Below are 51,503 nucleotides of genomic sequence, written 5' to 3' on the forward strand. Positions count from 1 at the left end.
CGATTTCAAATACATGTTGAATAATAATAATATTCTTTGGTTTGTGCTCCAACAGCGCACTAAATCCTTGCTCAAGATATTGACCGACTAACTTTCTTGGTGCATTGATGGCATCAATGTTCTTTTTTGGTTCTTCAAAAGTTGAACTATACCATTCGCTAAACGTAAGCGTATCTTCAACAATAGGTCGTGGTTCTGTTCGTGGCCACATATCGATATACCTGTTAGCATAATTCATTAGCAAATACGAGGGCTGATCTGTACGATATACTGAACCGCTTCCAAAATGATCATTTTTATTAAACAAATGAAGAATAATTCTTCGTTCGGAACCATAATTTTTATAGGCCGCCAACAATCGTTCCAGTCCGTACAATCCTTTTGGACCAAAACCAACAATGCCAATAACTAAGGGCTCATCGTTAAAAAGTTCTTTGCCTGACATAATTAAATTGTAATAGATTGATGAGGAAGGTTCATTTCAGGAAAATGAGTTTTTACCCAATGTTCGTTGTAAATAGTATCGAGATATCGCTCTCCTCGATCACATAAAATCAGGGCACAAGCACTATTTTTCTCAATGTTCATTTTATATTTATCTACTGCACTGATGATGGCCCCCGAGGAACCCCCGCAAAGAATCGCCTCTTCTTTCAGTAAACGCCAACACCCCTCAATACATTCTTCATCAGAAACATGTACTACGTCATGCACCGAGTCTAATTCCAAAAAATTAGAAGGAACTCCGGCACCATGACCTGGAATCAAACGTTCTTTTTTATCCTTGGCGAACAGAACACTACCGATAGCATCGACAGCGATAATTTTTGTAGATAGTCCATTACGCGCAATATATTCTGCGCACCCCATCAAGGTTCCGCAGGTACTGGTAGCCACAAAAACATACGCTACTTCGCCCTGCAACGCTTCTGCAATTTCTGACATGGTTGTATGATGTGTGGTGGGATTTAAAGTGTTTTCATATTGATTAGTCCAATAACTATTTGGATTTTCTTTTAAAAGCTCCGCTACTCTATTGAGCCGACTCTTTAAAAAACCTCCGTTTTTTTCTGGTTTTGAGACTGTTTCTATTGTCGCTCCATACGTTTCTAAAATCTTTGCGGTATGCTTATTTAATTTAGGATCTACTACAACAATCAACTGCAGTCCATAAAACAGACACGCTTGTGCCAATCCAATAGCCATATTACCTGAGCTTGACTCGATAATAATATCCCCTTTTTTTATTTTACCCTCGCGCAGTGCAGTACTTAAAATGGTGTGTGCTGTTCGGTCTTTTATACTGCCGCCAGGATTAAAACTTTCCATTTTAGCAAACATTTCAAAAGAATATGCCTGAGAGATTCGTTGAAGTGCAACCAACGGAGTGTCTCCTATAGTTTCCAAAATGTTAGCTGGGTTCGCCGAAGGTGGTATCAATGTTTGTATCGGCAAAAAAGGGTTTATCGAATGTATCATATAATTAGAATCGTGGTGGTCAAAAATTTAAGTTTTGTATTTTTTGTATTAACTATCAGGTACGTTTTAAACTCCATTGCTTTAAATGTACCTGAGCTGTGGTTAAGGCTTTATGTAACGAGTCGTTACTTTTGAATTGGAGTTGGTTTACTATTCTGGCTTCTGCACTGAGTACAAATTCATTCTGCTCAAAGCACCAAGGAGTGACAGTATAAAATGTATCATCTATACGTTTGATAAAATATTGTTTATTATCAATTGTTTTGTTTATTTCTATCGATCTCGATAATGCAGGTACTTCATTTTGACATAATATCAACGAACAACGATCACAAAACAGCAAAAAGTTGTAATAGGTAGTTGCATCCTCTTTGGTAATATGATAGCGTTTTCTAAGAACGTCTCTTAGTTTCTTCTGCTGATCTAACAACTTGATAAGCTTATCACTTTCTGAGGCCTTACTTTGATATAAAAAATTTACATGCATAGAGACTAGTAACATGATCCAACCGGATTTAAAGGACGCCAAGTCCAACACGCGGACAGCTCTCTCATATAATTCATTATGCGAAGGTTGATCCGAAGCAAAATCAAGGGGAGCACCAACCTCATCTAAATACACTTTCTCCTCAAAATCAAGCTGATTGTCATCATGTTCAATGATAGCTGTCAACGTTTCAACCCAATGTGGTGGTCTATACTTGTGAGCAAGTTGTTGTGCGATTTTACCCGCCAGTAATCCATGAGTATATTGATAGATAACCTCCCAACCTGTATTGATTTTGTTAACAATCATTCTATAACCTGCTTGTTATGCCGATCTGCTTAAGTAATTTTCACAGGCAGTAACGCACTCTTGACAAGAAGCAGCACACTTTTGACAATGGTCATGCTTATGTTGACTACAAACATCAGCGCAAGCTTTACAAGCCTCTATACATAATTTTAATAGTTCATCCATGTTACCATAAGACTGAACTAACAAATCTGCAGTCGTAGCACAAAGAATTGCACAGTGATGATCTAACCTGATACAAGTTGACATGTCAGCAATATCCTCCTCATCCAAACAAGCATCTGCGCAGAATAAACATGCCTTTCTACAGGAATAAAGTGTGGTAATCAAAGCGTCAATATTCATATCCTATCATTTTATAGTTAAGAATATAAAAGTGACTAATCATAATTAGTCACTTTTATAAAATCTTGATTTTATGCAAAATCCTCCAGAGATTTAATTCGGTTTAATGTAGTACGTACATTCGTAATTTGCTCCTGTATCAGCGTTCTAAAACGAGAAGGCAGTTCTGAGTATTTCTCCAAAGATTCTTCATACTCCTCCAAGCTTGCTTTATCACCTCGTATACACTCCTCTAATATCTCCTCATCATTATTAGAAGAAAATGCAGATTTAAGATCCATCCAAGCTCTGTGCAAGCTACCTGTGGCACTACCACTATCTTTTATTTTATCGTGATCAGCATATTTGTGTAATTCTGCTTTTAATTCCTCAGCAAATTTTAATCTGTTTGCCGCATTATCTCTAAAATACATAGCAAGGTTAGAAGATGTGACTTTTTCTGCCGCCTTTAGATATCCCTTGTTAGCATCATAATTTTTTTCAATTAAATCATTGATTAGCTCTGTGATGTTTTCTGTAGTTGTCATACGTTTAAGTTTTAATATTAAGAATAATCTGTGTGTTCTTCATTTGGATAGTTTGGTCATCCTATCATGATAAATTTAGGTATTAAACTTACTCCTGATTTTAAATTGACATTGTTTAACACGGGGTGTAAATGTTACGTTAAGGATATGAACGCTTAGCCCTTAACTCTAAAATATTTTAAGATTTATAGTATAAGAACGAAACTAAAAAGAGAATGTACTACCATGTAATACATTCTCTTTTGATCCTGATTTTTGCTCTTATCGAAAAAGTAAATCAGCAGTAAAAAGTGTAATTTTTATTTTCTCATAAATCCAAAAATTAATGAAATAACAAAAAGAACTAAAAAGATAAAAAATAGAATCTTAGCAATTCCTGCTGCGGCTCCGGCGATTCCACCAAAACCTAATACTGCGGCGATTAAAGCTATTACTACAAAAATGATTGTCCAACGTAACATGTTTATTTTGTTTTATGATTAGACCATAAAATTAACGCTTCACTACTAAAGCGCTATTGGTTTTAACGTAATTAGATGATAATTTTAGTTTTTTTAGTTAAAAAAAGAATTAAAATTCGATTTTGTTAGCTTTTAATTGTGATATTGAGATTTTTATCGCAAAACCGTAAGCTTCTAAACCAAGAAACAGAAGTAGCAATAATTCATTTTCTGGCTTTATAGAACACACCAACAAAATGGATGTAAATCGAATCATTTTTGTAACTTTAAATACAAATTGCTCTAGTATGCCATTAGCCTCTGAAAAATTTAAACTTATACCTGAGAAAACGTCTCTCTTTCTCATTGTACTAAAAACAAATGGGAAGGTGTTATATTACAATAACGCTTTTGAATGTTTTCTTTCCAATATTGAGCTATCCGAAGAAAGTAATATAAAAAATTGGATTGTAGATGAGGACAAAAGTATTTTTCAAGACGTCATTCAGAATTTAAAACTTAACAAAGCATCTCAAACGGTTATACTAAGACTTTGGGTTAGCAATGGTGTACTCAACTACATAAAATTTGATTTTAGCTTCGCTGAAGGGCTTATTCAAGCGACCGGAATGGATATCACCGAGGAAAGCAAGGAACAACAGGCACTTTGTTCCCTGTCCAAATTGACCAATACCGGAGCTTGGTTTTATGATGTAGAAAAAAAACAACTCTTTTGGTCTACAGAATGTTTTAGTATTCACGAAACTGCTATAGATGAAAACATAACGCTAGAGAGAGCTTTCAAGTTTTTTAAAGAAGATAGAAGATCTACTATCAAACAGCACTTTGATGAATTACTAAAACTTCAAAAGGAATATGAATACGTTGAGAAAATTTGCACAGAAAAAGGCACTGAGAAGTCGATTCGAGTAATTGCCAAACCTGTGGTACAAAACAGTAAAGTAGTCTATGTAAATGGCGCTATTGCAGATGTTACTGAACAACATAACTACTTGGAACAATTAAAAAAATCGGAAGAGACAAAACATCTGGCTCTAAAAGGAATTCGATCCGGGCTTTTTGATCATAATGTTTCGGATAGTAAAATAAGGTACAGTAATTCCTTTAAAAAGATGCTGGGCTTGTCTTTAAAACATGACTATGTAACAGAAGATAGCTTCTTGGGAAGAATACATCCTGATGATCTGGAAGAAGCCATTGTAAGACATCATCAAAATCTACAAAAAGACGACAAGCACTATTACAACTACTATAGAATAAAACATCACAACGGAGAATATCGCCATTACGATGTCTATGGATATAAAAAATTAGATGCTTCTAACAATGTTACTCGTATCGTAGGCAATTTAATTGATGTCCAAGATAAGAAAGAACGCGAGCAACTAATTGCTGAGCAAGCAGGTCGGTTACGTGCTATGATTAATCATGGATTTGATTATGCAATCCTATTAGATACTAAGGGTAAAATTCTAATGGCTGATAAGGATACAGTTGACATAATAAATAAAGATTTTAATATTAATCCCTTGGTTACCCCCAGTTTATTTATTGATGTGATGCCGGTTAACTTTAAAGTACCCTTTGCTCATGAATTTAATGAGGCGTTAAAGGGAAATGTAACCAAAAAACAAATCGAACGTATAGCAGATGATGGACAAATGCATTGGCTACAGGTGTCTTATGCTCCTATCTGCGACCAAGATAAGGTTGTCCACTCGGTACTCATTACATTTCAAAATATTACCGATCTCAAATTAGCAGAATACAAAATAAAAGAAGCTCATTTCAAAGAACAGGAATTAAGCAATCTGAAGTCCAATCTGTTATCCGTGTTTAGCCATGAGATTAGAACGCCTCTCAATGGAATTATAACTATTTCAAAGCTTTTACTTGATGAGCATACTATAGAAGAACGTGACAAATTAGTAGATTATCTCGATGAAAGTAAAGATCGGTTGTTAGAAACGCTAAACAATCTTTCCAATTATAGCGAAATAGAAACAATTCAGTCAACCTTAAAGTTAGAACCGACAGATATAAATTTTGAAGTCGAAAGTTGTTTTAGAAATTTAAAACATCAGGCGCAGTCAAAGCGTCTGACCTACGAATTACATTTAAGTAATACGACGCCTATTGCTATTATAGACAAAGAAGTATTGTCAACTGCACTACATAATATCATTCACAATGCCATCAAGTACACTGAGAAAGGAACAATTGATATTGAAGTTATAGATATAGCTAAGAAGGATTTAGTGCACATCAATATTAAAGATACAGGTATAGGTATCGATAAGAAAAACCTAAAAAAGATATTTGATCCTTTTGTACAAGAAAGCGTAGGTCTAAGCCGAAAATATGAAGGAACCGGTATTGGACTAAGCCTAGCTAAACGTTTTATTGAAGTTTTGAAAGGAACGATCACTGTAAAAAGTCATATTAATAAAGGAACTAATTTTCAAATTGTAATACCAAAACACTTATGAAAATTTTGTATGTAGAGGATAACAAAATCAACGCGGTAGTCATGGATAAAATGTTATCTAAAAATGCCTGCGATGTCATCACCGTAGCAAATGCAAGCACTGCTCTTCAAGAAGTTAGTGCTGATTTCTTTGACCTTATATTGGTAGATATCAATTTAGGTATAAATCAAATGGATGGTTGCGAACTTCTTAAAAGATTTCGCCTTATGGATCCTTTAAAAACAAAACCTATATATGCCGTTACAGCCTACGCGTTACCGGGAGATGAAGCACATTTTTTAGAGAAAGGGTTTGACCAATACTTCTCTAAACCTGTGGATTTCGAGAAACTCTTAAACGCTATAGAAGCTATAGCTCAATAAAACGATTAGTAAAACAGAGTCTACCTAATTTGATTAAAACGAATACCTAATTCACTTTCTAAAGCACGAATTGTTTTTAATTCTTGTTTTACAATCAACGCCAAAGAAACACCTGTTTTTCCGGCTCTGGCAGTTCTTCCACTACGGTGCGTGTAATACTCAAACTGATCAGGTAATTGATAATGTACCACAAAAGCTAAATTATCCACATCAATTCCACGGGCTGCGACATCCGTAGATACCAAGTATTGAAGTTTTTTATTTTTAAAAGCGCGCATCACTTTATCCCGGTCTTTTTGCGTCATTTCACCTTCTAATAGACCAACCTCGTAATTTTTGGCTAGTAACTGTTTTGCCAGAATTCTAGCGGCAACTTTTGTCTTCGTAAAAATGATGCCTCTACTCTCTTTTTTGGTTTTCAAAAAGTAAGTAAGTGTGTCCAGCTTACTTGCTTCTTCACCTACCACAAAATTATGATCTATATTTTTATTAACCGTAGCATTCTTATCAACTGTAATTCTTACTGCATCTTTACTAACATATGAATTGATAATCTCATTGAGCGCTGCCGGCATAGTTGCAGAGAATAACCATACATTTCGTTTCCCTTTGGTTTTGCTCAAGATGGTGGTTAAATCCTTTTTGAAACCCATACTAAGCATCTCGTCAGCCTCATCCATTACGATTGTTTTTATCGTGGAGATATCAACAGCTTTTTTTTCTAATAGATCTATTAATCTACCCGGTGTGGCTACGATGACATGTGTAGGTCTTTGCAACCTTTTAATCTGTCTGTCAATTTTTTCTCCACCATACACGGACTCAGCAAAAATTTTATCTGTGTGTTTGGTGAATTTAAAAAGCTGTTTTGCAATTTGTTGTCCTAACTCTCTGGTAGGAGCTAAAACAAGTGCTTGTGTTTTAGGATTATTAGCATCAATTCCTGCCAATAAAGGAATTCCAAAAGCGGCTGTTTTACCAGTACCCGTTTGTGCTTTTCCGATAAAATCAGTAGCACTATTAAGTAGAATAGGAATAGCTTGCTCTTGAATTTTGGTAGGAGATGTAATTCCCATTTCCTTTAATCCCATGTTCAGTGCCTTAGGCACTCCTAAATCTAAAAAATTCATATACTCTTGCTTTTATTGCGCAAAAGTAATCTATTCTTATTAACTGACTCTACTTACCCAAAAGTTATCTATCCCGAAACATTCATAAAATAAGTAAATAATTGCTTATTTTGAGATAATCCTTTCTTATGGGTATGGGACTTTTGCATGCAGAATCCTCCATGGCAATTAAAGTCAAAACCTCCATCAGATGATAAAATCGAATGTAAAGACATGGTAATATCTAAATGTCTGGAAGAACTTAACACAGCAACCTTAATGAATGAAGAAGCAGCGTCGTGATCATGCAGCTCCAATACTTCGACGGTATGCGTCATATGATCACTGATTGCAGTTTTATCGATTGATTGTGATACCGCAGTGGATATCCCCATACACACCATCAAGCAAGTAAAAAGTAAATGTTTTTTCATAGATCCAATTTAAATTCATAATTCCTAAACTTGAATCGAAAATACGTATCACAGGAAAAAAAGACATGTGTAGTATAATTCAACTCATAAAAACATAGACAAAGTACATAAAAAATCGATAAAGTGTATAAAAAGTTTAAAATTTAACTGTTAAACTTATTTTTTATCAGAATAAACCTAATGTATTCGAGGCGTGTTCAGGAAGTTTTAAATCCAAATTGAGGCGCTCATTCAATTTTTGAATAAAGTAGGTGGCCAGGAGCGGTGATTCTTTTTCTACGTTCTGGTGGATAAAAAAATGTAGTTTTTCCAGTCCCAAGCCATGCCAAGTCGCCAGTCGATCTACCCATTCGTCGAGACGAGTATAATCCGATGTATGATTTGCACCGACATAGCGAATAAAAGCTTCTTTGTTGGTAAGACGCATGTGTAATAAATCTCTTCTGCCTGCCGTATCTGTAATGATTGACGCTACTTTGTATTTTTCTAAGACCTCATTAAGTCTAGTGAAGTTTTCTCCCACATACCAATCGGGATGCCTCAATTCAACCGCGAGCGGTATGTCGACCGGCCATTGTTTTAAAAAGTTTGTGAGTCTTTCGATATGAGAAGGAGCAAAATTACTGTGCATTTGCAAAAAGATAGTACCTAACTTTTCTTTAAGTCTAACGGCATTGCTAAGATATTCATCTACTAGAGGTTGCACATCGTCTGTAAGCCTTTTAAAATGTGATATATTTTGAACTAATTTAGGAAAGAATTTAAAATTTTGAGGAGTTTTGAGGTACCACTTCTCAAACTGATCACCAGTAAACATTCGATAAAAAGTAGCGTTAAGCTCTATAGCGTTAAATTGAGTCGCATAATAGCGCAATTCGTCCTTAGTGCCTTTTGGATAAAAGCCTTTTAAATCTTGTTTATTCCATTTAGCACAACCTAAATATGTTTCAAGGGACTTACTTTTACCAGACATAAGAACACGTTTTGTATCCGGGTAATCCTCCGGGAGAGAAAAATCAATGGTCTCCGGATTCTCAACTTTACCAAATTTCATAACGAAATTGATTTTAGAATAAATTCTTATTATATGGTATCCAATATATAAAGAAATTTAAACCTATAATAAGGTTAGGTATGATTTATGATTCCCTTAATATAAAGATAGCACAGGAACAGTATTTTAGTAATCACAAAACACACTTTATGAAATTTATACCCACGGCCGTTATTATCATATTGACTTTTATATCTACCAGTGCCACAGCACAAGATGCCAATAGCTTAATTAATACACATATCGAAAAAACCGGCGGTCGGGAGAACTGGGAACGTATCGATGGAATAAAAATGACTACTTCTGTCAATTTTAAAGGTTTTAATCTACCCATGTCGATCATCTCAACTTCAGATGGAAAACAAGCAATGATTGCGCAACCGTTTGGTCAGGACATTGTACTTTTTGCTTCAGATGGAAAAACTAGTTGGGCTAAAAATCCCATGACACTGCAAACCGAAAAATTAAGCGAAGATCAAGCGGATCAGATGAAAAAAATATCTGACATATTTCCTAATCCGTTATTGCGATATAGGAAAAATGGTTTTGTTGCCAACCTAGTCGGTAATGCAACCGTAGGAGGTAAAAACACATTTAAAATTGAGCTGAAAGAAACAGAAAGTATGGACACCACCATTTTTTATCTGGATACTACCACCTACCTTCCCGTACGTATCGAAAAAACAGTGAATAATGAATTAAACACCATAGAAATCAAAGCATATCAAACTATCGACGGAATGGTATTTCCGGTTAAATTTTCCAGAAATGGTACGGATGCCGAAATTAATACCATTGTTTTGAATCCTGAAATTGACCAGAACCTCTTCAAATTTCCAGGCTAACCCTATCCAAAAATTGTTTACAACTGGTTGATAATTAAAAATATCACCAAACACAAGCAAAAAACATAAGCCTTATATTTAATAAAACAATTTAATATGGAAAACAGAGCATACGAACTTATCGCACTACGTCCTGAAATATTGAATGCGAGAGTCTCCCCAAACATGACAACTGACGAACAGTTTCAAAATAGGACAATCAGGCCTATTGTCAAGCTACAGAACGATTTATTAATTGAAGTGTTTAGAAATTATGTTGCCAAGCGAAAAAACACATTCTACGAACTTTCTGTTGATCTACGCATGGCTTTTATAGAAAATGCGATCCAAAAGGACATGAAGTTCAGAAACATTTTAAAAGGTATCGTAATTGGGCAATTTACAGTCGATGAATATATACAGTACACAAAAAATTCATCATCTCTAAACAAACGTATGATGAATATCGTAAAAGAGCGTCTTCAAAGTAATATTCAATTGCTGGATTTAACCCGAGCGGTGTAATCAAAAAACTAAGGAAAAAAATAACCCCCTAAAGTGTTTATACTTTAGGGGGTTTATTGTTATATAAATCCGTTACTTATGAGAAGGATTAATTCCCTCCTTCAAGAGCCTTCAATTTATTATTCATCTCTTCTGCACGAGGATCATCTATTTGGTAGTAGATGTTCATCAACGTACGTACTACTTCTACATTGTCAGGATCACTCTTAAGTGCACCATCCAGGTAAGGGATCACACTCTTGTAAAGTTCTTCTCTTTTAAGCTTAAGTGCATCATATTTCTTATAATCACTACTACTGGTTCCTAGCGCATTCATTTTTTCAACGATAGCACTTTCTCCACTTAAAATAATAGAAGCAATATTAAGTTGAGCTGCTCCATAATCAGGTTTAAGCTCTAATGCCTTTTTATAATACTCAATAGCTTGCTCGTTATTTTCTAACTTAGAAGCACTCACCCCGAGGTTGTAATAAAGATCAGGGTTTTCAGGATCGTTTGCCACGATCTGTTCCATAATTTCTTTATACTTAGCTATGTTACCTAACTTGTAAAACATATCAGCTTCAGATTGCATTAAAGAAGCATCATTAGGATTCTCCTTTTTGGCATCAGCCATTGCTTGCATCGCTTCCTCATCTTTACCCTGACTAATATAAATCAAAGCGATGTTCTTTGCTATTTCGGCCTTTTTAGAATCTGTTAATCGCTCTTGCGGCTTGATAAATTCACCGGCTTTCACCTGAATATTCATCACTGATTTTGAAGGAAAGATTTCTTCTTCTCCAGTTTCCTTATTAATAGCAACAAATTCTTTCTGAATTCCGGTAAAACCAAGATCCTTTAACTCATTATAATAATTTAAAGCAGCATCATAATCTTTACCATTCACCGCGTTAGAAGCAGCGTAATAAAGATAAATGGTGTCTGTTTTATTTGTTTTATATCCTAAATATAACTTGTCAGCAGCACCTTTATAATTTTGCTTGTTTTGATCTTCGATTGCCTTTTCAACTAATGACTGACGGATTGTTTGTAAACCTTCACTAGCATCTACACTATATTTTGAGTTTCCAGCAGCATTCTCAATTTCTACCACCTTAGCATATGCCATTGCAGCACCTTCAATATTAGCGATATCATTTTTATCTGCCGCTGCATTAAATGCTTCAGCTTTTAAATAGTAATATTGAGCTTTTTGCTTCTCATCAGCAGTGTTTAATTGTGCTTCTGCTGCTTTCAAAGCCTCATTAGCAATTTCTATATCTCCTGATTTGAGAGCTTTAGAAGCAGATTTAAGGGCTTGTTTTTGAGAAAATCCAATAGCGCTTACTGATAGTAGTAATGCTAAAACAATTCTATTCTTCATCATGTTACGTTTTATTAGTTTTTATTCTTCCGAGTTGTCATCAATAGTCGTGCCATTAGCAGTATTATCAGCATCTTCGGCTACAATGTCATCCATTTCTTCGTCAAGCACAACGTCTTCTTCGTCATGCATTACTTTTGCTACAGCAGCTATTGAATCTTTACCTTTTAAGCTAATCAATCGCACTCCCTGTGTAGCACGACCCATTACTCTCAGTTCTTCAATTGCTAAACGAATAGCGATACCGGATTTATTTATAATCATAAGATCATCGGCATCCGTTACATTTTTTATTGCTACTAATTTACCTGTTTTTTCGGTAACAGAAATAGTTTTAACACCTTTTCCTCCCCTATTTGTGATTCTATAGTCCTCTAAATTAGATCGTTTACCGTATCCATTCTCTGAAACTACCAAAATATTACTATCCATATCATTTACAGATACCATCCCAATAACTTCATCTTTTTCATCTGCCAGTCTGATTCCTCTAACCCCAGAAGCTCCTCTTCCCATAGGTCGAGTTTTTTCCTCTTCAAAGCGAATCGCTTTACCTGATTTTACAGCTAACATCACCTGACTTTTCCCATCCGTTAGTTTTGCTTCAAGCAATTCATCGCCTTCTTTAATAGTGATCGCGTTGATACCATTAGTTCTCGGACGAGAATATTGTTCTAAAGATGTCTTTTTGACCTGACCTTTTTTCGTTGCCATTATGACATAATGCGAATTGATATAGTCTTCATCTTTTAGATCCTGGGTACAAATAAATGCCTTCACCTTATCATCACTTTCAATATTGATCAGGTTTTGAATGGCTCTACCTTTGGACGTTTTACTTCCCTCTGGTATTTCATACACACGCATCCAGAAACATTTTCCTTTTTGTGTAAAGAAAAGCATGTATTGATGATTCGTCCCAACAAATAAATTTTCTAAGAAATCCTCGTTTCGTGTGGTACTTCCTTTTTGTCCTACGCCTCCTCTATTTTGTTTTTTGTATTCATTCAGAGAAGTACGTTTGATGTATCCGGCATGTGATATAGTGATTACCACTTTCTCATCCGGAATCATGTCTTCAATACTTAAGTCTCCACCTGCATACTCGATTTGAGAACGACGCGCGTCTCCGTATTTCTCTTTTACTTCAAGTAATTCATTCTTGATGATATCCATTCTACGATCTTTTTTCTCAAGAATATCTTTAAGATCTTCGATAGTTTTCATCAAATCTTCATACTCAGCTCGTAATTTATCCTGCTCAAGACCTGTCAACTGTCTCAAACGCATTTCTACGATTGCCTTTGCTTGTATTTCTGTAAGCTTAAATCTTTCAATTAACTTTTCTCTGGCTTCATCTGCATTTGAAGAGGCTCTGATTAAAGCAATCACTTCGTCAATATTATCAGAAGCAATGATAAGTCCTTCTAGAATATGAGCGCGTTCTTCTGCTTTTTTCAATTCATACTTTGTTCTACGCACTACCACTTCGTGACGATGCTCAACAAAATAGTGAATCATATCTTTTACATTAAGCATTTGCGGTCTTCCCTTAACCAATGCAATATTATTTACACTAAAAGAAGATTGTAATGCCGTATGCTTATAAAGTAAGTTTAATATGATATTAGGTATCGCGTCTCTCTTCAAGATATAAACGATACGCATCCCTTTTCTGTCAGACTCATCACGTATCGAAGAAATACCTTCTATTTTCTTTTCATTAACAAGGTCGGCAGTCTTTTTAATCATATCTGCCTTATTCACCTGATAAGGAATTTCAGAAACCACGATACATTCGCGTCCATTTACCTCTTCAAAACTGGCTTTACCACGAATAACTATTCGACCGCGACCGGTTTTAAAGGCTTCACGAACACCATCATAACCATAGATAGTTCCTCCCGTAGGAAAATCTGGTGCCTTAATATGCTGAATGATTTCATCAATCTCAATATCTTCATTGTCAATATAGGCAATGGTTCCATCCACAACTTCTGATAAATTATGTGGTGGCATATTCGTTGCCATACCAACTGCAATACCAGAGGCTCCGTTAATTAGTAAACCGGGAACACGCGTTGGTAAAACTGTTGGTTCTAATAAGGTATCATCAAAGTTTAACGTATGATCTACCGTATCTTTATCGATATCGGCCAACATATCTTCTGATATTTTGCGCATACGTGCTTCGGTATAACGCATGGCTGCAGGACTATCTCCATCTACAGAGCCAAAGTTACCCTGACCATCAACCAACATATAACGTAAACTCCATTCTTGAGCCATACGAACCATCGTATCGTAGACAGAAGTATCACCATGCGGGTGGTACTTACCTAAAACTTCTCCGACAATTCTTGCAGACTTTTTATGAGCACCGGTGGCCCGTACGCCTAACTCATACATTCCAAATAAAACTCTTCTGTGTACTGGTTTTAAACCATCGCGTACATCAGGCAAAGCACGAGAAACAATAACCGACATCGAATAATCGATATACGCTGATTTCATTTCATCTTCAATATTGATAGGTATTAGCTTTTCTCCTTCAGCCATAAACTTAGTTTTGTTCTTACATTATTTAATAACGCGCTAATTTAAGAAATTTAGGACTGTATTAACAACCGTTCGCCTTTGTAATATGAGTAATTTATTAACAATATAACCGCGTACAACGGTTAATAAGTACTGCTGACAACATTTTGAAATTTAAATACTTTTTTGTCTATTTACTAAAATCAAGGTAAAAATGTAATTTTTATACAATTTACTTCTACAACGGGTAATCGATACGACTGACAATTGATCATTTGCCCTCCTACAATGTTAAGATTGGTTAAAGGGAATAGTTTTTGCCTGTTACATAGTAAAAATTACTATTTTAGTTAAAGAAAAAGAAAGAGAATTTTATGGATGATAATTTTTCACCTAGAGTTAAGGATGTTATTGCTTATAGTAAAGAAGAGGCGCTGCGTTTGGGCCATGACTTTATAGGTACCGAACATCTTATGCTGGGATTATTAAGAGATGGGAGCGGAAAAGCAATTAGTATTTTAGATGCATTGGATATTGACTTAACTAATTTAAGAAGAAAGGTTGAGATCTTGAGTCCTGCCAATCCGGATATAGCCATTGCGTCTAATGAAAAGAAAAACTTACACCTCACCCGCCAAGCGGAGCGCGCTTTAAAAACTACATTTCTGGAAGCAAAACTTTTTCAAAGTGCTTCGATTAATACTGCGCATCTGTTGTTGTGTATATTGAGAAATGAAAACGACCCCACTACTAAACTTTTAAATCGTTTAAAAGTCGATTATGATAACGTTAAAGACCAATTTAAGTTTATGATCACAAATGAAGAAGAATTTATAGAAACTCCACAAGCAGAGTCATTTTCTGAAGATGATGACTTAAGTGGAGATAGCTCAAAAGAAAATCCGTTCAACTCCCCATCTGCTGGCAAAACCACCAAAAAATCAAAGACCCCTGTTCTTGATAATTTTGGTCGGGATCTCACCGCTATGGCAGAAGAAGGCAAACTGGACCCAGTAGTTGGTCGTGCAAAAGAGATTGAACGTGTTTCTCAGATTTTGAGCCGTAGAAAAAAGAACAACCCATTACTAATTGGAGAACCTGGTGTTGGAAAATCAGCTATTGCAGAAGGTTTAGCCCTTAGGATCATACAGAGAAAAGTATCCAGAATACTTTTTGACAAACGCGTGGTTACCCTCGATTTAGCAAGTCTTGTAGCGGGTACAAAGTACAGAGGTCAGTTTGAAGAACGTATGAAAGCAGTTATGAATGAGCTTGAAAAAAATGATGATATCATTTTGTTCATTGACGAAATTCATACCATTGTTGGTGCCGGTGGTGCTACAGGAAGTCTTGATGCTTCAAATATGTTCAAACCTGCCTTAGCTCGTGGCGAAATACAATGTATCGGTGCTACTACCCTCGATGAGTATAGACAATACATAGAAAAAGACGGAGCCCTGGAGCGACGTTTCCAAAAAGTTATTGTGGAACCTACAAATATTGAGGAGACCATAGAGATTTTGAATAATATTAAGGATAAATATGAGGATCATCATAACGTGAGCTATACACAAGAAGCTATTGAAGCCTGTGTAAAATTGACGAATCGTTATATGACGGACAGATTTTTACCGGACAAGGCAATTGATGCTTTAGATGAGGCTGGATCTCGTGTACATATCACAAATATAGATGTTCCCAAAAAGATTCTTGATCTTGAGAAGAAGCTGGAGGATGTACGAGAACTCAAAAATAGTGTTGTTAAAAAACAAAAATACGAGGAAGCTGCCAAATTGCGAGATGATGAAAAAAATCTGGAAAAAGAACTTTCATTAGCACAGGAGCAATGGGAAAAAGACTCTAAACTTCATAAAGAAACTGTATCCGAGGATAATGTTGCCGATGTGGTTTCTATGATGACAGGGATTCCTGTAAATAGAATTGCACAAACCGAAAGCAACAAATTAGCTGAATTACCCAACCTGATTAAGGGTAAAGTAATTGGACAGGATGAAGCCGTTTCTAAAGTGGTTAAAGCAATTCAACGTAATCGTGCAGGACTGAAAGATCCGAATAAACCGATTGGTTCCTTTATTTTCCTAGGACAAACGGGTGTAGGTAAAACGCAACTTGCTAAAGTGCTTTCAAAAGAATTGTTTGACAGTGAAGACACGCTGATTCGTATCGATATGAGTGAGTATATGGAGAAGTTCGCTGTATCCAGATTAATCGGTGCACCTCCGGGATATGTTGGATATGAAGAAGGTGGACAGTTGACAGAAAAAATCAGAAGAAAACCCTATTCTGTAGTACTTCTTGATGAAATAGAAAAGGCACATCCCGATGTATTCAATATGATGCTTCAAGTATTAGATGATGGATATCTTACGGATAGCTTAGGACGAAAAATTGATTTCAGAAACACGATTATCATCATGACTTCAAATATCGGAGCGCGTAAGCTTAAAGATTTTGGACAAGGAGTCGGTTTTGGCACCTCCGCAAAAAAATCACAAACTGATGAGTATGCACGGGGAGTTATTGAAAGTGCTTTGAAAAAAGCTTTTGCACCAGAATTCCTTAACCGAGTGGACGATGTTGTTGTTTTTAACGCTTTAGAACGTGAAGACATTCACAAGATTATCGATATCGAACTAAATAAGTTATACGGACGTATTAAGAACATTGGTTACGAATTAAACCTGACAGATAAAGCAAAAGACTATATTTCTGATAAAGGTTTTGATAAGCAATACGGAGCTCGACCGCTAAAAAGAGCAATTCAAAAGTATATTGAAGATGCTTTGGCTGAAGAAATAATCAATTCTCACTTAGCCGAAGGAGACAGTATATTTATGGATATGGATGAGGACGCTGAAAAGTTAGTAATCACCATTAAAAAAGCTGAAAAATCTACAGAATCGTAGTAATAAATTAATACTATAAAAGGATAGGCCTCGCAAAAGCGAGGCTTATTTCTTTTTAACATTATACATTAGTTAACAAAACAACCCCAACGTGAATTATCAAAATATTAAACCGTATCACAAATGAGACGTCCAAAGGCAATTGCAAAATATAATTTGGATTTTTGCTCATTAGAACTGCATAAGAATTACATGAAAGCAGAAATTAATGAAGGTGTGTGCATCACCTCTGAGATTACTGCAACATTAACAGAAATCGCCTTACAGTTTTTTGAAAATCGTCCTTTTGTATATCTCACACATAGAGTTAATTCGTACGCTGTAGATCCTACAGTATATTACGAAACCTCTAAGATTGAGAATTTGGTAGCATTCATCATTGTCTCTGACCAAATTATTCACAAAAAACAATCTGAAATAGAAAAAACTTTTTTCAAAAAGGAGCTTAGATATTTCGAATCGATGGAAAAAGCTTTAGCATATAAAGATGAGGTTCTCAGCTGTATAGAAAAATAATAAGATATTTCGTTACCAACTAACCAAAATCTTATACCAAATTGAGTGGGTGTCAAAATAAAAAGGAGTATAAACCCTATTGTTTATACTCCTTTACATTTCTATACATTAAGATTGTTTACTTCGCAATATTTACCGCTCTGGTTTCACGTATTACTGTTATCTTAACCTGACCGGGATATGTCATATCTGTCTGAATTTTTTGAGAAATTTCAAATGACAGGCTTTCAGCTCGTTCATCATTTACCTTTTCACTCTCTACGATAACTCTTAATTCTCTACCCGCCTGTATTGCATAGGCTTTCTTAACTCCGCTAAACCCAAAGGCAATCTCCTCAAGATCTTTAAGACGTTGAATATACGAGTCTAATACTTGTCTTCTGGCACCTGGTCTTGCACCACTAATGGCATCACACACTTGTATAATTGGTGAAATTAAGGAGGTCATTTCAACTTCGTCATGGTGAGCTCCAATAGCATTACAAACCTCTGGTTTCTCACCATATTTTTCTGCCCACTGCATTCCTAAAATTGCATGAGGTACTTCGGTCTCAGTATCAGGCACTTTACCAATATCGTGTAATAACCCTGCTCTTTTAGCTAATTTAGGATTCAATCCTAACTCCGCAGCCATCACTCCACACAATTTAGCGACTTCACGTGAATGCTGCAATAAGTTTTGTCCATAGGACGAACGATATTTCATTCTACCCACCGTCTTAATCAATTCTGGATGCAATCCATGAATTCCTAAATCAATAACAGTACGTTTACCCACTTCTATAATTTCTTCATCAATCTGTTTTCTGGTCTTTTTAACCACCTCTTCAATTCTGGCAGGGTGTATTCGACCGTCGGTAACTAACTTATGTAATGACAATCGAGCAACCTCACGTCTTACTGAATCAAAACAAGAAAGAATAATAGCCTCTGGAGTATCATCGACAATAATCTCGACACCCGTAGCAGCTTCAATCGCTCTAATATTACGACCTTCTCTTCCTATAATTCTACCTTTAACATCATCACTTTCGATATTAAAAACAGATACACAGTTCTCTACAGCCTCTTCGGTACCAATACGCTGAATGGTATTAATAATAATTTTCTTAGCCTCTTGCTTTGCCGTTAATTTAGCCTCTTCGATACGATCCTGAATAAGTGCCATAGAGTCAGCTTTGGCCTGCTCTTTTAGAGATTCTACCAACTGTTCTTTTGCTTCATCAGCAGATAAGCCGGAGATAACTTCCAGTTGTTGTACCTGGCTTTTGTGAAGCTTCTTTAATTCGCTACTTTTCTTTTCTAGGTATTCGGTATGCTTATCAGTTTCTTTAAGCTTCGCTTCCAGCTCTGCACTTAGCTTTTTATTTTTTGCCAGTTCATTAGAAACCTGTGATTCTTTATCACGGGTTCTTTTTTCTGCATCAGCCATTTTTTTATCTCTGGAAAAAATAACTTTTTCATGCTCTGATTTGAGCTCAATGAACTTTTCTTTTGCCTGTAGTATTTTATCCTTCTTAATAGATTCCCCTTCACTTTTTGCCTCTTTAATTAAGCGATCAGACGTTTTTTTAGCATTAGAAAGTATTTCAGAAGCTTTATTACGTTCCATCACCTTAGCGATAACAAAACCCACCGCTATTCCCGCTATGGTCGCAACTATTAAGAATATTATATTATCCATAATTTAAATTTAATATTTGTGTATAAAAAAGCCTGCACTAGCATGGGTTTTGTATAAACTCTGTAAAAACAGGTTTAGGGCTAACAAGCTGGTCAAGAATCCGCTCAAGGCGGCGCGCTTTTACAACTTAAACTCACCCTTTTGAATTAATTCTTGTTGAGTTTATCAAAAAATACGACTAGTGCAGGCAGTAACCTTATGTCCTATGATATGAACGTTATGATAAATGCTTATCTAACAAATCGCTTAATACCGTAAGGCGAGTTGCTACATTATTTTTATCATTATCTTTATCTATTCCTTTTTGTTCCACTTGTGCTGCTAATTGCAAAGCACACATAGCCAAAACGTCTTGTTTATCTCTCACTGCATAACTCTGCTCAAATTGCTTGATCATTTCTTCGATCTTCTTTGCGGCCTTTCTCAATCCTTCTTCCTGTTCAGGATTTACCGTTAGAGGATAGACACGATCGGCAACAGTAATTTTAATCTTCAGCTTATCGGCCATTTCCCCTTTATTATTCTGAGAGTTGCGCTATACACGTATCAATCTCTCGTATCAAAGCATTTATTTTGAGCTTAGTTTCTCTTTTATATTCGTCACTGCCTAACATTGCATTAGCATTTTTAAGGGCACTGAACTTTTCTTCCCACTGCCTTAATTGATCTGATTGGACTTCAGCATTTCGCCGAAACTCCCCTATCTTACGTTCCAGATCGATATTCTGTTGCTGTAAATGATCATAACGATCCAGCAACCTGCTTATCTTATCTTCCAGAGAATCAATAGTCCCAATTAAATCACTCATTATTTAGCTACGCAATACTTCGTTACACAAAGTTAACATACCAATTGAAAAATCCCAATAGTTTTTAAACTAATTTTGATGTGGGAGCACAACCAAATTCAATCTACTTATAATTAATGGTTTATGAAAATTAGAAAACATATTTTCTATATTCAAATCAAAATTTTTACATTTACCAACTATGCGTGTAATCCCCTTACTTTTTCTATTTATATCGATTGCTGTATTCGCACAAAATACGGATACAACATCCAATTTTATACCTCCATTACCGATCACTTTGATGACCTCGGGAACATTCGGTGAATTACGTTCCAATCATTTTCATTCTGGTTTAGACCTGAAAACTAATGGGGTCGAAGGTATTCCTGTTATTGCTAGTGCAAGCGGCACGATTGTTAGAATTAAAGTATCTCGTTTTGGTTATGGTAAAGCTTTATATATCAAACATCCCGATGGTAAGTCTTCTGTATATGCGCATCTTAAAAAATTCAATCCAAAGATCGAAGCGTATGTAAAAAAACGACAGTATGCTAAGGAGTCCTACGACATTCAGCTGTATCCAAAATCTGGGCTGTTACAGGTATCACAGGGAGATACAATTGCCTACAGTGGAAATACAGGGGGAAGTGGCGGGCCACATCTGCATTTTGAAATTCGAGATAAGAACGCACGCCCAATGAATCCGATGGCCTACGGAATTGAAATTTTGGACACTAAAAAACCTATCATTCAAGACCTTTATATCTACCCTCAAAATGACGCCTCGCATGTCGAAATGAGTAGAGAAAAATATAAAGTCGCACTGCAGTTACAAGCTGACGGCAGCTATCGTGCTGATGAAATAAAGGCTTTTGGAAAACTTGGAATTGGAGTTGCTACTTATGATCAGCAGGATTTAGCTCCTAATAAGAATGGCGTATATGCTATAACTTCGACGGTCAATGGTTCGCAGAACTTTGGGATCGAAATGAATCGTTTTAGCTTTTCTGAAACGCGATACATCAACCGATTAATTGATTATGCGCACTATAAAGATAATCGCATAAAAATTGAAAAACTTTTTATCGAAAAAAACAATCCCTTGTCGGTTTACAAAAACGTTAAAGATGATGGCTATATCTCGGTACAGGACAGTTTGTCCTATCTGGTCAAAATATCAGTAAAAGATTATTCGGGAAATTCTATCGCCATTCACATTCCTATACTCGGAGAAAAAGTCAGCCTACCATCAGCCGTAGATTCAAAAACAGATTTTTTTGCCTCCTGGGAGGAGGATTTCGTCTATGCTGGCAATCAAGTCGATGTACACATTCCCAAACACAGTTTATATGAAGACGTATACTTGGATATTACACAAGACAAAGACACGATTCGAATTCACAAAAAAAGTACGCCGCTTCACAGAAATATGAGTATAGCATTTGACGTTTCAAAGTATACGAATCAGGACAAAAAGAAGCTTTACATTGCCCGAGTGAATGAACAAAACAAAACGTACTACTGTTCGACTAAAAAAAGTGGAGATCGTTTCATTACCAAAACGCGTACATTTGGCACCTATACCCTGGCAAAGGATACGGAACCACCTACAATTATGCCACTTAATGTTGCGGATAACAAATGGATCTCCAATGAGAAATTTTTAAAGTTTAAAATCAATGACAATGATAGTGGAATAGATAGTTACCGCGCAACAATAAACGGGAAATTCATTTTGATGGAATATGATTATAAAACCGGGATGCTTGTGTATGATTTCAACGATGCTGTAGAGACAGCTACAGAAAATAATTTAAAACTTACTGTGAAAGACAATGTAGGCAATACGGCCATTTATACTACCACATTTTTCAGAAAACAGCTTTTACAACCTTGAAAAACCTACTCACCCTCTCGCTCCTTCTTTTATTGTCTGCATTTTCTACCCTACTCAGTCAAACTGCTACTTTAAAAGGTGTAATTCTAGACACAGATAAGAAACCTGTAGTCGGAGCCACTATTTCTTATAATGAGATCGGCACACAAAGCGATAGTAATGGGGTGTATCAATTAAGTATCCCTTCCAATACAGAATTTGAGATTACGATCGCACATATCGGCTTTAAAAACATCCGTTTCAAAATTAAGTTAGCTCCCAATCAGGTATACGAGCTTAATCCTATTTTAAAACAGGACATCGAACAAATTACAGAAGTTATCCTTTCTGGCAGTGAGCGAAAAGACATTGAAGGTTTAGCTACGTTGGATCCGGAAACTATTAGATCCACACCCTCTGCCAATGCGGGCGTTGAAGGCTTACTAAAGTTATTACCAGGTGTTAGTAGTACAAATGAATTGAGTACGCAATATTCGGTACGTGGCGGTAATTATGATGAAAACCTGGTCTACGTAAATGATATTGAGGTCTACCGTCCCTTTTTGGTACGATCGGGACAACAAGAAGGTCTCAGCTTTGTGAATAGCGACTTGGTGCGTACTGTTGATTTTTCTGCCGGAGGATTTCAAGCAAAATTTGGAGATAAACTATCCTCGGTTCTGGACATCACCTATAAACGTCCTACCAACATCGAAACCTCGGTCAAACTAAGCTTATTGGGTGCGAGCGTTGCTACACAGGGAGTGACAAAGAACAAAAAACTCAGTGGTATTTTGGGATTTAGGTATCGGGACAACAGTATGTTGGTGGAAGCCAAACAAACTGAAACCAATTTTAATCCCCGCTTTGCAGATGTGCAAACATTTCTCACCTATACCCCTACTTCTAAAGTAGAAATGAGCTTTTTGGGAAATTTAAGCCTTAATAATTATTCCTACGAACCTCTAACCCGGCAGACCAATTTTGGTACAGTCAATAATACCCAGGCGCTTTTGGTATATTATCAAGGACAGGAAGAAGATCGATATACCACCTCTATGGGAGCAGTTAAAACAACCTATCGTTTGAGCGACGCTGTAGACCTAAAACTTATAACCTCTGTATACCATACCAAAGAACAAGAATACTATGACATTTTAGCCCAATATGAGCTAGGCACCGTAAACAACGATATTGGAAGTGAAAATTTAGGTGAAATTGAATTTAGCGAAGGTATCGGTTCGCAACTTACGCATGCACGAAATGATCTGGATGCTTTATTCTATAACATTGAGCACAAAGGAAACTACCACAAGAACAATCATCAATTCGAGTGGGGTGTTAAGTATACTTTTGAGAACATAAAAGATCGCATTCAGGAGTATGAAATTGTTGATTCTGCCGGATTTTCCATTCGTCCGCCGATTAATGATTTTAAGAATGATCAACCCTACACTCCGTATACAAGTCCGCTACTTCCTTTTAACTCCGTTCGTGCACAGAATGATATTGACATCCAAAGAATCTCAGGATACCTTCAATATAGCATACGCGAAACTATTGGCGAACATAAATTTTGGTCCAATATAGGCTCTCGGTTTCAACACTATACTATTTCGGGAGATCAAATCGTAACGAATAGCGAAATCATTATTAGTCCGAGAGCTCAAGTAGCCTTGCAACCGGATTGGAAAGCAGATATGCTTTTTAGAATTTCGGGAGGGCTCTATTACCAACCTCCTATGTATCGAGAATTAAGAGATCTCACAGGCACGGTAAACTCTGAGGTCAAAGCTCAAAAATCAGTACATATTGTTCTCGGCAACGACTACAGTTTCTTACTATGGAATCGCCCCTTTAAACTTTCTACAGAACTTTACTATAAAGAATTGTCCAATGTTAACGCTTATACGGTAGAGAACGTTCGGATTCGATATGCTGCTAACAATAATGCCAGAGCGTACGCACAAGGAATAGATCTACGCCTGAATGGTGAATTTGTTACCGGTACAGAAAGCTGGGTCAGTTTAAGTTATCTCAAAACAGAAGAAAATCAGAATGATCGCGGGTATATTGCCCGACCAACAGATCAACGCATTAAAGTTGGGGTCCTGTTTCAGGATTATGTCCCCACCATTCCTAATCTGAAAATGTATCTTAATATGGTGTATCAAACAGGAGTGCCCGGTGGATCGCCATCAAATGCTGATCCTTATGAATATCAAAACAGGCTCCCAGATTACAGGCGCGCGGATTTAGGAATTTCTTATGTACAGGTAGACGCCAATCAACCTGAAGCAACTCCAAACTGGCTGAAGATTTTTAATGATTTGAGCGTTGGATTCGAAATTTATAATGTGTTTAACAATCAAAATTCGATTACGAATACGTTTGTACGAGATGCGTCATCACAACGTCAATATGCAATTCCAAATTATTTAACTGCGCGTACTTTTAATGTAAAGTTAGCAATGAAGTTTTAACAAAACCGAATTAACTCTCGATAAATTTCTTAAGCACCTCAACTGCGTAATCCACGTCTACTTTGGTGTTGAATTTAGAAAATGAAAAGCGTACCGATGGTTTTTCTATGTCTTCGGCAGATAAAATTTCTGATAACACATGAGATCCTTTACTGCTTCCACTTTGACAAGCACTCCCTCGGGAACATGCAATCCCGTTAATATCTAAATGAAATAGTAAAATCCCTGCCTTTTCTGAAGGTATCGGCAAACAAACGTTTAGCAAGGTGTAGGTATTGTGTTCATTTTGACAACAATCGGCATTAAATTTTACTTCAGGAATATGCTGCTTCAATTGGGCAGTGAAATAATCCTTAATTCCCCTTACGTACGCTGTATCTTCTTCCAAATTGTCATATGCCAGACGTAATGCTTCAGCCATACCTACAATGTTATGAACACTTTCGGTACCCCCTCGAAATCCTCGCTCCTGCTCTCCACCAAAAATTAAAGGTTTTAACCCGGAGTTTTTTCGCACAAACGCAAAACCAACTCCTTTAGGTCCATGAAATTTGTGCGCGCTCACGGCAGTAAAATCAACCGTTATATCAGTTAAATTCACATCAAAATGACCAATAGACTGTACCATATCGCTATGAAAAAGCGCGTTATGTGTTTGACAAAGTTCAGCTACTGCATCAATATCTAAAATACAACCAACTTCATTATTAATATGCATTAAACTAACCAATGTCTTTTCTGTTGCTGTTTGCAAAAGTTCTTTGAGATGCGCATAGTCAATAGCACCCGTCGGTAAAATTTTCACATAACTCACAGCGATATCCTGATGCTTTTGTAGTTCTTGCACTGTGTGCAGCACTGCATGGTGTTCGATTCTGGTAGTGATGATATGACGAACGCCCAAATCACGTACTGAGCTATTTAATGCCAAGTTATCTGCTTCGGTGCCCCCGGAGGTGAAAATTATTTCTCCGGCGGTAACTCCGAGTTGTTTAGCGATTTGTTTACGAGCCTGTTCAATATGATTCTTGGCAGAGCGTCCAAAGGCATGGATAGATGAAGGGTTACCATAGCTATCCTGTAAAACCTCTGTCATTTTGGTGATTACATCGGGATGAACCTGAGTCGTAGCGGCGCTGTCAAAATAAACTTTTCGCATCGTATTATTTGTTTAATCAGGCAAAACTATAGTAAATAAAATTATTTTCCATGGATAACGTTATAATCTTTCAATTGCCTTATTTTTGCTTAAAAGCGGAATTAATCCTATGAATAAACGTATTGTTTTATTTTTATTAGCTAGCTTCCTAGTCGCCTGTAATGATGGTGATATTATCATCACCTCTTTTGAGTTTGACGAAGTGGACCTTCAATTATGTAATGGATCCGGGGAGAATGAGTACGTATTTTATAAAATCGGAAAAGAAGTTAACGAAGCTATCGCCTTTACCTTTCAAAATGAGCAATTTTCTGACACTATACCTACCGGGACACCAATCTCAATTAATTTGGCTACCGAAGCAGGAGACTTGGTGTATCGTAAATTTAGCGGAGAGGTGCCTGCTACTTATTTTTGTGGTAGTGTACCGCCCAATAACATTACCATTACCGAAGAGTTGTTCAGTCTTTCCGGAAATGCAACCATCGTTACCGAAATTGTAACCGAAGATGATGATGATGGTATTCCGGCAGCAGAAGAGGATATCAATAATGATGGTAATCTTGAAAACGATGACACCGACAATGATGGTATACCAAACTACAAAGATGCTGACGATGATGACGATAATATCTTAACCGTCATTGAATTACCCAATAATATTCCTGACAATGACGATCCCAGAGACAGCGACGAGGATGGTATACCGGATTATTTGGATAATGATGATGATAATGATGGGGTGTTGACGAGAAATGAAGATACGAATGGTGAAGATGGTCCGAGAGAAGATGATGATAACAACGATAATATCCCAAATTATTTACAGGCCGATCAGGTTACAGCATACCCAAATCCTATAAATAATTTTAATACTATTGAAACAACCTACAGAACATCCGTTAGTATTACTAATCTTGAACTTAGTTCGGATTCACAAACCTTAGATTCTGACACCTATGTGCTTGGTTTTAGAGACATCACGATTGATAAGATAAATAAGAAAGATGAAAAATAATATAAAAACGATCCGCTTGTTTTTTGGCCTTATTGCAGGCTTACTTATTTTGGCCACTAGTTGTAGTGAAGGAGATCTTATCACCGATGAACTCGAATTTGAAGGAACATTAAGTAATTGTGCAAATACCAGTGCCAATACCTTTGTTTTTTATAAACTTGATGCAACGAAAAGCAAAGCACTTTTCCTAAATTTTACAGGTACAAATTTCACGCTTATTCCGGATACCAAGAAACTAACGTCCACAGATGTGGTTACACTTAATGAAACTACCAATTTACTTACATATCGAGAATTTAACTCCCCTATCACAGCTTCCAGCTATTTTTGTAGTAACATTCCGCCAAAAGAAAATACCACCACCCTTGAATATGTAAGTACTAGTGGTACTGCTGAAATTAGTTATGACTTTTTGAGAATTGAAGCTAATGATTCCATTTTCAGTAGAAGTATTATTCTAAAGGACGTCACACTAACCGGTAATGAAATAGCGTATCGAAAAGAATTTTTAGCTCTGGGCGAACAAGAAGTTGCAAAACCCTTTACACCTTAATTTAGTTTAGTTGTTTGGGTTTTGTTTTATATATACCTCCATAGCACCTAAACCATATTTTTTATAATCTCCATCAGAGATACTTAAGTTATCATAGCGACCAAATAAATACTTTAACTCTTCTTTGAGCACTCCTTGTCCTACACCATGTATAAAAATTACTACGGGAATACGTTTGCTGATCGCAAAATCCAATTGACGCTTAGCTGTATCCAATTGTAAGTTCACCATATCGTGATTGGTCATCCCTCTGCTGGATTTTACCAATTTGTGAATATGCAAATCCACTTCCATAGGGGGAGCTTGCTGTTTTTTAGGTTTGACAACCGGACGTTTTGTCTTCTTTTTAAAATGTTCTTTTTCCTGCAGATTCTTATGTACCTCTTCATAGGATGGCAGGGTCATATCTCCGGTCATCACGCGCACCAGCTCATTGACGGGAAAACTTAACTCAAAGCCATCATCACTCATTATTACTGCTTCGCCATGCTCTAATCGTACAACATCGCCTGTTATATCTTCATCCAAAACCGAAACCTTATCTCCTACCTCTATCATATCCAAATTTATTCTTGCGTCTCATCCGTACTTCCTTCAGAGCGTGAAGAAAGCGTTGCATTTACCATATACAACCCTCCCATCAAACAAACAACCCCCAAACTTTGCAGGTAATAGTTCTTTTCTTCAGCCATCAGTTGATGGACTAACAAGCCTATGCCAAGTGCGATAAAGATTGTTTTGAGAATTGTTTTGAGACTAGTGCTTTTCATCCGGTAAAAATATGAGGATTTTATGAAAATGAAATTATCTCCAGCATAAAATTTGTAAATACGTATATTGTACCTCCAAAAATACCTAAGATCGCTGTGGAAAAGTATATGTTTCCTTGTCTTAATAAAAAATTATTCGGTGTTGACTGCCTTGGCTGTGGTTTACAACGCTCCTTGTCCTATCTGTTGCAAGGGGAGTTCTCTCAAGCTTTCAAAATGTATCCGGCTGTATACCCACTACTCCTACTACTAGTCTTTTGGGGGGTTACCTTATTCTTTAAGTTTAGATTTGACACCTATATCAAATACGGCTTACTGGCAGTTACGGTGCTGACTATCATCATAAGTTACTTTATCAAAATGAATTTTATGTTCAACTAACCTTTCAATATTATGGAAAAACAAACATTACCAAACTCTACGCTAATCTTAGTCTTCGGAATTTTATCAATTCTTGGTTGCTGCTGCTATGGATTCTTCGGAATCGTATTTGGAATCATTGCTATTATTATGTCCAAAAAAGCAACGGAGCTATACCTTGAGAATCCTGAGTTATACACCGGTTACCAAAATGTAAAAACCGGAAAGATTTTAGCAATTATTGGCTTGGTATTAAGTGCACTATACCTTATCTCCTTAATTATCTTCTTTATCATCGCGGGATATGACGGACTTATGGAAATGCAACAAGAAATGCTTGAACAGTACAACTAGTACTACAAGCAGATAGTATAAAAAAATCCCGCAATTTGCGGGATTTTTTTTAATTAAACTTAAGCGTTTATAGGTTTTTCAGAAGCAGACACCGCGAGGTTATATATCACCAATCCAAACCCGATTTTATTGACAGCATCGCCGATATTATATACTGCGTCCATAGCAAGACCACCAAAAATACCCTCATACCATCCCGGGGTACCCGCCATGTATCCTATAGGATATATTGCCCATCCTACAAGAACAAACCAACATAACGTTTTGTGGGCCGCAAGAACGGGTCCTCCAGCCTGCTGTGCAAGCTTTTTAGCTTTACCAAGCCAAATATCGTAGACAATGACAAAGTAAGCTACTCCTGATATAAGCCCCCATAACCACGCCTGATCTCTATACACGGCTTCTCCAAAATACCCAGTGACAAGCATTATTACAGAAAGAATAATTAAACGCCACATCAAGGATTTTTTTGCTCCTGCCACTTTTAAAATAAGATAAAATTCTACACACATTAGTGGAACCGTTAATATCCAGTCTACATAACGGAAAAATGTGGGAGAACTCCCATTAACATACCAATAATCCCTCATATACCAGTAATGAACGGCTGCTATAAAAGTGATTAATCCAGAAATAAGAATAGAGGTTCTCCATTTTCTGTCATAACTGTTCATAGAAAAAAAGAAAAACACGGAAGCTGCCATCATAGCCATACACCCCATAAAGAAGGTAAAACCTACGTAATCATCTGTTGCTATCTCTGGAACCAGAGAAATCGACATTATTAAATTTTTCATAATTCTTATATTTTGTTTAATCAAATTTAATAAAGATTAAACAGAATTAGTTAACTTTAGGATATCTTTATTAAATAATTATGAATCGTTCAACCATTTTTCTTGAAAATCTGAAAAGTTTCAAGTTAATATCAACGTTTTTCTCACTATGGTTCGCAGTATATTTTACAGAAAATATTGAGGATTATTTTGCATTCTTTTTCATTCTATCACTGGGTATTTTACATGGAGCGAATGATCTCAAACTCATTGAGAAAGTTATTAGCATTACTGATAAGAAGCAGCTCTACAAAGTAATTGCCTTATATCTTTGCACAATAGCTATCGGGATTCTGACCTTTTACTACTTCCCTGCAATTGGACTTCTATTATTTATATTTTTTAGTGCTTATCATTTTGGAGAACAACACTGGAGTTCTCGAATAAAGGAATCAAGTATTCCTGCCAAATTTATGTTTATGGCGTATGGATTTTTAATTTTATCCTCCCTATTTTATTTTAATAATATAGAGGTATCGCTTATCATAGATAATATTGCAGGTATTTACCTCAAAAAGAATTTTTATCTATATACACTATTCATTGCGGCTATTGTAGTATGTCTCTTGGGGTTCAAGCTGCATATGGAGTTAAAACTAAAAGTAAGGATCATTGAAGAATTATTTTATCTCCTTGTCTTTCTTGTTGTTTTTCACACAGCTTCTTTACTTTGGGCTTTTGCTATCTACTTTATATTCTGGCATAGCATCCCCTCTTTGGTAGATCAAGTGAATTATCTCTACGGTAATACAAAAAAAGAGAATTTCATTGCTTATTTGAAATCCTCTTTTTTAAACTGGTTTATTTCTATTATCGGTCTAACAATCTTATATTACTTATTTAACGATGATGACCGACTCTTTCTATCCATTTTCTTTACTTTAATTGCTTCCATAACATTTCCACATGTATGGGTAATGTCAAAATTTAATAAGTAAAGCGTTTACTTCTTTTCAAAAGCTTTCAGTGTATCAGTAATAATACGAACACAATCCAACAATTGGTCTTTTGTCATTACTAACGGCGGAGCAAAACGAATGATATTACCATGTGTAGGCTTCGCTAACAAACCATTTTCTTTTAAAGCCACACAAATATTCCAGGCGGTATCACTGTCCTCACTATCATTAATCACAATCGCATTTAGCAACCCTTTACCACGTACCAAATTAACGATATTCGAAGTTTCAATATAGTTGTTAAGTTCTGCTCTAAAGAGTTCCCCTAATTCAAAAGCATTGATCGCTAACTTCTCATCACGTACTACTTCGAGCGCAGCCATTGCTACCACAGCAGCTACCGGATTTCCTCCAAAGGTACTTCCGTGACTTCCTGGACGTATTACTTCCATTATATTGTCATTAGCTAATACGGCAGACACCGGATAGGCACCCCCACTAATTGCTTTTCCTAAAATTAAAACATCAGGTTTTACTTCCGGGGTACCCGAACAATTTTTATCAGGACACGCACAGTTTCCGCAGGTAGCTAATAGTCTACCCGTACGCGCTATCCCTGTTTGTACCTCGTCAGCAATAAAAAGTACGTTATGTTTTTTACACAGCTCTTTCGCTTTTGCCAAATAATCTTCAGAAGGTACGTACACTCCTGCTTCTCCCTGAATCGGTTCTACCAGGAATCCTGCAACGTTGGGAGTACTTTCCAAAACGTCTTCCAACGCTTTTAAATTGTCATATTCAATTTTTATAAACCCATTGGTATACGGACCAAAATTGTCACGTGCTACAGGATCATTTGAAAAAGAAATGATGGTTGTTGTACGTCCGTGAAAGTTGTTTTCGCACACAATGATCTGCGCTTCATTCTCGGCAATGCCTTTTTTCTCATATGCCCAACGGCGACAGATTTTTAAAGCAGTCTCTACCGCTTCGGCTCCTGTGTTCATTGGCAGCAGTTTGTCAAACCCAAAATACTCAGTCGCAAATTTCTCAAACTCTCCTAATTTATCATTATAAAATGCACGAGAAGTTAAGGTTAGTTGTTTTGCTTGTTCGGTCATAGCATCCACAATTCTGGGATGACAATGTCCTTGATTTACTGCTGAGTATGCACTTAAAAAATCATAATATTTTTTATCCTCTACATCCCACACAAAAACTCCTTCTCCCCGGTTCAAAACCACAGGTAACGGATGGTAGTTATGTGCTCCATACTTATTTTCTAAATCAATTGAGTGTTGTGATGACTTTTTTTCTAAAACTGCCATTATAAACGTATTAAAAATAAAACTTTACTATTCCTACTTATCCTACTCGTGAGAGCGGCGAGAAATCAACCGTAATGAAGTGGATCGCAAATTACTAAATCTTTAGCGAATTTTTTAGCGCTTCTCCCTTTAATCCTGCTAAATATTCTATTTTTGCGCTATGGCGAGAAAAAATAAAAAGCAAGTCTTCGAAAATATCGAAGTAATAGATGCAGGGGCAAAAGGAAAAAGTATTGCCAAAGCTCCTGATGGTAAGGTTATCTTTTTAAACAATGCAGTTCCCGGAGATGTTATCGACATCAGAACTACCAAAAAAAGAAAGGCGTATTATGAAGGTACGGCTACCAATTTAATTAAAGCTTCGTCAAAACGAGTGGAACCAATTTGCAAGCATTTTGGTACCTGCGGTGGATGTAAATGGCAGTTTATGGGCTATGAGCATCAATTAGATTATAAGCAACAAGAGGTTGTGAATAACCTGACACGTATCGGTAAAGTTGAACTCCCTGAGGTTACCCCGATCTTGGGCTCTGCAGAACAATTTTTTTACCGTAATAAAATGGAATTCTCTTTTAGTGACAGCCGTTGGTTATCATTAGAGGAAATACAGAATGATGAAGAAATTAAAGATCGAAATGCCTTAGGTTTTCATATACCCGGCATGTGGGATAAGATTCTGGATATCGATACCTGCTATCTGCAAGAAGATCCAAGTAACGCGATTCGTAATAAGGTTAAAGATTTTGCCACGCAAAACAATCTGTCTTTTTATAATGCTCGCAATCAAGCCGGATTATTGCGTACCTTGATGATACGTACTACCTCTACGGGTGAGATTATGGTACTGGTACAGTTCTTTTTTGATGATGCCGAAAAACGAAATCTCTTACTCGATTATATTAAAAATGAGTTCCCGGAAATTACTTCGCTGCAATATGTGGTAAATGGAAAAGGGAATGACACCATATACGATCAAAACGTAATTTGCTACCACGGTAAAGATCATATTACCGAAGAGATGGAAGGCTTGCAATTTAAGATTAATGCTAAATCCTTTTATCAAACCAACTCTCAACAAGCGTACGAATTGTATAAAGTAACCCGTGACTTTGCGCAACTCACCGGCGAAGAATTAGTGTATGACTTGTATACAGGTACCGGAACTATTGCTCAGTTTGTTGCCAAAAAAGCTAAAAAGGTCATTGGTGTAGAGGCGGTACCCGAAGCGATTGAGGATGCCAAGGAGAATGCCCGCAATAATAAGATAGACAATACTGAATTTTATGTCGGAGACATGAAAAAAGTGTTTACCAAAGAATTTATTGCTACCCATGGTCAACCCGAAGTGGTAATTACGGATCCGCCACGTGATGGAATGCACAAAGACGTAGTACAGCAATTACTCAATATCGCTCCGCAAAAAATTGTGTATGTTAGCTGTAACAGCGCAACACAAGCAAGAGATTTGGCGTTATTAGACGAAGCATACAAAGTAACCAAGGTGCAACCGGTAGATATGTTTCCGCAGACGCATCATGTAGAAAATGTTGTATTGCTCGAAAAAAGATAAGACTACCACCCATGAGACTGAAACCGTACATTCTAATTAGCTGCCTATCCTTACTATCGGTATTCCTGCTTACTCAGATAAGTTGTGAAAGAGATGATATCTGTGCGCCGGATACGGCGACGACTCCCCTATTGGTGATCGCTTTTATATCGGCCGAAACTGCCGAAGCTGAGGCACCTGTAGAGTTGCAAATTAAGGGGGAAGGTATTGATGAACTGTTGGAACTGGGTACTGCTCTGGATACGATTAGGATACCACTTCGTACTAACGGTACGTTAAGCGAATTTGAATTTACGGTGAATAGTAACGTTGAGAATGATTCGATTCCTGCGAACACCGATATGGTAAGTTTTCAATACACGACGGTTGAAGAATATGTGAGTAGTGCATGTGGTTTTAGAGCTACGTTTGAGGGCCTAAGTGCTACCGGAGAAAATACGACAGATACCGACACCTGGATTAATGAAATTATTGTACAAAGTTTAAATGTTAAGGATGAAACCACTACACACGTACTTATTCGTCATTAGTCTGATAGGAGCTTCTGCACTTTATGCGCAGGAACCCACTACCACTGCCGAAACCGAGCAACAGGTAACAGCTACTGACACCCTGCCTCCCGGAGAAAAGTATGGCTTGCGGATCGGTACAGACCTTAATAAACTATTGCTTACTGCGATTCAAGACGAATATACCGGATTCGAAATCAACGGAGATTATCGCTTCTACAAAGACTTCTATCTCGCTGCCGAGATTGGTAACGAAAAATTGCTACGCGAAGAAGAAAATATAGTGGGTGAAGGTTCGGGTAGTTATGTGCGTATTGGAGTAGATTACAATGCCTATGACAACTGGTATGGTATGCAAAACAGTATTTATGCCGGATTGCGCTATGGATTTGCAAGCTTTTCGCAACGCTTGGATGAATATGCTGTTTTTACTGGTACCAATTACTACGGCCCTACACGTATTACTGTACCCATCGAAGAAAAAGGGCTGACCGCTGGATGGGCAGAACTTGTGTTGGGGCTCGAGGTAGAATTATTTGCTAATATCTATCTGGGTGCCAATGTATCGCTCCGCGGCATGATCAACGAGACGGCTCCTGATCAGTTTGACAACCTTTTTATTCCCGGTTTTGGAAAAACCAATGACTTTAGCAATTTTGGCGTGGGTTATGGCTACTCGATAAGTTATTTAATTCCTTTTTATAAAAAGAAAAACTAAACCAAGCTATTGTCAATATAATATACAGTCGGATTATAAGTATAAAACGAGGTAAATATAGCATTAAGAATTCGGGTAGAAAATTATAGTAAATAACACTATACAAAGATTTTTTAATAAAATCGGAATAGAATTCAGATTTGCTTAGTATCACTTCCTACCTTTTCTTAAAAATTAATTATTAAATGTTAATTTTGCAAAAAAAAGATGAGAAATACTGCATCTATTCTTCGTAATTATGGTTCTGAAATTATGAAGCTTTGGGAAACTGAAGTTAAAACTAAAATACCAGCTGCTAAAGAAGCCAATGCGATTGCCTTATATGATCATCTCCCTTTTCTAATAAATGATATAGCAGATATCATGGAGCGGTATCAGGATGAAGAGCATTTAGTAAAGGATAAAAAATATCAAGAAATTCTCGAAAATAGCAAAAAACACGGAAAACATAGAGCTACTACCGCACTTTATACCGTAGAACAAGTGGTTCACGAGTATATTATTTTTCATAGAATTATTACAGATTTTATAAAATCCAAAAATGAGCACACAGAAGACGTTATCGATTTGCTGAAGTATGTGATAGAAACATCTATATTAAAATCTGTGGGAGCTTTTTCTCAATCCATCCAAGAAGTACAGGAAAAACTAATTGGTACACTTGCTCATGATATACGCAATCCTTTGTCAGCCGCACAATTATCATTAGAACTGATGAAACAAAATAGTGCTGATACTAATTGGACGCTGAGAATGCGTAATGCAGCCGAGCGCAGCGTACGAAAAGCAGTAAGTCTTATTGAAGGGTTAATGGATGGCATTACAGTAAAAGCCGGAGAAGGAATGATGCTCAATTTTGAAGAACATAATATAATTGATGATATCAAATGGGCATATAATGAGGCAAAAGAAGCATATGTGGCTGATGTATCTGTTGAATCTGAAGATCAGGAGATCATCGGGATATTTGATAGTTTAGCTATCCGACGATTGCTTGAAAACTTAATAGGGAACGCTGTCAAATATGGTTCCTCCAACCAACCAATTACCATTCGAATAGAGGATCAAGATGATTCGGTGCAAATAGTGGTGCACAATCATGGAAATCCTATATCTGCCGAGAAACAAACTCATATTTTTAAGTTCTTAGGGCAGGATAGAAAAGATTCGAATTATGTAGCAAACAGTTGGGGTATGGGACTCACCTTAGCTCAAATAGTTGCAAATGCCCATGGTGGAGATATTCAATTAGTAAGTAACGAACAAGAGGGAACTTCTTTTATCATAAAACTCTATAAACGATTTAATGAACCTGGTAAACGACGCGCAAAGCTAGTCTACGTATCTAAGGATTCTTTACAGCTCACAGATCAATAAGTTTGATTTATCAAACTGGATTAGCTCAACCCTTGCTACCACTGCTTGGAAAGTTGCCGCACTTGTCAGGAAGGTTTCCCGATGGTGGGAAACGTTGCCGAACTTGTCCTGAAGGTTTCCCGATGGTGGGAAAACGTCCCGCACTTGTCCTGAAGGTTTCCCGAAGGTGGAAAAAGGGTGTATTTTGAATACTGACTATAAAATATCAAATACTGAATACTGAATACTGAATACTGAATACTGAATACTGAATACTGAAGGGCTAAATAATAAATATAAAATCATAAAGGCTAAATGTAAAAATATCTGACATGGACTGAATACTGAATATCGGATATCGGATATAAAATGTTGAATACTGAAGTTATCCTGTTTAATTTAAAATGTAACATCACGAAATAACAAGTATCGCATCCTTTTTCCTGTCATCCTGTTTCTTGTCTCCCGTCTATAAACTTATGGCTTTTGCCTCGTGCCTTTCATTAGCTTATGTACAATAAATTCTGTAGTTTAGTAAAAACTAAAACCCACAACCAACCTCACTCCGTATCTTTAGGGTAGTGATTGTAAAAGAGAAATATAGTTACCAAAGGGAACTATATAATATTGTTGGCAACAAGCGGAAAATCGAACTCAAATAAAAAAATGAAATTAAGAAAAGCATTTATAGAAGACATTATTGAATTAAAAAAAATATGTATTGATGCTTACTCTCTGAATTTCCATAACCATTGGAATGATGGCGGATTAGAATGGTATTTAGATAACGAATTTAGCGACAAAAGACTCACTTTAGATTTGTCTGATAAAAATACTGAATACTATTTTATTGAACATCAAGAAAAACAAGTTGGATTTATAAAAACCAAGATTAGTACATCTTCTGACTTTATTGCGAATTCAGTAGAATTAGAGAAAATTTATGTTCTACCTGAATGTAAAGGAATGGGAATAGGAAAATTGGCTTTAAAAGATATAATTCAGAAAACGAAAAATAGTGGAAAGGAAAGTGTTTTTTTATGCGTAATCGACACAAATGAAAACGCAATTGCATTTTATGAAAAACTCGGGTTTGAATTCCATAGCAAAACGACTTTAGACATACCATATTTTAAAGAAGAATTAAAAGGAATGAATAGAATGATTAAAAATTTGAATTAAATAAAGCCTGTTGCTAATCGAGTAGACGGCTCCGCCCCTAAATAGGAACGGAGTGCGCTTCTAATACCACCGTAACTATTGTTATAATCTACCTGAAGGCAATGGCGGGTATACGGTGGTTCATCAGATTGAAATTTGTCCCTTATTTAGGTAGTCTAGCAATGTCTTAAAGTCTAATTTTTAACTTGTGTAAAGGATGTCATTCAACGAACATAAAATCACTAATTAAAATAAATACATGCTATGCATACAATCACATTCATTAGCACCGTCCATGAGAGGCTTGGAAAATGTGATTCAAGTGAATTATTTGCTATTCTTGCAGAAATAAAACCCGATGTAATTTTTTTAGAAGCTCTTGAAAGCACTTATTCGAGCTATCACCAAAATACTTTTACGAACTTCGGAGTATACCACCCAAAACTTGAAATAGCAGCCATTCAGAAACTTAGTAAAAAATTTCCTGTAAAATATGTTCCTGTACTCAAAAGTGTGTTACCAGATTCATTTCTAACTAAATACAAGAAGCTCAATGAATTCAACAGTTTACAAAGGTTATTTGATGATTATAATTCAAATATTGAAGAGAGAGGATTCGCATTTTTAAATAGCAAAGAATGTTCTGATCAAAATGAAAAAATGAGAGAAATTGAAAGACATTTATTAAATAATAATGAGCTTGAAAAATTGGTAAATGAAGGTATAGATGCTTATGAAAGTTCAATGATGCGAAACATATATTTATATTGCAGAAATAATCAATTCGATACAGGGGTTTTCATGTGTGGTGTAGCTCATAGAAATTCAATTATAGATAAAATGGAAAACTACAACACCAAAGAGCAACTCAATCTCAATTGGAAAATTTATGGCAACTAATTTCCTGAATAAATAGCCTCCTGTCTCATAACTTCTTGGTTCCTTTATCGGTCTCTCACCTTTTGCACTCGTACCTTTCGCCTTAAATTGTCAACCTAAAATAAAATCTGCGGTTTAGTCATCATTAGAACCAAAATACCCACCTCCACTTGGTAATCTTGGATTACTTGTAACGAATAGAATAGTATAAAAGAAATATAGTTACTAAAGGGATTTATATAACTATGTTACCTGCAAGTTGAAAAAAATCGAAACTAATATAACAGACAAAATAATAAAATCTGTGGAATTTGATACCGCAAAAAACTGGGTTTCGGATTTTCCGACTGACAATTGGTGTCTGATTTTAATTGCGGACGAAAAACAAACGAATTATTTTGACGAAATAATCCAAAAATCAATTGACCGCAATGTGGGTTATATCTGGGGCGTTGGTAAACAAGCTGATTTGATTCACAGTATGGCGGACGAAGAAATTGGATTTCGAGATGTTGACATTGACGATCATTATCTCCCTGAACACGTAATAATGACTGTTGGAAACGAAGATTTTGACAATGGAATTTGGTATGGATTAAATCTGACTTTCAACTCCGAAACTGACATAAACGAAATTTTAATTGTTGACGTGACTAATAAAGCATTTGAGAAAACAACTCAATTAATAAAAAAGTTTGAAAACGGATTTTTGCCAGCGGATTAAAATCTAGAGCTAGCTCTCATAGAACTAAACGAAATTTTAATAGGAAAAAATAAGGATTATAAATAATGTCGAAGCTGAACTACAGTCCCTTTATTTTTTTAATTTTGAGAAAAGCTAAATTAGAAAGTCTAAAGCAGATAACACTCCTTAAACTCCATAAATAAAATTATTTGCCTTCACTATGGCTATGCAAATAATTTTATCAATGACGTTAGGGCTGAGTTTAGTAAGAGGTTATACCCAATTTGACAAATGAATAGACTAACAAGAATATCAGCGATTTTAACGCAATTACAGTCAAAAAAGATTGTGAAGGCTAAAGAAATTGCTGAACGGTTTGAAATTAGTTTGAGAACGGTTTACAGGGACATTAAAACACTCCAAGACGCAGGAATTCCGATCGGTTCGGAAAATGGAGTTGGTTACTTTATGGTGGATGGGTTTTCTCTGCCACCAATGATGCTAACCGAAGAAGAAGCAAATGCTTTGATTGTTTCGGAAAAGCTCATTTTAAACCAAGGTGACCAATCCTTGATTCGAGATTTTAGTTCATTATTAATCAAAATAAAAGCAATTCTCAAATCTGTACAAAAGGATGATGTTACCAAATTATCGGACAGGTTAGAACCTTCCGTAAAAAGGGAAACACTTAAAAGCAATTGGCTATCGACAGTACAGAAAGCAATTACCAAAACAAATGTTATTGAAATTCAATATAATTCAATTTCAAAACAAGAGCAAACAGTAAGAGAGATAGAACCACTTGCTATATATTTTACTGAACGTGCTTGGGTTTTAGTCGCATTCTGTAGATTACGAAATGACCTTAGAGAGTTTAGATTAGATAGAATTTCGAGAGTCGTAGTTTCGAATAAATCATTTGATTTCAAACAAGATTTCAAACTAAAAGAATATTTTAAAAATTTAGTGAAACCAAGTTGACATAAGGCTGTCAGTGCGCCTATTTACCTTTGTACTATGAAAAAATTAATCATAGTATTATTAACAGTCGCAACCTTTAGTAGTTGCGATTATTTAAACAAAAAACAAAGTAAAATGGGAAAAAACGCGACAGTAATAGAAATGGTTCTATTTAAAACAAATGACGGGGTAACAAAAGAAAATGCAAAAAAAGCAATGACGAAACTGAATGATTTTTTGAAAGCTCAAAATGGATTTGTAGCCAGAAAAACTTCTATTTCAGAGGACGGACAATTTTTAGATTTGGTATTTTGGACAGACTTGACTGCAGCTAAATCTGCATCAGAAAAAGCAATTCAAGACCCTACAAATATGCAAATTTTTAATGTAATAGACCAAAAGCAGATGACATTAAAACACTTTGAAACTTTCAACAATATTAGTGAATAATGTAGATAAATATATTGAACAACAAGATTTAGAAATATCCCTAATCGTAAGCACTATTCGGGATATTATTCTTTCTTGTGCAATACAAATTCGTGGAGAGATTAAACACAGGATTCCATTTTTCTCATACCATTCTAATATTTGCTATATTAATGTAAGAAATAGAGTTGTGGACTTAGGATTTGTCAATGGCTATTTACTTTCGAATCACCAAGGAGTATTAGATGAAAAGGACAGGAAGTCTGTGCGGACAATAACTTTTAAAAGTATAGGAGATGTGAACAAAGGTTTAATTAGAGAATTAGTTTTTGAAGCGATCTTGATAGACGAAGAAAAGAAAAAAAAGCACAATCGAGTAGACGGCTCTATCCCTAAATAGGAACGGAGTGCGCTTCTCACATCACCGTACATACTGGTCTCGCCTGCCTGACGGCAAAGGCGGGTATACGGCGGTTCATTAGATTGAAATTTGCCCCTTATTAATTTAGTCCAGCTGTGCTTTATAGCCTTCTCTATTATGCGTTGAGAATGTAATTATTAATTCAAAAAATCGAGTTATGAAACCTACAGAAAATGATGTATTAGGGTTTATAAGATCTATTCCAAATGAGACCAGACAGAAAGACGGACTCAAGCTGATGGAAATGATGAATAAAATAACTGAATTAAAACCTGTCAAATGGGGGCCATCAATAGTTGGATTCGGCAGTTATATACATACATATGAAACAGGACGAGAAACGAAGTTGCCATTGACTTCTTTTTCGCCGAGAAAACAACATTTAGTTTTGTATGTGCTCAACGGATTCGAAAACCAAGAAGAATTATTAAATGACTTGGGTAAGCATAAAACAGGCAATATATGCCTATATATAAACAAATTGGCTGACGTTCACCAAGATGTTTTAGAAGAAATCATCTCTTCTGCCTATCTTAAGAATAAGCGGTATGCAGATAAAAGTAAGAAGGATGCTAACTCTTAAAAATCAATCCTAAAATAGTTTTACTTTTACTGCAGGTAATGCTGTTATTTTTATTGAAAGATCTGAGACCTCCAAAACAGTTACCGCTAACCTCTTCTTAAGAAACTACTTTAAAATTTGGAGATTCTTGAGCTTCTTTATCACCTGAACCCCAATGTTATCATAACTAACTGACATACAAATAATTTACATCCTTATAAGTTCATTTTGAAGTATCGCTTCACTAATCTCAGCGGTTACATGCTTATGGCTGTTAAAGAAGTGTTGATTAGAACGTAATGCCAGAGTAGCCAATAAACTGCCATCCTTCTGCTCTCTAATTGACGTTATTATAACTTTTTCACCTTTTACCTTCTTATAATTAGCAATTCCCCCTCTTTTAATGATGAAGTTAGCTCTCGGGAAATTGATATATTTATAAGAATCATTATCAACTTCTCCTATAACCAAAACATCTCCTACCTTTACATCTATAGTAGTTTTTTGAGCATACATAGTAACAGAAAAAAAACTTATTAAAAGAGCAAATACAATATGATTTCCCATGATATAGCATTTTAATTATACTATAAATATAAACAAATCTAAATCCTTAAAAAAGCATATTTGATTGAAAAACTTCTATGGAAAACATGTTCTATTATATAAATTCTTTGCAGATCTTGGTCAAATCAAAATCACTCCTTTACCTTCCCAATATTTTGTAAAAATAGGCTGTATCAGGACTCCTGCTCGCCCTCTTTCAGCTTTTGGCTACTAGCCTTTGATTAAAATTTATTTATTTTAAATAACAAATGTTATGTAGTTATAGTTAAATCTATACCCAATAGTCTAATTTGCTAATCAAGTATTATTTTTTATTTGTAATTTAAGTCTTCTAAAAAATTCCAATTCTTTATGTTACTATTTTAAAGAGTAAAAGAATAAGTAATTATGAACTACATAATCTATATGATAACTTTATTTTCTTCCCTGCAATCACAGACAATTTTTGATTTTAATAAAAAGTCAGATATTCAAAACTGGAGAGTTGTAGACGACGTGGTGATGGGTGGAGAATCATCAGGCACTTTCAGCTTAAGTGCTGATGGCTTTGGTGTTTTTAAAGGCAGTATTTCCCTGGAAAACAACGGAGGATTCTCTTCTGTAAGACATAGATTAGACAAAGTATTGGTAAAGGAAAACACTAAAATTGTCATTAAACTTAAGGGGGATGGTAAAACATTTCAATTTAGAATAAAATCAAATGCAGGAGACTATTATTCCTATATCGCACCCTTTAAAACTTCCGGAGAATGGCAGGAAATTGAAATCCTTCTAAAGGATATGTATCCTTCTTTTAGGGGAAGAAAGCTAGATCAACCGAATTTTTCAAATGCTTATTTTGAAGAAATCACTTTTCTGATAGGTAATAAAAAACAGGAACAGTTTAAATTATTGATAGACGAAATAACCTTAAAATAAGAGTTACCTCCTTACTTTTGCAAAATGATAATAATAATCGGAGCGGGTTTGTCCGGGCTTTTAATCGGATACAGGCTAAAGAAAGAAGGGGTTCCCTTTAAAATTCTGGAAGCTAGAGCAAGAATCGGCGGAAGAATACATACAGTTTGCGGATCGAATTCTACGCCCGTCGAAATGGGTGCCACCTGGTTTACCGATCAACACACCAATCTACTGGCACTTATTGATGAGTTAGCAATTGAAAAATTTGAACAATACATGGGAAGGACAGCATACTTTCAACCCTCTGCTACTACCCAGGTTCAGTCTATACAAATTCCGACCCAACCACCCAGCTATAGAATCGCCGGAGGTACATCGCACCTTATAAATACCCTTTACCAACAATTAGATAGCAACGATGTGCTATTGAACCAAACGGTTAGCGAAATTAAATTTCATGAAAAATCTGTAGAGATTATCGCTAATCAAACCTTTATTGGTGACAGGGTTATTTTAGCCATGCCTCCTAAATTATGGGCAAATAATATATCTTTTGAGCCTCCTTTACCTACTAATTTAGTGCAAATAGGTGCAGAAACACACACCTGGATGGAGGATTCCATTAAGGTTGCTTTAATCTATAAACAACCCTTCTGGGAACAGCAACATACATCTGCCACTTTATTTAGTAATATGGGACCTGTTACCGAGCTTTATGATCATTGTGATTTTCAAAGATCCCACTACGCGCTCTGTGGTTTTATACATCCATCCTTTAAAAATCTCACAGATGAGGACAGACGGATTCGCGTAATTGAACAAATGCAGAAGATTCATGGAGCTAAAGCCGGAGAATATATTGAATATAAAGAATGTATCTGGAAGAATGAGAAATATACCTATGAAGTCTCTGCTATTGAACTCTTCCCCCACCAAAATAATGGTAATGCCATTTTTAATGCATCTTTATTCGAAGGTAAATTGTTATTAGCTGGTTCTGAAGTTGCACCAGAGTTTCCCGGATATATGGAAGGTGCAGTGTATTCTGCAAATACTATTGCCCAAAAAATTGTAAAAGCACAGTCCCTATAGATTTTATTATCCATTCAGGTTGCTATCGTAGAAAGTATCGTTAATCTATGGCGTTGTACATATCAGCTGATACGAATGATTCTGGTTGTCTTGCCCTGATTTAAAAGATTTTCCTAAAACATTCTCTGACTTCACTTAATTTTATATTTGATTTTTATTGGTTACCTTAGTCTTATACACATAGCTACCTATAAGTAAGCATATTACATGTGTATTTAGATCAAAAAATATAGCATGTTCAAAAAATTAAGCCTTGTACTCTTGTTATTGATCGGATTTACAAATCAAATCAATGCTCAATATTTGAATAATTTAAAACAGATTAATGAAGTCTGGGATAAATTTTATCAAGCTTTTGATTCGTTGGATCAGCGATTAATGGCCGAGATTCATTCCAAGAAATTAATCCGTATTTCTGGAGGTAAAAGAATAATTGATTATGACACGTACATCAATAATTACAAAATAACTTTTGAAAATGCTAAGAATGATTCGCTTACTAATACTATCTCCCTTCGCTTTTTTGAAAGGATTAATAATGATTCCATTGCCAGTGAAAGAGGTATTTATAAGCTTGTTAGAATTAAAAGTAATTTAACCAAGCAAACGTATTACGGCAAATTTCATGTGCTCCTAAAAAAAGAAGGTGATATCTGGAAAATCTTCATGGATTATGACTCTAATGAAGCTAATAGCATTGGAGAAAAAGACTACTTAAAGGCATTCAGAATACATGATTTTGATAAATTTACTTCAAACTAATATAGTATTCTAACCGCCGAAAACTCTGCTATCATTCGCTGTGTTAATATTCAACAGTATTCTTTTAAAGAGCAACAGATTTTTTAAATTGTTGTGGGGTCATCATTTCCATTTTTTTAAATTGTCTGTTAAAATAACTGGTGCTATTAAAACCAGATTTATAGGCTATTTCAGACATCCTGAAGTCCTTGGATTCTTTAATTAGTTTCTTCGAAAATTTAATTTTTTCAGAATTGATATAATCAATTGGTGAAATACCTAACGTATTTTTAAATTTTTTATGAAAATGCGACGTACTCATATATGCCTTCTTAGCTAAAACCTCGACATGTAAGTCTTTATTGGTTAGGTTATCTTTGATATACTTGATAACATTTCCTATTCTGGTATCACTAAAAAAATGATGACTGTGATCCAAAAGTAACGATTTTGCCTTAGTCTGTAGTAACCTGACGATTAGCTCTTGTATCATTAAATCCAAAAGCACATCTTTGGATTTATCGTTATTTGTAAAGGTGTAAGTTAATCGTTGGATCAACTGATTCACATCTGCATTATTAGTTAAATGAGAGGCGCTAGCTTCCAGATTCCAATGGCTATTTTCATTTTCAATGGCAACCTGTTGATTAAACTTTTCGACCACCTCATTAATTTTGAAAGCATCAATACCTAAGGCTAAACATTGTGTAGGACTACTCTTCGTAGCTATGGGAAAATCAATAACCATTTCGTTATTTGCAGGCATGACAACCGATTCTCCAGGATAAAAATTGAAAGGCTCAAAACCCTTTAGATGCATTATCTTCTTACCGGATAACATACTGGCTATTACCGGAAAATCAAAGCTTAATAAAACACTTTTAGCAAATGCGTGCGTTTCATAAATATTTAACTCAGCATATTCTGCGCTATACGTAGTCCTGTTTTCAACCAGCGTAGTCAGTTTTCGTGTTTCATTATGTTGCTTTAGTATGGATTGCATTCTTAATAGTACAAAATTTTAAAAGACACCTATGCAGATCTAAGAGATATGTTCAACAGTATGATACATATGTTCAAGATAATTAGAATATGATAAAATAACTTTATACAAAATACGTATAATTTAATTTTTAGATTAATATTTTAACTATTTCCTAATCAAATACAATTTTACATGAATTATTCAAAACCAAAGTTTAAGGAAAAATATGCAAATTTCATCAATGGAGAATTTGTTGCGCCACTAGGTGGTCAATACTTTGACAACACCTCTCCTATTGATAATAGTTTTATAGCAAAATATCCACGATCACAAAAGGAAGATGTGGAAAAAGCATTGGATGCGGCTAATGCAGCCAAGGAAGCTTGGGGAAATACTTCTGCCACAGAAAGGGCTACGTTACTCAATAAAGTAGCGGATATCATTGAAGCCAATCTTGAAGAATTTGCTCTTGTTGAAACCTGCGATAACGGTAAACCCATTAGAGAAACCTTAAACGCAGATATTCCTTTGTGTGTGGATCATTGGCGCTATTTTGCCGCCTGTATTCGAGCTGAAGAGGGAAGCGCCACAGAACTGGATCAGCATACACTATCTATGAATATTAAAGAACCCTTGGGCGTAGTGGGTCAGATCATTCCGTGGAATTTTCCTTTATTAATGTTATCATGGAAATTACCTCCTGCACTGGTAACTGGTAATTGTGTAGTTTTAAAACCTGCAGAACAAACTCCTTCGTCCGCTACCCTATTAATGGAAAAGATTGCTGACGTTTTTCCTCCCGGAGTGATTAATATAATCCATGGATTTGGTCCTGAAGCCGGAAAACCTTTAGCGTCAAGCGCCAAAGTAAACAAAGTGGCTTTTACAGGAGAAACCACCACCGGTCAACTCATCATGCAATACGCATCAAAAAATCTCAATCCTGTAACAATGGAATTAGGTGGTAAATCTCCAAATCTTTTCTTTAACAGTGTTATGGATGCAGACGATGCGTATTTGGACAAAGCGATCGAAGGAGCCGTATTATTCGCTTTCAATCAAGGAGAAGTTTGTACCTGTCCGTCTCGAATCTTAGTACAAGAAGATATATATGACGCGTTTATGGAGCGTGTGATTGACAGAACAAATGCTATTATTCAAGATAATCCATATGACCCTAATACGATGGTCGGTGCGCAAGCATCCAACGATCAATATGAAAAAATAAAGTCCTATTTTATAATTGGTAAAGATGAAGGAGCAAAAGTATTGACCGGCGGAGAGGCTAATAAACTCAGTGGAGATTTAGCAAATGGATTTTATATTAAACCTACACTACTCGAAGGTCATAATAAAATGAGAGTCTTTCAAGAAGAAATTTTTGGGCCTGTGGCATGTGTAACCAAATTTAAAGATGAGGCAGAAGCTATAGAGATTGCCAATGATACTCTCTATGGGCTAGGTGCCGGAGTCTGGACGCGTGATGCGCATCAACTATATCAAATTCCAAGAGCCATAAAGGCTGGACGTGTTTGGGTAAACTGTTATCACACCTATCCTGCGCATGCTCCTTTTGGAGGGTATAAGAAATCCGGTTTTGGGAGAGAGAATCATGTTATGATGCTTAATTATTATCGTCAAACTAAAAACATGCTTATTTCTTATGATAAAAATAAATTAGGATTCTTCTAATAGAACCCTTCAGTAAAGGGCTGAATTCCATCTATAATTTCAGCCTTTTAAAATCTATGTACTATGCAAAGAATTGCCATTACCAAAAAAGCTGCGAATATTTTAGAACAACTAAAAGCAACTCATAGGGAATTAATTTTTCATCAAAGTGGCGGATGTTGTGACGGCTCTGCACCTATGGTTTTTGAAAAAGATGATATGTATCTGGATGAAAGTGATGTGCTCTTAGGAAATCTCTCAGGTGTAAATTTTTATATGAATCAAGATCAATTTGAATATTGGAAGCACACACATATAACAGTTGACATCACCGAAGGCAGAGGATCCAGTTTTTCATTAGAAATCCCATTGGGTGTGAGATTTATAATTCATTCAAGGCTTTTAACCAAGGAAGAAATTGACATGCTAAATCCAAGCTAGTACATAGTTTGGACAAAAATTTATTTTATTAAACCTTCGATAGATTCATAACCTGTAAAGCTCAAAAACATTTCTTATAATTTTGAAATATCTCAGTTAACGGCTTATTCTTCTTCTTTCTTATTGAACTTTGCTTTTTTACTTCCTTCGTACATCTCGTACTTAACTAAGCGTCCTTCCAGTTTCCCATTAAACACTTTTATTTTTCTTGATGGACGTAAGCCAACAAATTTTAATCCTTCCAGATTAGATGTAATAAACCAGGCATTGGTACCTGGATACCCTTGTTTTAAAGCATCACCTATTTGTCCGTAAAATTCTTCAATATTAAGCTGTTGTAAGCGTTCTCCATATGGTGGATTAAAAACCATATGCAACGGACCTTCAGTTTGTTTTATACTTTCAAAGAAGTTATCTTCTTTTACCGTTATAAAATCTGAGAGATTTGCATTGATAATATTTTCTTTTGCCTTACGCACAGCAGATGGCGCTTTATCTGACGCATATATTTTGTAATTAAAATCTCTAACTTTCTTAAGTGATACTTCTTCAATCTTTTCGAATAAATCCATATCCCAGTCTAACCATTTTTCAAAAGCGAATTCCTTACGATTTAAATTTGCCGGTATATTACAAGCAATCATTGCCGCTTCTATGGCCAAGGTACCACTACCACACATAGGATCCATAAAATTGCTCTGGCCGCGCCATCCAGAATGCAATAATATGCCTGCTGCCAGTACTTCATTGATAGGGGCAATATTGGTCGCCGTACGATACCCTCTATGATGCAAGGAGCCTCCGGAGCTATCAAGCGATATGGTGCACATATCCTCTTGAATATGTATATTGATAGTTAAATCCGGATATTGGGTATCGACATCAGGACGCTCTCCCTTGTCCTCTCTAAATTTATCCACAATAGCATCTTTCGCTTTAAGTGAAACAAATTGTGAGTGTTTAAAAACCGTTGAATGTACCGTTGCATAGATAGCAAAAGTGTCTCTAGCATCCATATACTGTTCCCAATCAATAGACTTGACAAAATTGTAAAGATCTTTATCGTTGCGTATCCTCTTATCTCCAATCGGCTTTAGAATTTTAAGCGCGGTACGTAAGCATAAGTTTGCTTTATACATAAACCCGAGGTCTCCATAAAAACTAACGACCCTATTTCCTATCTTTACCCTTTCTGCACCTAGATCTCTAAGCTCTTTTGCTAATAATTCTTCGAAGCCAAAAAAAGTTTTGGCTGTCATTTTATATGAATTGCTCACTATATTGTTATTCTCTGGTTATAAATTGCAAAAATACATTAATTTTGCCCTCTATGCTAAAAGATTCTACAAAGTGGTATGCGTCATGGTTTGACACACCCTATTATCATATTTTATACAAAGATCGTGATCATACTGAAGCACATAGCTTTATGGATAAGCTCACGCAATATCTTAATCTGAACCCGGGCGAAAAAGTACTAGATCTTGCTTGTGGGAAAGGAAGGCACAGTATTTATTTAAACTCCTTAGGACTTGATGTTACCGGGGTAGACTTGTCTCCAAAAAGTATTGAGCACGCTCAAAAATTTAGCAATGAGACACTAAATTTTGCCGTGCATGATATGTGCAAAGCTTACGGACATCAATTCGATGCGGTATTTAACCTATTTACCAGCTTTGGTTATTTTGATCATGAAGAAGATAACTTGAACACGTTGAAAGCTATTAAGGCGGATCTTAATTCCACCGGAATTGCCTGTATAGATTTTTTGAATGTCCCATATATACTTAATAACCTAGTAGCAGAAGAAACAAAAGTGATAGATAATATCTCTTTTGATTTAAAGCGGTATTACAAAGAGGGTCACATCTTTAAAGAAATACGTTTTTCTGATAAAGGGGAAGACTATTTTTATACAGAGCGTGTCAAAGCTATAACGCTAGCTGACTTTAAACGATTGTTTGAAAAAGCAGATATATACTTATTGGATACTTTCGGAGATTACTCTTTAAGCACATATCATGAGAATCATTCACCAAGACTTATTTTAATTTTCAAATAGTGTATAACTATCTACCTTCCATTCTTGCTGTCGTTATCGGTTTTTGTATTGTGTATATATTTAAGCCGAATAACCATAAAAATCTAAAATTATTATTAGCATTTAGCGGCGCTTTTCTGTTAGCAATTACGATATTCAATTTACTTCCTGAAGTTTTTGAAGATCATAATACATCTAAATCTATCGGAGTTTGGATTATGATCGGAATTTTATTTCAAAAAATTCTGGAGTACTTTTCAAGAGGTGCAGAACACGGGCATTTACATTTGGACGAAAAAACTAACAGAGTTCCTGTGCTACTTTTTATCAGTTTGGGGATTCATGCCTTATTAGAAGGGTTTCCTATTCATCATAGTGAAGGTATTTTACTGGGGATCATTGTTCATAAAATTCCGATTGCGATGATATTGACTACATTTCTTTTAAAAACAGAAATCAAACGACCCGTCATTTTCCTATTACTTTCTATTTTTGCCATGATGACACCTTTGGGAACCTTCATTGCCGAATATGTAACCGAATTACAACAATATTATAAGGAAATTACAGCTATAGTTATTGGGATATTCTTGCATGTTTCTACCACTATTCTATTTGAGAGTAATGAGGGTCATAAATTCAACGTGACAAAATTGGCTGTTATCTTATTGGCTACTGTAATTGCCTATTTTATTTAATATGTTTAGTAAAGAACAATCAAAACATATACGTCAACAATTTTGGATTCGTTTCGGAAAAGCGTATCCAAGAAAATGGCTGTTATATAATACCAAAATTAAGGATGTTAGTTTAAAGTTTTACTTTTCTACTAAGCAAGCACAAGTTTCTATTGATATAGAACAAACTGATGAAGTACTTCGGGCTTATTATTTCGATAAATTAGTGAGTCTCCAGTCAATCCTAAAAGAAAATTACGGAGCAGAATATATTTTTGATGACAACTACACGCTTGAGAATGGTAAAGTTATCTCACGAGTTTATATAACTAAAGAACAGGTTAGTATACATAATCCAAATACCTGGGAAGATACTATGCTATTTTTGAATCATCACATGGAGCAGTTGGAAGATTTCTTCGTCACTTATCAAGATTTTATTGAGAGTTGATGATGCAGATGTTACAATTCTATTTGACAACGTATTGATAAATAAATAGATAATGTAAAAAACTGCCTCCCATCACAAATAAGTGCCAAATTACGTGATTAAACCACATCTTCTCTTTTACATAAAATATAATTCCTAAACTGTATACAAGTCCGCCGGCTAAAAGCACTAATAATCCTTCCATACCGACCTTACCTATTAGATTTGAAATGTCAAATACGATTAGCCACCCCATAATGAGATACAACAATAACGAAATAATTTCAAATCTTCCCGTATAAAATATCTTTAAACAAGATCCTAAAAGTGCAAGCGTCCATACAGCAATAAAAATTTCTAAACCATAGCTGTCAGATATTGTAATCAGCGTAACAGGACTATAGGTGCCTGCTATTAACACATAAATACTAATATGATCTAAAATTCTAAGATTCTGTTTATGTTTACTATTTCTAGTGTAATGATATAGAAAAGAAACTAAATATAATAACGAAAGGGAAATACTATATATTATGACAGAAAAAAACACTTTATCGTCATAGAGATCAGCACTTTGAAGCAACAAATAAGCACCTAGAAGTGAAAGTAAGAAACCCAAACCATGAGTTCTCCAATTCCATGTTTCTTCTATAATTGATTGATTAAGCATTGATAATAGTCATTAGATGGATGAGAACATAGCAAACTACAAAGTTAGTCGAAAACTTAAAACATCACATTTTCAGGCATAAAAAAACCCTTCATCGCTATGATGAAGGGTTTCAAAAAAGGCGGTGACCTACTCTTCCACAGTAGTAGTACCATCGGCGCTAACGGGCTTAACT

Annotated in this window: 55 protein-coding genes and 1 other RNA gene (1 of these 56 running past the window's edge); 32 read left to right on the forward strand and 24 right to left on the reverse strand. The window is 35.8% G+C overall.

What is annotated here, in order from left to right:
• The 6 genes from ACJRPK_RS11880 to ACJRPK_RS11905 form a co-directional block, all read right to left on the reverse strand.
• Positions 1 to 445, reverse strand: the beginning of a protein-coding gene (locus ACJRPK_RS11880) for an FAD/NAD(P)-binding protein (protein ID WP_407140169.1). It extends 1,388 nt beyond the left edge of the window; only the first 445 of its 1,833 coding nucleotides appear in the window; its start codon is at positions 443 to 445; its stop codon lies off the left edge, out of view.
• Positions 446 to 447: 2 nt separating this feature from the next.
• Entirely contained in the window at positions 448 to 1,479 is a 1,032-nt protein-coding gene (sbnA, locus tag ACJRPK_RS11885; RefSeq protein ID WP_407140170.1) for a 2,3-diaminopropionate biosynthesis protein SbnA, read from the reverse strand.
• 55 nt (positions 1,480 to 1,534) lie between these two features.
• On the reverse strand, positions 1,535 to 2,275 hold the full coding sequence (locus ACJRPK_RS11890; RefSeq protein ID WP_407140172.1) for a DUF3891 family protein: 741 nt from the start codon (positions 2,273 to 2,275) through the stop codon (positions 1,535 to 1,537).
• Between the two features lie 15 nt (positions 2,276 to 2,290).
• A complete protein-coding gene (locus ACJRPK_RS11895; RefSeq protein ID WP_407140173.1) occupies positions 2,291 to 2,620 on the reverse strand; it encodes a four-helix bundle copper-binding protein in 330 nt (109 codons plus the stop codon).
• Between the two features lie 71 nt (positions 2,621 to 2,691).
• Positions 2,692 to 3,147, reverse strand: a complete 456-nt coding sequence (locus ACJRPK_RS11900; protein WP_407140175.1) for a ferritin-like domain-containing protein — start codon at positions 3,145 to 3,147, stop codon at positions 2,692 to 2,694.
• 299 nt (positions 3,148 to 3,446) lie between these two features.
• A complete protein-coding gene (locus ACJRPK_RS11905; protein ID WP_407140177.1) occupies positions 3,447 to 3,608 on the reverse strand; it encodes a DUF1328 domain-containing protein in 162 nt (53 codons plus the stop codon).
• Between the two features lie 287 nt (positions 3,609 to 3,895).
• Here ACJRPK_RS11905 and ACJRPK_RS11910 point away from each other — a divergent pair, with 287 nt between their 5' ends.
• Complete coding sequence (locus tag ACJRPK_RS11910; RefSeq protein WP_407140178.1) at positions 3,896 to 6,097, forward strand: ATP-binding protein; 2,202 nt, start codon at positions 3,896 to 3,898, stop codon at positions 6,095 to 6,097.
• Positions 6,094 to 6,459, forward strand: a complete 366-nt coding sequence (locus tag ACJRPK_RS11915) for a response regulator (RefSeq protein ID WP_407140179.1) — start codon at positions 6,094 to 6,096, stop codon at positions 6,457 to 6,459. Before ACJRPK_RS11910 ends, ACJRPK_RS11915 begins: the two co-directional genes overlap by 4 nt.
• Before the next feature lie 20 nt (positions 6,460 to 6,479).
• Here the strand turns inward: ACJRPK_RS11915 and ACJRPK_RS11920 are convergent, their stop codons facing one another.
• The 3 genes from ACJRPK_RS11920 to ACJRPK_RS11930 all read right to left on the reverse strand — a co-directional run bounded on the left by ACJRPK_RS11920 (position 6,480) and on the right by ACJRPK_RS11930 (position 9,056).
• On the reverse strand, positions 6,480 to 7,589 hold the full coding sequence (locus ACJRPK_RS11920; RefSeq protein WP_407140181.1) for a DEAD/DEAH box helicase: 1,110 nt from the start codon (positions 7,587 to 7,589) through the stop codon (positions 6,480 to 6,482).
• 68 nt (positions 7,590 to 7,657) lie between these two features.
• Positions 7,658 to 8,002, reverse strand: a complete 345-nt coding sequence (locus ACJRPK_RS11925; protein WP_407140183.1) for a hypothetical protein — start codon at positions 8,000 to 8,002, stop codon at positions 7,658 to 7,660.
• A 166-nt stretch (positions 8,003 to 8,168) separates the two neighbouring features.
• Positions 8,169 to 9,056: a DUF72 domain-containing protein gene (locus tag ACJRPK_RS11930; protein ID WP_407140185.1), complete on the reverse strand. Its 888-nt coding sequence runs from the start codon at positions 9,054 to 9,056 to the stop codon at positions 8,169 to 8,171.
• Between the two features lie 149 nt (positions 9,057 to 9,205).
• Here ACJRPK_RS11930 and ACJRPK_RS11935 point away from each other — a divergent pair, with 149 nt between their 5' ends.
• Complete coding sequence (locus ACJRPK_RS11935; RefSeq protein WP_407140187.1) at positions 9,206 to 9,901, forward strand: hypothetical protein; 696 nt, start codon at positions 9,206 to 9,208, stop codon at positions 9,899 to 9,901.
• A gap of 96 nt (positions 9,902 to 9,997) precedes the next feature.
• Positions 9,998 to 10,405: a glyoxalase gene (locus ACJRPK_RS11940; RefSeq protein WP_407140189.1), complete on the forward strand. Its 408-nt coding sequence runs from the start codon at positions 9,998 to 10,000 to the stop codon at positions 10,403 to 10,405.
• A gap of 88 nt (positions 10,406 to 10,493) precedes the next feature.
• Here the strand turns inward: ACJRPK_RS11940 and ACJRPK_RS11945 are convergent, their stop codons facing one another.
• Together ACJRPK_RS11945 and gyrA are read right to left on the reverse strand one after the other, a co-directional pair.
• Positions 10,494 to 11,771 carry a tetratricopeptide repeat protein gene (locus ACJRPK_RS11945; protein ID WP_407140191.1) on the reverse strand — a complete coding sequence of 426 codons (1,278 nt, stop codon included), beginning with the start codon at positions 11,769 to 11,771 and terminating at the stop codon, positions 10,494 to 10,496.
• Positions 11,772 to 11,792: 21 nt separating this feature from the next.
• Positions 11,793 to 14,330, reverse strand: a complete 2,538-nt coding sequence (gene gyrA, locus ACJRPK_RS11950; protein WP_407140192.1) for a DNA gyrase subunit A — start codon at positions 14,328 to 14,330, stop codon at positions 11,793 to 11,795.
• Between the two features lie 353 nt (positions 14,331 to 14,683).
• Between gyrA and ACJRPK_RS11955 the strand changes: the two genes are divergently transcribed.
• Together ACJRPK_RS11955 and ACJRPK_RS11960 are read left to right on the forward strand one after the other, a co-directional pair.
• Positions 14,684 to 17,236 carry an ATP-dependent Clp protease ATP-binding subunit gene (locus ACJRPK_RS11955; RefSeq protein WP_407140194.1) on the forward strand — a complete coding sequence of 851 codons (2,553 nt, stop codon included), beginning with the start codon at positions 14,684 to 14,686 and terminating at the stop codon, positions 17,234 to 17,236.
• 123 nt (positions 17,237 to 17,359) lie between these two features.
• On the forward strand, positions 17,360 to 17,752 hold the full coding sequence (locus tag ACJRPK_RS11960) for a hypothetical protein (RefSeq protein ID WP_407140196.1): 393 nt from the start codon (positions 17,360 to 17,362) through the stop codon (positions 17,750 to 17,752).
• Between the two features lie 118 nt (positions 17,753 to 17,870).
• On the opposite strand, the gene rny is transcribed toward ACJRPK_RS11960, so the two are convergent.
• The 4 genes from rny to ACJRPK_RS11980 all read right to left on the reverse strand — a co-directional run bounded on the left by rny (position 17,871) and on the right by ACJRPK_RS11980 (position 20,245).
• Positions 17,871 to 19,436 (reverse strand): ribonuclease Y, encoded by a 1,566-nt coding sequence (gene rny / locus ACJRPK_RS11965; RefSeq protein ID WP_407140198.1) that lies wholly within the window; start codon positions 19,434 to 19,436, stop codon positions 17,871 to 17,873.
• A 55-nt stretch (positions 19,437 to 19,491) separates the two neighbouring features.
• Positions 19,492 to 19,598: non-coding RNA, 6S RNA (ssrS, locus tag ACJRPK_RS11970), on the reverse strand.
• A gap of 55 nt (positions 19,599 to 19,653) precedes the next feature.
• Complete coding sequence (locus tag ACJRPK_RS11975) at positions 19,654 to 19,944, reverse strand: cell division protein ZapA (RefSeq protein ID WP_407140199.1); 291 nt, start codon at positions 19,942 to 19,944, stop codon at positions 19,654 to 19,656.
• Positions 19,945 to 19,954: 10 nt separating this feature from the next.
• On the reverse strand, positions 19,955 to 20,245 hold the full coding sequence (locus ACJRPK_RS11980; RefSeq protein WP_148783824.1) for a hypothetical protein: 291 nt from the start codon (positions 20,243 to 20,245) through the stop codon (positions 19,955 to 19,957).
• Between the two features lie 181 nt (positions 20,246 to 20,426).
• On the opposite strand from ACJRPK_RS11980, the gene ACJRPK_RS11985 reads away from it, so the two are divergent.
• Together ACJRPK_RS11985 and ACJRPK_RS11990 are read left to right on the forward strand one after the other, a co-directional pair.
• Positions 20,427 to 22,124 (forward strand): M23 family metallopeptidase, encoded by a 1,698-nt coding sequence (locus ACJRPK_RS11985; RefSeq protein ID WP_407140201.1) that lies wholly within the window; start codon positions 20,427 to 20,429, stop codon positions 22,122 to 22,124.
• A complete protein-coding gene (locus ACJRPK_RS11990) occupies positions 22,121 to 24,586 on the forward strand; it encodes a carboxypeptidase-like regulatory domain-containing protein (protein ID WP_407140203.1) in 2,466 nt (821 codons plus the stop codon). Before ACJRPK_RS11985 ends, ACJRPK_RS11990 begins: the two co-directional genes overlap by 4 nt.
• A gap of 10 nt (positions 24,587 to 24,596) precedes the next feature.
• Here the strand turns inward: ACJRPK_RS11990 and ACJRPK_RS11995 are convergent, their stop codons facing one another.
• Complete coding sequence (locus ACJRPK_RS11995) at positions 24,597 to 25,745, reverse strand: cysteine desulfurase family protein (RefSeq protein WP_407140204.1); 1,149 nt, start codon at positions 25,743 to 25,745, stop codon at positions 24,597 to 24,599.
• Between the two features lie 109 nt (positions 25,746 to 25,854).
• On the opposite strand from ACJRPK_RS11995, the gene ACJRPK_RS12000 reads away from it, so the two are divergent.
• On the forward strand, positions 25,855 to 26,763 hold the full coding sequence (locus tag ACJRPK_RS12000) for a hypothetical protein (protein ID WP_407140205.1): 909 nt from the start codon (positions 25,855 to 25,857) through the stop codon (positions 26,761 to 26,763).
• On the forward strand, positions 26,753 to 27,316 hold the full coding sequence (locus tag ACJRPK_RS12005) for a hypothetical protein (RefSeq protein WP_407140207.1): 564 nt from the start codon (positions 26,753 to 26,755) through the stop codon (positions 27,314 to 27,316). Before ACJRPK_RS12000 ends, ACJRPK_RS12005 begins: the two co-directional genes overlap by 11 nt.
• A 6-nt stretch (positions 27,317 to 27,322) precedes the next feature.
• Here the strand turns inward: ACJRPK_RS12005 and ACJRPK_RS12010 are convergent, their stop codons facing one another.
• Positions 27,323 to 27,874 (reverse strand): DNA mismatch repair protein MutS, encoded by a 552-nt coding sequence (locus ACJRPK_RS12010; protein ID WP_407140209.1) that lies wholly within the window; start codon positions 27,872 to 27,874, stop codon positions 27,323 to 27,325.
• Between the two features lie 8 nt (positions 27,875 to 27,882).
• Complete coding sequence (locus ACJRPK_RS12015) at positions 27,883 to 28,086, reverse strand: hypothetical protein (protein WP_407140210.1); 204 nt, start codon at positions 28,084 to 28,086, stop codon at positions 27,883 to 27,885.
• 96 nt (positions 28,087 to 28,182) lie between these two features.
• Here ACJRPK_RS12015 and ACJRPK_RS12020 point away from each other — a divergent pair, with 96 nt between their 5' ends.
• Positions 28,183 to 28,467: a DUF2752 domain-containing protein gene (locus ACJRPK_RS12020; protein WP_407140211.1), complete on the forward strand. Its 285-nt coding sequence runs from the start codon at positions 28,183 to 28,185 to the stop codon at positions 28,465 to 28,467.
• A gap of 12 nt (positions 28,468 to 28,479) precedes the next feature.
• Complete coding sequence (locus ACJRPK_RS12025; RefSeq protein WP_148783815.1) at positions 28,480 to 28,800, forward strand: CCC motif membrane protein; 321 nt, start codon at positions 28,480 to 28,482, stop codon at positions 28,798 to 28,800.
• 59 nt (positions 28,801 to 28,859) lie between these two features.
• Here the strand turns inward: ACJRPK_RS12025 and ACJRPK_RS12030 are convergent, their stop codons facing one another.
• Positions 28,860 to 29,597, reverse strand: a complete 738-nt coding sequence (locus ACJRPK_RS12030) for a bacteriorhodopsin-like (protein WP_407140213.1) — start codon at positions 29,595 to 29,597, stop codon at positions 28,860 to 28,862.
• Between the two features lie 80 nt (positions 29,598 to 29,677).
• Here ACJRPK_RS12030 and ACJRPK_RS12035 point away from each other — a divergent pair, with 80 nt between their 5' ends.
• Positions 29,678 to 30,574, forward strand: a complete 897-nt coding sequence (locus tag ACJRPK_RS12035) for a Brp/Blh family beta-carotene 15,15'-dioxygenase (RefSeq protein WP_407140215.1) — start codon at positions 29,678 to 29,680, stop codon at positions 30,572 to 30,574.
• 5 nt (positions 30,575 to 30,579) lie between these two features.
• Here ACJRPK_RS12035 and rocD read toward each other — a convergent pair whose 3' ends face one another.
• Positions 30,580 to 31,863, reverse strand: coding sequence for an ornithine--oxo-acid transaminase (gene rocD, locus ACJRPK_RS12040; protein WP_407140217.1), 1,284 nt, complete (start codon positions 31,861 to 31,863; stop codon positions 30,580 to 30,582).
• A 160-nt stretch (positions 31,864 to 32,023) separates the two neighbouring features.
• On the opposite strand from rocD, the gene rlmD reads away from it, so the two are divergent.
• The 11 genes from rlmD (at position 32,024) to ACJRPK_RS12095 (ending at position 41,134) form a co-directional block, all read left to right on the forward strand.
• Entirely contained in the window at positions 32,024 to 33,433 is a 1,410-nt protein-coding gene (gene rlmD, locus ACJRPK_RS12045; protein ID WP_407140218.1) for a 23S rRNA (uracil(1939)-C(5))-methyltransferase RlmD, read from the forward strand.
• Between the two features lie 11 nt (positions 33,434 to 33,444).
• On the forward strand, positions 33,445 to 33,963 hold the full coding sequence (locus ACJRPK_RS12050) for a DUF6452 family protein (RefSeq protein ID WP_407140219.1): 519 nt from the start codon (positions 33,445 to 33,447) through the stop codon (positions 33,961 to 33,963).
• Positions 33,929 to 34,660: a DUF6048 family protein gene (locus ACJRPK_RS12055; RefSeq protein ID WP_407140221.1), complete on the forward strand. Its 732-nt coding sequence runs from the start codon at positions 33,929 to 33,931 to the stop codon at positions 34,658 to 34,660. Before ACJRPK_RS12050 ends, ACJRPK_RS12055 begins: the two co-directional genes overlap by 35 nt.
• A gap of 207 nt (positions 34,661 to 34,867) precedes the next feature.
• A complete protein-coding gene (locus tag ACJRPK_RS12060) occupies positions 34,868 to 36,037 on the forward strand; it encodes a sensor histidine kinase (protein ID WP_407140222.1) in 1,170 nt (389 codons plus the stop codon).
• 645 nt (positions 36,038 to 36,682) lie between these two features.
• Entirely contained in the window at positions 36,683 to 37,198 is a 516-nt protein-coding gene (locus ACJRPK_RS12065) for a GNAT family N-acetyltransferase (RefSeq protein ID WP_407140224.1), read from the forward strand.
• A gap of 243 nt (positions 37,199 to 37,441) precedes the next feature.
• A complete protein-coding gene (locus ACJRPK_RS12070; protein ID WP_407140226.1) occupies positions 37,442 to 38,077 on the forward strand; it encodes a hypothetical protein in 636 nt (211 codons plus the stop codon).
• A gap of 238 nt (positions 38,078 to 38,315) precedes the next feature.
• On the forward strand, positions 38,316 to 38,780 hold the full coding sequence (locus ACJRPK_RS12075; protein WP_407140228.1) for a hypothetical protein: 465 nt from the start codon (positions 38,316 to 38,318) through the stop codon (positions 38,778 to 38,780).
• Between the two features lie 252 nt (positions 38,781 to 39,032).
• Positions 39,033 to 39,722: a helix-turn-helix transcriptional regulator gene (locus ACJRPK_RS12080; protein ID WP_407140230.1), complete on the forward strand. Its 690-nt coding sequence runs from the start codon at positions 39,033 to 39,035 to the stop codon at positions 39,720 to 39,722.
• Positions 39,723 to 39,758: 36 nt separating this feature from the next.
• Positions 39,759 to 40,151, forward strand: coding sequence for a hypothetical protein (locus ACJRPK_RS12085; protein WP_407140231.1), 393 nt, complete (start codon positions 39,759 to 39,761; stop codon positions 40,149 to 40,151).
• Complete coding sequence (locus ACJRPK_RS12090) at positions 40,123 to 40,530, forward strand: DUF1801 domain-containing protein (RefSeq protein ID WP_407140232.1); 408 nt, start codon at positions 40,123 to 40,125, stop codon at positions 40,528 to 40,530. The genes ACJRPK_RS12085 and ACJRPK_RS12090 overlap by 29 nt, the downstream gene beginning before the upstream one ends.
• 178 nt (positions 40,531 to 40,708) lie before the next feature.
• Entirely contained in the window at positions 40,709 to 41,134 is a 426-nt protein-coding gene (locus ACJRPK_RS12095; RefSeq protein ID WP_407140233.1) for a DUF1801 domain-containing protein, read from the forward strand.
• 186 nt (positions 41,135 to 41,320) lie between these two features.
• Here the strand turns inward: ACJRPK_RS12095 and ACJRPK_RS12100 are convergent, their stop codons facing one another.
• Entirely contained in the window at positions 41,321 to 41,680 is a 360-nt protein-coding gene (locus ACJRPK_RS12100) for a dihydroorotase (protein ID WP_407140235.1), read from the reverse strand.
• 387 nt (positions 41,681 to 42,067) lie between these two features.
• Between ACJRPK_RS12100 and ACJRPK_RS12105 the strand changes: the two genes are divergently transcribed.
• From ACJRPK_RS12105 to ACJRPK_RS12115, 3 genes are all read left to right on the forward strand, one after another.
• The gene (locus ACJRPK_RS12105; RefSeq protein WP_407140236.1) at positions 42,068 to 42,598 is read left to right on the forward strand and encodes a CIA30 family protein; all 531 of its coding nucleotides are present in this window, start codon (positions 42,068 to 42,070) and stop codon (positions 42,596 to 42,598) included.
• Between the two features lie 24 nt (positions 42,599 to 42,622).
• Complete coding sequence (locus ACJRPK_RS12110; RefSeq protein WP_407140238.1) at positions 42,623 to 43,672, forward strand: flavin monoamine oxidase family protein; 1,050 nt, start codon at positions 42,623 to 42,625, stop codon at positions 43,670 to 43,672.
• Between the two features lie 234 nt (positions 43,673 to 43,906).
• Positions 43,907 to 44,434, forward strand: coding sequence for a hypothetical protein (locus ACJRPK_RS12115; RefSeq protein ID WP_407140239.1), 528 nt, complete (start codon positions 43,907 to 43,909; stop codon positions 44,432 to 44,434).
• A gap of 64 nt (positions 44,435 to 44,498) precedes the next feature.
• On the opposite strand, the gene ACJRPK_RS12120 is transcribed toward ACJRPK_RS12115, so the two are convergent.
• Complete coding sequence (locus ACJRPK_RS12120; protein WP_407140240.1) at positions 44,499 to 45,416, reverse strand: AraC family transcriptional regulator N-terminal domain-containing protein; 918 nt, start codon at positions 45,414 to 45,416, stop codon at positions 44,499 to 44,501.
• 174 nt (positions 45,417 to 45,590) lie between these two features.
• Between ACJRPK_RS12120 and ACJRPK_RS12125 the strand changes: the two genes are divergently transcribed.
• Together ACJRPK_RS12125 and ACJRPK_RS12130 are read left to right on the forward strand one after the other, a co-directional pair.
• Positions 45,591 to 47,090, forward strand: coding sequence for an aldehyde dehydrogenase family protein (locus tag ACJRPK_RS12125; protein ID WP_407140241.1), 1,500 nt, complete (start codon positions 45,591 to 45,593; stop codon positions 47,088 to 47,090).
• A 63-nt stretch (positions 47,091 to 47,153) separates the two neighbouring features.
• On the forward strand, positions 47,154 to 47,510 hold the full coding sequence (locus ACJRPK_RS12130; protein WP_407140243.1) for a DUF779 domain-containing protein: 357 nt from the start codon (positions 47,154 to 47,156) through the stop codon (positions 47,508 to 47,510).
• Positions 47,511 to 47,614: 104 nt separating this feature from the next.
• Here ACJRPK_RS12130 and ACJRPK_RS12135 read toward each other — a convergent pair whose 3' ends face one another.
• Positions 47,615 to 48,769 carry a class I SAM-dependent RNA methyltransferase gene (locus ACJRPK_RS12135; protein WP_407140245.1) on the reverse strand — a complete coding sequence of 385 codons (1,155 nt, stop codon included), beginning with the start codon at positions 48,767 to 48,769 and terminating at the stop codon, positions 47,615 to 47,617.
• Between the two features lie 71 nt (positions 48,770 to 48,840).
• Between ACJRPK_RS12135 and ACJRPK_RS12140 the strand changes: the two genes are divergently transcribed.
• The 3 genes from ACJRPK_RS12140 to ACJRPK_RS12150 are packed head-to-tail and all read left to right on the forward strand — an operon-like array spanning position 48,841 to position 50,679.
• Positions 48,841 to 49,572: a class I SAM-dependent methyltransferase gene (locus tag ACJRPK_RS12140; protein ID WP_407140247.1), complete on the forward strand. Its 732-nt coding sequence runs from the start codon at positions 48,841 to 48,843 to the stop codon at positions 49,570 to 49,572.
• Entirely contained in the window at positions 49,572 to 50,249 is a 678-nt protein-coding gene (locus ACJRPK_RS12145) for a ZIP family metal transporter (RefSeq protein WP_407140249.1), read from the forward strand. Before ACJRPK_RS12140 ends, ACJRPK_RS12145 begins: the two co-directional genes overlap by 1 nt.
• A gap of 1 nt (position 50,250) precedes the next feature.
• Entirely contained in the window at positions 50,251 to 50,679 is a 429-nt protein-coding gene (locus ACJRPK_RS12150) for a DUF4268 domain-containing protein (RefSeq protein WP_407140251.1), read from the forward strand.
• Positions 50,680 to 50,698: 19 nt separating this feature from the next.
• Here the strand turns inward: ACJRPK_RS12150 and ACJRPK_RS12155 are convergent, their stop codons facing one another.
• Positions 50,699 to 51,328 carry a PAQR family membrane homeostasis protein TrhA gene (locus ACJRPK_RS12155; RefSeq protein WP_407140252.1) on the reverse strand — a complete coding sequence of 210 codons (630 nt, stop codon included), beginning with the start codon at positions 51,326 to 51,328 and terminating at the stop codon, positions 50,699 to 50,701.
• Between the last annotated feature and the right edge of the window lie 175 nt (positions 51,329 to 51,503).

This window comes from Aquimarina sp. 2-A2 (genome assembly GCF_045505135.1).
GTDB classification, from domain to species: Bacteria; Bacteroidota; Bacteroidia; order Flavobacteriales; family Flavobacteriaceae; genus Aquimarina; species Aquimarina intermedia.

Excerpts from the sequence above, each read along its gene's own strand:
- ACJRPK_RS12035 (WP_407140215.1), top strand. The coding sequence starts at position 29,678 with ATGAATCGTTCAACCATTTTTCTTGAAAATCTGAAAAGTTTCAAGTTA.
- ACJRPK_RS11920 (WP_407140181.1), bottom strand. The coding sequence starts at position 7,589 with ATGAATTTTTTAGATTTAGGAGTGCCTAAGGCACTGAACATGGGATTA.
- ACJRPK_RS12015 (WP_407140210.1), bottom strand. The coding sequence starts at position 28,086 with ATGAAAAGCACTAGTCTCAAAACAATTCTCAAAACAATCTTTATCGCA.
- ACJRPK_RS12055 (WP_407140221.1), top strand. The coding sequence starts at position 33,929 with ATGAAACCACTACACACGTACTTATTCGTCATTAGTCTGATAGGAGCT.
- ACJRPK_RS11980 (WP_148783824.1), bottom strand. The coding sequence starts at position 20,245 with ATGAGTGATTTAATTGGGACTATTGATTCTCTGGAAGATAAGATAAGC.
- ACJRPK_RS11955 (WP_407140194.1), top strand. The coding sequence starts at position 14,684 with ATGGATGATAATTTTTCACCTAGAGTTAAGGATGTTATTGCTTATAGT.
- ACJRPK_RS11940 (WP_407140189.1), top strand. The coding sequence starts at position 9,998 with ATGGAAAACAGAGCATACGAACTTATCGCACTACGTCCTGAAATATTG.
- rocD (WP_407140217.1), bottom strand. The coding sequence starts at position 31,863 with ATGGCAGTTTTAGAAAAAAAGTCATCACAACACTCAATTGATTTAGAA.
- ACJRPK_RS12135 (WP_407140245.1), bottom strand. The coding sequence starts at position 48,769 with ATGACAGCCAAAACTTTTTTTGGCTTCGAAGAATTATTAGCAAAAGAG.
- ACJRPK_RS11945 (WP_407140191.1), bottom strand. The coding sequence starts at position 11,771 with ATGAAGAATAGAATTGTTTTAGCATTACTACTATCAGTAAGCGCTATT.
- rny (WP_407140198.1), bottom strand. The coding sequence starts at position 19,436 with ATGGATAATATAATATTCTTAATAGTTGCGACCATAGCGGGAATAGCG.
- ACJRPK_RS12050 (WP_407140219.1), top strand. The coding sequence starts at position 33,445 with ATGAGACTGAAACCGTACATTCTAATTAGCTGCCTATCCTTACTATCG.
- ACJRPK_RS12110 (WP_407140238.1), top strand. The coding sequence starts at position 42,623 with ATGATAATAATAATCGGAGCGGGTTTGTCCGGGCTTTTAATCGGATAC.
- ACJRPK_RS12105 (WP_407140236.1), top strand. The coding sequence starts at position 42,068 with ATGAACTACATAATCTATATGATAACTTTATTTTCTTCCCTGCAATCA.
- ACJRPK_RS11900 (WP_407140175.1), bottom strand. The coding sequence starts at position 3,147 with ATGACAACTACAGAAAACATCACAGAGCTAATCAATGATTTAATTGAA.
- rlmD (WP_407140218.1), top strand. The coding sequence starts at position 32,024 with ATGGCGAGAAAAAATAAAAAGCAAGTCTTCGAAAATATCGAAGTAATA.
- ACJRPK_RS11895 (WP_407140173.1), bottom strand. The coding sequence starts at position 2,620 with ATGAATATTGACGCTTTGATTACCACACTTTATTCCTGTAGAAAGGCA.
- ACJRPK_RS11975 (WP_407140199.1), bottom strand. The coding sequence starts at position 19,944 with ATGGCCGATAAGCTGAAGATTAAAATTACTGTTGCCGATCGTGTCTAT.
- ACJRPK_RS11985 (WP_407140201.1), top strand. The coding sequence starts at position 20,427 with ATGCGTGTAATCCCCTTACTTTTTCTATTTATATCGATTGCTGTATTC.
- ACJRPK_RS11960 (WP_407140196.1), top strand. The coding sequence starts at position 17,360 with ATGAGACGTCCAAAGGCAATTGCAAAATATAATTTGGATTTTTGCTCA.
- ACJRPK_RS12080 (WP_407140230.1), top strand. The coding sequence starts at position 39,033 with ATGAATAGACTAACAAGAATATCAGCGATTTTAACGCAATTACAGTCA.
- ACJRPK_RS12120 (WP_407140240.1), bottom strand. The coding sequence starts at position 45,416 with ATGCAATCCATACTAAAGCAACATAATGAAACACGAAAACTGACTACG.
- ACJRPK_RS11995 (WP_407140204.1), bottom strand. The coding sequence starts at position 25,745 with ATGCGAAAAGTTTATTTTGACAGCGCCGCTACGACTCAGGTTCATCCC.
- ACJRPK_RS12010 (WP_407140209.1), bottom strand. The coding sequence starts at position 27,874 with ATGATAGAGGTAGGAGATAAGGTTTCGGTTTTGGATGAAGATATAACA.
- ACJRPK_RS11935 (WP_407140187.1), top strand. The coding sequence starts at position 9,206 with ATGAAATTTATACCCACGGCCGTTATTATCATATTGACTTTTATATCT.
- ACJRPK_RS11905 (WP_407140177.1), bottom strand. The coding sequence starts at position 3,608 with ATGTTACGTTGGACAATCATTTTTGTAGTAATAGCTTTAATCGCCGCA.
- ACJRPK_RS11930 (WP_407140185.1), bottom strand. The coding sequence starts at position 9,056 with ATGAAATTTGGTAAAGTTGAGAATCCGGAGACCATTGATTTTTCTCTC.
- ACJRPK_RS12085 (WP_407140231.1), top strand. The coding sequence starts at position 39,759 with ATGAAAAAATTAATCATAGTATTATTAACAGTCGCAACCTTTAGTAGT.
- ACJRPK_RS12125 (WP_407140241.1), top strand. The coding sequence starts at position 45,591 with ATGAATTATTCAAAACCAAAGTTTAAGGAAAAATATGCAAATTTCATC.
- ACJRPK_RS12100 (WP_407140235.1), bottom strand. The coding sequence starts at position 41,680 with ATGGGAAATCATATTGTATTTGCTCTTTTAATAAGTTTTTTTTCTGTT.
- ACJRPK_RS11925 (WP_407140183.1), bottom strand. The coding sequence starts at position 8,002 with ATGAAAAAACATTTACTTTTTACTTGCTTGATGGTGTGTATGGGGATA.
- ACJRPK_RS12095 (WP_407140233.1), top strand. The coding sequence starts at position 40,709 with ATGAAACCTACAGAAAATGATGTATTAGGGTTTATAAGATCTATTCCA.
- ACJRPK_RS12005 (WP_407140207.1), top strand. The coding sequence starts at position 26,753 with ATGAAAAATAATATAAAAACGATCCGCTTGTTTTTTGGCCTTATTGCA.
- sbnA (WP_407140170.1), bottom strand. The coding sequence starts at position 1,479 with ATGATACATTCGATAAACCCTTTTTTGCCGATACAAACATTGATACCA.
- ACJRPK_RS12030 (WP_407140213.1), bottom strand. The coding sequence starts at position 29,597 with ATGAAAAATTTAATAATGTCGATTTCTCTGGTTCCAGAGATAGCAACA.
- ACJRPK_RS12000 (WP_407140205.1), top strand. The coding sequence starts at position 25,855 with ATGAATAAACGTATTGTTTTATTTTTATTAGCTAGCTTCCTAGTCGCC.
- ACJRPK_RS12070 (WP_407140226.1), top strand. The coding sequence starts at position 37,442 with ATGCATACAATCACATTCATTAGCACCGTCCATGAGAGGCTTGGAAAA.
- gyrA (WP_407140192.1), bottom strand. The coding sequence starts at position 14,330 with ATGGCTGAAGGAGAAAAGCTAATACCTATCAATATTGAAGATGAAATG.
- ACJRPK_RS11910 (WP_407140178.1), top strand. The coding sequence starts at position 3,896 with ATGCCATTAGCCTCTGAAAAATTTAAACTTATACCTGAGAAAACGTCT.
- ACJRPK_RS11890 (WP_407140172.1), bottom strand. The coding sequence starts at position 2,275 with ATGATTGTTAACAAAATCAATACAGGTTGGGAGGTTATCTATCAATAT.
- ACJRPK_RS12155 (WP_407140252.1), bottom strand. The coding sequence starts at position 51,328 with ATGCTTAATCAATCAATTATAGAAGAAACATGGAATTGGAGAACTCAT.
- ACJRPK_RS12065 (WP_407140224.1), top strand. The coding sequence starts at position 36,683 with ATGAAATTAAGAAAAGCATTTATAGAAGACATTATTGAATTAAAAAAA.
- ACJRPK_RS12140 (WP_407140247.1), top strand. The coding sequence starts at position 48,841 with ATGCTAAAAGATTCTACAAAGTGGTATGCGTCATGGTTTGACACACCC.
- ACJRPK_RS11915 (WP_407140179.1), top strand. The coding sequence starts at position 6,094 with ATGAAAATTTTGTATGTAGAGGATAACAAAATCAACGCGGTAGTCATG.
- ACJRPK_RS12115 (WP_407140239.1), top strand. The coding sequence starts at position 43,907 with ATGTTCAAAAAATTAAGCCTTGTACTCTTGTTATTGATCGGATTTACA.
- ACJRPK_RS12150 (WP_407140251.1), top strand. The coding sequence starts at position 50,251 with ATGTTTAGTAAAGAACAATCAAAACATATACGTCAACAATTTTGGATT.
- ACJRPK_RS12130 (WP_407140243.1), top strand. The coding sequence starts at position 47,154 with ATGCAAAGAATTGCCATTACCAAAAAAGCTGCGAATATTTTAGAACAA.
- ACJRPK_RS12025 (WP_148783815.1), top strand. The coding sequence starts at position 28,480 with ATGGAAAAACAAACATTACCAAACTCTACGCTAATCTTAGTCTTCGGA.
- ACJRPK_RS12060 (WP_407140222.1), top strand. The coding sequence starts at position 34,868 with ATGAGAAATACTGCATCTATTCTTCGTAATTATGGTTCTGAAATTATG.